Source organism: Arthrobacter sp. P4_H3, from assembly GCF_056400885.1.
In genome coordinates, this window is the sequence record NZ_JBFUKK010000016.1 from 54,617 (window position 1) to 110,732 (window position 56,116).

Annotated in this window: 55 protein-coding genes (2 of these 55 cut by a window edge); 39 read left to right on the forward strand and 16 right to left on the reverse strand. The window is 67.6% G+C overall.

Annotated elements, in window-relative coordinates:
• On the forward strand, window positions 1-215 hold the end of the coding sequence (locus AC1DRE_RS18745) for an aminotransferase class III-fold pyridoxal phosphate-dependent enzyme (RefSeq protein ID WP_476986023.1). 1,159 nt of this gene lie to the left of the window's left edge; the window shows 215 of its 1,374 coding nt (coding positions 1,160-1,374); the start codon falls outside the window, past its left edge; it ends in the stop codon at window positions 213-215.
• 115 nt (window positions 216-330) lie between these two features.
• Here the strand turns inward: AC1DRE_RS18745 and AC1DRE_RS18750 are convergent, their stop codons facing one another.
• Window positions 331-681 carry a hypothetical protein gene (locus AC1DRE_RS18750; protein ID WP_476986024.1) on the reverse strand — a complete coding sequence of 117 codons (351 nt, stop codon included), beginning with the start codon at window positions 679-681 and terminating at the stop codon, window positions 331-333.
• Between the two features lie 225 nt (window positions 682-906).
• Between AC1DRE_RS18750 and AC1DRE_RS18755 the strand changes: the two genes are divergently transcribed.
• From AC1DRE_RS18755 to AC1DRE_RS18785, 7 genes are all read left to right on the forward strand, one after another.
• The gene (locus tag AC1DRE_RS18755; protein ID WP_476986025.1) at window positions 907-1,125 is read left to right on the forward strand and encodes a hypothetical protein; all 219 of its coding nucleotides are present in this window, start codon (window positions 907-909) and stop codon (window positions 1,123-1,125) included.
• Between the two features lie 190 nt (window positions 1,126-1,315).
• Window positions 1,316-1,948, forward strand: coding sequence for a hypothetical protein (locus AC1DRE_RS18760; protein WP_476986026.1), 633 nt, complete (start codon window positions 1,316-1,318; stop codon window positions 1,946-1,948).
• Between the two features lie 135 nt (window positions 1,949-2,083).
• Window positions 2,084-2,893 carry a YcnI family copper-binding membrane protein gene (locus AC1DRE_RS18765; RefSeq protein ID WP_476986027.1) on the forward strand — a complete coding sequence of 270 codons (810 nt, stop codon included), beginning with the start codon at window positions 2,084-2,086 and terminating at the stop codon, window positions 2,891-2,893.
• A 100-nt stretch (window positions 2,894-2,993) separates the two neighbouring features.
• Entirely contained in the window at window positions 2,994-3,626 is a 633-nt protein-coding gene (locus AC1DRE_RS18770; RefSeq protein ID WP_476986028.1) for a DUF4232 domain-containing protein, read from the forward strand.
• A gap of 125 nt (window positions 3,627-3,751) precedes the next feature.
• Complete coding sequence (locus tag AC1DRE_RS18775; protein WP_476986029.1) at window positions 3,752-5,260, forward strand: FAD-dependent oxidoreductase; 1,509 nt, start codon at window positions 3,752-3,754, stop codon at window positions 5,258-5,260.
• 188 nt (window positions 5,261-5,448) lie between these two features.
• Entirely contained in the window at window positions 5,449-10,458 is a 5,010-nt protein-coding gene (locus AC1DRE_RS18780; protein WP_476986030.1) for a DNA glycosylase AlkZ-like family protein, read from the forward strand.
• Window positions 10,451-11,302, forward strand: coding sequence for an Fpg/Nei family DNA glycosylase (locus tag AC1DRE_RS18785; RefSeq protein ID WP_476986031.1), 852 nt, complete (start codon window positions 10,451-10,453; stop codon window positions 11,300-11,302). Before AC1DRE_RS18780 ends, AC1DRE_RS18785 begins: the two co-directional genes overlap by 8 nt.
• A 24-nt stretch (window positions 11,303-11,326) precedes the next feature.
• On the opposite strand, the gene yczE is transcribed toward AC1DRE_RS18785, so the two are convergent.
• Window positions 11,327-12,004 (reverse strand): membrane protein YczE, encoded by a 678-nt coding sequence (gene yczE, locus AC1DRE_RS18790; RefSeq protein WP_476986032.1) that lies wholly within the window; start codon window positions 12,002-12,004, stop codon window positions 11,327-11,329.
• Between the two features lie 61 nt (window positions 12,005-12,065).
• Between yczE and yczR the strand changes: the two genes are divergently transcribed.
• Window positions 12,066-13,559 (forward strand): MocR-like transcription factor YczR, encoded by a 1,494-nt coding sequence (gene yczR, locus AC1DRE_RS18795; RefSeq protein WP_476986033.1) that lies wholly within the window; start codon window positions 12,066-12,068, stop codon window positions 13,557-13,559.
• A gap of 139 nt (window positions 13,560-13,698) precedes the next feature.
• Here the strand turns inward: yczR and AC1DRE_RS18800 are convergent, their stop codons facing one another.
• Together AC1DRE_RS18800 and AC1DRE_RS18805 are read right to left on the reverse strand one after the other, a co-directional pair.
• Complete coding sequence (locus AC1DRE_RS18800; RefSeq protein ID WP_476986034.1) at window positions 13,699-14,391, reverse strand: SRPBCC family protein; 693 nt, start codon at window positions 14,389-14,391, stop codon at window positions 13,699-13,701.
• Window positions 14,384-15,016 carry a helix-turn-helix domain-containing protein gene (locus tag AC1DRE_RS18805; RefSeq protein WP_476986035.1) on the reverse strand — a complete coding sequence of 211 codons (633 nt, stop codon included), beginning with the start codon at window positions 15,014-15,016 and terminating at the stop codon, window positions 14,384-14,386. Before AC1DRE_RS18805 ends, AC1DRE_RS18800 begins: the two co-directional genes overlap by 8 nt.
• 232 nt (window positions 15,017-15,248) lie before the next feature.
• Between AC1DRE_RS18805 and AC1DRE_RS18810 the strand changes: the two genes are divergently transcribed.
• Both AC1DRE_RS18810 and AC1DRE_RS18815 read left to right on the forward strand, forming a co-directional pair.
• The gene (locus tag AC1DRE_RS18810; protein ID WP_476986073.1) at window positions 15,249-16,193 is read left to right on the forward strand and encodes an RluA family pseudouridine synthase; all 945 of its coding nucleotides are present in this window, start codon (window positions 15,249-15,251) and stop codon (window positions 16,191-16,193) included.
• 45 nt (window positions 16,194-16,238) lie between these two features.
• Window positions 16,239-16,877 carry a DedA family protein gene (locus AC1DRE_RS18815; protein WP_476986036.1) on the forward strand — a complete coding sequence of 213 codons (639 nt, stop codon included), beginning with the start codon at window positions 16,239-16,241 and terminating at the stop codon, window positions 16,875-16,877.
• A 15-nt stretch (window positions 16,878-16,892) separates the two neighbouring features.
• On the opposite strand, the gene AC1DRE_RS18820 is transcribed toward AC1DRE_RS18815, so the two are convergent.
• Complete coding sequence (locus AC1DRE_RS18820) at window positions 16,893-17,198, reverse strand: hypothetical protein (RefSeq protein WP_476986037.1); 306 nt, start codon at window positions 17,196-17,198, stop codon at window positions 16,893-16,895.
• A gap of 80 nt (window positions 17,199-17,278) precedes the next feature.
• A complete protein-coding gene (gene nicT, locus AC1DRE_RS18825; RefSeq protein WP_476986038.1) occupies window positions 17,279-18,412 on the reverse strand; it encodes a Nickel transporter NicT in 1,134 nt (377 codons plus the stop codon).
• 137 nt (window positions 18,413-18,549) lie between these two features.
• Here nicT and AC1DRE_RS18830 point away from each other — a divergent pair, with 137 nt between their 5' ends.
• The 12 genes from AC1DRE_RS18830 (at window position 18,550) to AC1DRE_RS18885 (ending at window position 27,803) form a co-directional block, all read left to right on the forward strand.
• On the forward strand, window positions 18,550-18,879 hold the full coding sequence (locus AC1DRE_RS18830; RefSeq protein ID WP_214952223.1) for a hydrogenase maturation nickel metallochaperone HypA/HybF: 330 nt from the start codon (window positions 18,550-18,552) through the stop codon (window positions 18,877-18,879).
• 3 nt (window positions 18,880-18,882) lie between these two features.
• Window positions 18,883-19,791 carry a hydrogenase nickel incorporation protein HypB gene (gene hypB, locus AC1DRE_RS18835; RefSeq protein WP_476986039.1) on the forward strand — a complete coding sequence of 303 codons (909 nt, stop codon included), beginning with the start codon at window positions 18,883-18,885 and terminating at the stop codon, window positions 19,789-19,791.
• 21 nt (window positions 19,792-19,812) lie between these two features.
• Window positions 19,813-20,871, forward strand: coding sequence for an NADH-quinone oxidoreductase subunit B family protein (locus tag AC1DRE_RS18840; protein WP_104174018.1), 1,059 nt, complete (start codon window positions 19,813-19,815; stop codon window positions 20,869-20,871).
• Between the two features lie 27 nt (window positions 20,872-20,898).
• Window positions 20,899-22,692, forward strand: a complete 1,794-nt coding sequence (locus tag AC1DRE_RS18845) for a nickel-dependent hydrogenase large subunit (protein ID WP_476986040.1) — start codon at window positions 20,899-20,901, stop codon at window positions 22,690-22,692.
• Between the two features lie 5 nt (window positions 22,693-22,697).
• A complete protein-coding gene (locus AC1DRE_RS18850; RefSeq protein ID WP_476986041.1) occupies window positions 22,698-23,702 on the forward strand; it encodes a NifU family protein in 1,005 nt (334 codons plus the stop codon).
• A gap of 1 nt (window position 23,703) precedes the next feature.
• Window positions 23,704-24,459, forward strand: a complete 756-nt coding sequence (locus AC1DRE_RS18855; protein ID WP_476986042.1) for a DUF5947 family protein — start codon at window positions 23,704-23,706, stop codon at window positions 24,457-24,459.
• Window positions 24,456-25,112, forward strand: a complete 657-nt coding sequence (locus tag AC1DRE_RS18860; RefSeq protein ID WP_476986043.1) for a DUF6084 family protein — start codon at window positions 24,456-24,458, stop codon at window positions 25,110-25,112. Before AC1DRE_RS18855 ends, AC1DRE_RS18860 begins: the two co-directional genes overlap by 4 nt.
• Entirely contained in the window at window positions 25,109-26,512 is a 1,404-nt protein-coding gene (locus AC1DRE_RS18865; protein ID WP_476986044.1) for a hypothetical protein, read from the forward strand. Before AC1DRE_RS18860 ends, AC1DRE_RS18865 begins: the two co-directional genes overlap by 4 nt.
• Window positions 26,509-26,628, forward strand: coding sequence for a DUF6893 family small protein (locus tag AC1DRE_RS18870; RefSeq protein ID WP_476986045.1), 120 nt, complete (start codon window positions 26,509-26,511; stop codon window positions 26,626-26,628). Before AC1DRE_RS18865 ends, AC1DRE_RS18870 begins: the two co-directional genes overlap by 4 nt.
• Window positions 26,625-27,143, forward strand: coding sequence for a hydrogenase maturation protease (locus AC1DRE_RS18875; protein ID WP_476986046.1), 519 nt, complete (start codon window positions 26,625-26,627; stop codon window positions 27,141-27,143). The genes AC1DRE_RS18870 and AC1DRE_RS18875 overlap by 4 nt, the downstream gene beginning before the upstream one ends.
• Window positions 27,144-27,148: 5 nt before the next feature.
• Window positions 27,149-27,406, forward strand: a complete 258-nt coding sequence (locus tag AC1DRE_RS18880; RefSeq protein ID WP_364126526.1) for a HypC/HybG/HupF family hydrogenase formation chaperone — start codon at window positions 27,149-27,151, stop codon at window positions 27,404-27,406.
• 61 nt (window positions 27,407-27,467) lie between these two features.
• The gene (locus tag AC1DRE_RS18885) at window positions 27,468-27,803 is read left to right on the forward strand and encodes a hypothetical protein (protein WP_476986047.1); all 336 of its coding nucleotides are present in this window, start codon (window positions 27,468-27,470) and stop codon (window positions 27,801-27,803) included.
• Window positions 27,804-27,861: 58 nt separating this feature from the next.
• On the opposite strand, the gene AC1DRE_RS18890 is transcribed toward AC1DRE_RS18885, so the two are convergent.
• On the reverse strand, window positions 27,862-28,644 hold the full coding sequence (locus tag AC1DRE_RS18890; protein WP_476986048.1) for a DUF6390 family protein: 783 nt from the start codon (window positions 28,642-28,644) through the stop codon (window positions 27,862-27,864).
• 138 nt (window positions 28,645-28,782) lie between these two features.
• On the opposite strand from AC1DRE_RS18890, the gene AC1DRE_RS18895 reads away from it, so the two are divergent.
• The 3 genes from AC1DRE_RS18895 to AC1DRE_RS18905 all read left to right on the forward strand — a co-directional run bounded on the left by AC1DRE_RS18895 (window position 28,783) and on the right by AC1DRE_RS18905 (window position 31,832).
• The gene (locus AC1DRE_RS18895) at window positions 28,783-29,946 is read left to right on the forward strand and encodes an ABC transporter substrate-binding protein (protein WP_476986049.1); all 1,164 of its coding nucleotides are present in this window, start codon (window positions 28,783-28,785) and stop codon (window positions 29,944-29,946) included.
• Window positions 29,947-30,076: 130 nt separating this feature from the next.
• Window positions 30,077-31,081 carry a FecCD family ABC transporter permease gene (locus AC1DRE_RS18900; RefSeq protein WP_476986050.1) on the forward strand — a complete coding sequence of 335 codons (1,005 nt, stop codon included), beginning with the start codon at window positions 30,077-30,079 and terminating at the stop codon, window positions 31,079-31,081.
• A complete protein-coding gene (locus tag AC1DRE_RS18905; protein ID WP_476986051.1) occupies window positions 31,074-31,832 on the forward strand; it encodes an ABC transporter ATP-binding protein in 759 nt (252 codons plus the stop codon). Before AC1DRE_RS18900 ends, AC1DRE_RS18905 begins: the two co-directional genes overlap by 8 nt.
• A 196-nt stretch (window positions 31,833-32,028) precedes the next feature.
• Here the strand turns inward: AC1DRE_RS18905 and ppc are convergent, their stop codons facing one another.
• The 3 genes from ppc to AC1DRE_RS18920 form a co-directional block, all read right to left on the reverse strand.
• Window positions 32,029-34,869 (reverse strand): phosphoenolpyruvate carboxylase, encoded by a 2,841-nt coding sequence (gene ppc, locus AC1DRE_RS18910; protein WP_476986052.1) that lies wholly within the window; start codon window positions 34,867-34,869, stop codon window positions 32,029-32,031.
• Window positions 34,870-34,984: 115 nt separating this feature from the next.
• Window positions 34,985-35,353, reverse strand: coding sequence for a hypothetical protein (locus AC1DRE_RS18915; protein WP_476986053.1), 369 nt, complete (start codon window positions 35,351-35,353; stop codon window positions 34,985-34,987).
• 15 nt (window positions 35,354-35,368) lie between these two features.
• Entirely contained in the window at window positions 35,369-36,049 is a 681-nt protein-coding gene (locus tag AC1DRE_RS18920; RefSeq protein ID WP_476986074.1) for an NADPH-dependent F420 reductase, read from the reverse strand.
• 195 nt (window positions 36,050-36,244) lie between these two features.
• Here AC1DRE_RS18920 and AC1DRE_RS18925 point away from each other — a divergent pair, with 195 nt between their 5' ends.
• A complete protein-coding gene (locus tag AC1DRE_RS18925; RefSeq protein WP_476986054.1) occupies window positions 36,245-37,081 on the forward strand; it encodes a DUF1684 domain-containing protein in 837 nt (278 codons plus the stop codon).
• A 163-nt stretch (window positions 37,082-37,244) separates the two neighbouring features.
• On the opposite strand, the gene AC1DRE_RS18930 is transcribed toward AC1DRE_RS18925, so the two are convergent.
• Both AC1DRE_RS18930 and AC1DRE_RS18935 read right to left on the reverse strand, forming a co-directional pair.
• A complete protein-coding gene (locus tag AC1DRE_RS18930; protein ID WP_476986075.1) occupies window positions 37,245-38,471 on the reverse strand; it encodes an acyl-CoA dehydrogenase family protein in 1,227 nt (408 codons plus the stop codon).
• Window positions 38,471-39,280, reverse strand: coding sequence for an SDR family NAD(P)-dependent oxidoreductase (locus tag AC1DRE_RS18935; RefSeq protein WP_476986055.1), 810 nt, complete (start codon window positions 39,278-39,280; stop codon window positions 38,471-38,473). Before AC1DRE_RS18935 ends, AC1DRE_RS18930 begins: the two co-directional genes overlap by 1 nt.
• Window positions 39,281-39,409: 129 nt before the next feature.
• Between AC1DRE_RS18935 and AC1DRE_RS18940 the strand changes: the two genes are divergently transcribed.
• The 4 genes from AC1DRE_RS18940 (at window position 39,410) to AC1DRE_RS18955 (ending at window position 44,641) form a co-directional block, all read left to right on the forward strand.
• On the forward strand, window positions 39,410-40,621 hold the full coding sequence (locus tag AC1DRE_RS18940; RefSeq protein WP_476986056.1) for a glycoside hydrolase family 76 protein: 1,212 nt from the start codon (window positions 39,410-39,412) through the stop codon (window positions 40,619-40,621).
• 162 nt (window positions 40,622-40,783) lie between these two features.
• Entirely contained in the window at window positions 40,784-41,839 is a 1,056-nt protein-coding gene (locus AC1DRE_RS18945) for an iron ABC transporter substrate-binding protein (protein ID WP_476986057.1), read from the forward strand.
• Between the two features lie 22 nt (window positions 41,840-41,861).
• Entirely contained in the window at window positions 41,862-43,454 is a 1,593-nt protein-coding gene (locus tag AC1DRE_RS18950; RefSeq protein WP_476986058.1) for an ABC transporter permease, read from the forward strand.
• 50 nt (window positions 43,455-43,504) lie between these two features.
• Window positions 43,505-44,641: an ABC transporter ATP-binding protein gene (locus tag AC1DRE_RS18955; protein WP_476986076.1), complete on the forward strand. Its 1,137-nt coding sequence runs from the start codon at window positions 43,505-43,507 to the stop codon at window positions 44,639-44,641.
• 75 nt (window positions 44,642-44,716) lie between these two features.
• Here AC1DRE_RS18955 and AC1DRE_RS18960 read toward each other — a convergent pair whose 3' ends face one another.
• A complete protein-coding gene (locus tag AC1DRE_RS18960) occupies window positions 44,717-45,313 on the reverse strand; it encodes a YdeI/OmpD-associated family protein (protein WP_476986059.1) in 597 nt (198 codons plus the stop codon).
• 92 nt (window positions 45,314-45,405) lie between these two features.
• Between AC1DRE_RS18960 and AC1DRE_RS18965 the strand changes: the two genes are divergently transcribed.
• The 6 genes from AC1DRE_RS18965 to AC1DRE_RS18990 all read left to right on the forward strand — a co-directional run bounded on the left by AC1DRE_RS18965 (window position 45,406) and on the right by AC1DRE_RS18990 (window position 51,262).
• Entirely contained in the window at window positions 45,406-46,122 is a 717-nt protein-coding gene (locus tag AC1DRE_RS18965; protein WP_476986060.1) for a VOC family protein, read from the forward strand.
• A gap of 137 nt (window positions 46,123-46,259) precedes the next feature.
• A complete protein-coding gene (locus tag AC1DRE_RS18970; protein WP_028271117.1) occupies window positions 46,260-46,799 on the forward strand; it encodes an NUDIX hydrolase family protein in 540 nt (179 codons plus the stop codon).
• A gap of 157 nt (window positions 46,800-46,956) precedes the next feature.
• Entirely contained in the window at window positions 46,957-48,018 is a 1,062-nt protein-coding gene (locus AC1DRE_RS18975; RefSeq protein ID WP_476986061.1) for a DUF6707 family protein, read from the forward strand.
• 59 nt (window positions 48,019-48,077) lie between these two features.
• The gene (locus AC1DRE_RS18980; RefSeq protein ID WP_476986062.1) at window positions 48,078-48,803 is read left to right on the forward strand and encodes an SRPBCC family protein; all 726 of its coding nucleotides are present in this window, start codon (window positions 48,078-48,080) and stop codon (window positions 48,801-48,803) included.
• A 43-nt stretch (window positions 48,804-48,846) separates the two neighbouring features.
• Complete coding sequence (gene tgt, locus AC1DRE_RS18985) at window positions 48,847-50,151, forward strand: tRNA guanosine(34) transglycosylase Tgt (RefSeq protein ID WP_476986063.1); 1,305 nt, start codon at window positions 48,847-48,849, stop codon at window positions 50,149-50,151.
• A gap of 166 nt (window positions 50,152-50,317) precedes the next feature.
• Complete coding sequence (locus AC1DRE_RS18990) at window positions 50,318-51,262, forward strand: type IV toxin-antitoxin system AbiEi family antitoxin domain-containing protein (protein ID WP_476986064.1); 945 nt, start codon at window positions 50,318-50,320, stop codon at window positions 51,260-51,262.
• 99 nt (window positions 51,263-51,361) lie between these two features.
• Here AC1DRE_RS18990 and AC1DRE_RS18995 read toward each other — a convergent pair whose 3' ends face one another.
• Window positions 51,362-52,057, reverse strand: coding sequence for a queuosine precursor transporter (locus AC1DRE_RS18995; protein WP_476986065.1), 696 nt, complete (start codon window positions 52,055-52,057; stop codon window positions 51,362-51,364).
• 311 nt (window positions 52,058-52,368) lie between these two features.
• On the opposite strand from AC1DRE_RS18995, the gene AC1DRE_RS19000 reads away from it, so the two are divergent.
• On the forward strand, window positions 52,369-53,211 hold the full coding sequence (locus AC1DRE_RS19000; protein WP_476986066.1) for a hydroxymethylpyrimidine/phosphomethylpyrimidine kinase: 843 nt from the start codon (window positions 52,369-52,371) through the stop codon (window positions 53,209-53,211).
• Window positions 53,212-53,323: 112 nt separating this feature from the next.
• Here the strand turns inward: AC1DRE_RS19000 and AC1DRE_RS19005 are convergent, their stop codons facing one another.
• On the reverse strand, window positions 53,324-54,616 hold the full coding sequence (locus tag AC1DRE_RS19005) for a serpin family protein (protein ID WP_476986067.1): 1,293 nt from the start codon (window positions 54,614-54,616) through the stop codon (window positions 53,324-53,326).
• 220 nt (window positions 54,617-54,836) lie between these two features.
• Here AC1DRE_RS19005 and AC1DRE_RS19010 point away from each other — a divergent pair, with 220 nt between their 5' ends.
• Complete coding sequence (locus tag AC1DRE_RS19010) at window positions 54,837-55,193, forward strand: iron chaperone (RefSeq protein WP_476986068.1); 357 nt, start codon at window positions 54,837-54,839, stop codon at window positions 55,191-55,193.
• Window positions 55,194-55,292: 99 nt separating this feature from the next.
• Here AC1DRE_RS19010 and AC1DRE_RS19015 read toward each other — a convergent pair whose 3' ends face one another.
• Window positions 55,293-56,116, reverse strand: the 3' portion of a protein-coding gene (locus AC1DRE_RS19015; protein ID WP_476986069.1) for a pyruvate dehydrogenase. Its footprint extends 925 nt past the window's final position; the window shows 824 of its 1,749 coding nt (coding positions 926-1,749); its start codon lies beyond the right edge, outside the window; the stop codon is at window positions 55,293-55,295.

Here is a 56,116-nt window from a genome sequence, read left to right on the forward strand (position 1 = left end):
ACCGGACGACACGGGAGCCGCTGGCGCCCTATGGCGGCTCCAGCCCGGTGATGAACGAGCTAGTCGCGGCGTGCAAATCCAAGGGCCTGCTGCCGTTCGCCAACTTCAACCGGATCCATGTGGTCCCGCCCTGCAACACCAGCGTGCAGGACACCGAGGCCGGCCTGGCTATCCTCGACGAAGTCCTGGAAATCGCCGATCAGGCCATCGCCTGACCGCTCCCCCCGCAACCGCCGGGCTACGGATACCCTGCACGTGGGGATCCGGTGCCCGGCTGCTGACCTTTGGGCGGCAAACCGCCGGCTACGGAGCGCCGGGTCAAGGTCCGGGCTACGGAGCGTCCGGCCGCTGGTCCGGGCGCTGGTCCGGCCTGTGGCCGCGCAGGTTGTCCTGGACCTTGCCGAACAGATCCTTGATGGTGGATTCCGTGTTGGTAAGCATGTCCGGCTGGACGTAGACATTCTGCGTCGGCGGCAGGCTGTAATGCGACGGCAGCCCTCCGGCGCCGTCAACGCCCTCCAGCGCGACGGTCACGCCGCCTTCCTTGCGTGCAATGGCGCCGATCCGGCCGAACACCAGCGTGAACTCGTCCGGCTGAAAGCTGACGGTTTGCCCGATGTGCGTCCGGTTGAGCTCGCCTGCGGCCACTGCTTTCTCGTTGCCGGTCCCTGAGTAGTCCATGATCTCTCCTAAAGGTGGATGGCAGCTTATGCCAGCAGTCTAGGGCGGGGCACGGATGCCGCATAGACCACGCTGGACGGCTGCACAATACTTTGCGGCACCATCATCACTTCATCCATTGAAAGCCGTCCCGGCCACCCGCTTAGATGAATCATGTCGGCGCTGACACACCAGTTGCCGCAGGGGAATCAAGCAGGCTTCTAGGAACGGGCATCGAGGAACATTGTGACGTCACAAACGAATTGGGTTGGCAGCGGACCGGGCTGGGACGACGTGCAGATTGGGGACAGCGTGCAGCTGAGCCGGAACGGGCGAATCGAATTCACCGGTCAGGTGGATGACCGCACCGCAGCCGGTGACATTGTCTGGATCAAGTCGAGCCTTGGCCGTAGGCGGCTCTTCCACGTCGAAGACGGCTTCCAGCTCGCCGGGAGCAGCATGTGACCGCGGCAGCCGACGACGCACTTTGTGAAGAGGACTGCCACTACTGCTCGGGGCCGGAAACGGACTAGCCGAACGGAACTCATATCCCCGCTAGAATTGCAGGGATCCGCAAGCCTCCTCCCGCACCAATGCCGGTATCCCGGAGCGCGCGGATCGCAGCCGGCAACGAACCAGCCTGAGGGAGGACTCCGTGCGCACTCACCACGCCCGGATTCCTTTCCATTCCCTCCGAGCTGCCATGGTTGCCGCCATGATTGTGACTCTCGGCGCGGCCGCCCACGTGGTTGGCGGCGGCGAACTGCCGGTTCCGGGCATCATGCTGGCCGTCCTGGCGCTCACCGGCATGGTGGCCACCGCGGCCACCCGCCTCAGACTGAATTTTCCCGCGATGGCCGCGCTCCTGGGAGCCGGTCAGCTTGTCCTGCACGAGGCCTTCAGCGCCTTTAGCTCCCCCTCCGGGACCGTGCATGCAAATGTACCGGGGCATCACCCGGCGGCCCCGTCACTGGCCGGATTCCCGCTGGAAACCGCCGGCGCCACCCACGTGCACCAGGCCGATTCCCCTTTGGCCGCCTCCCTGATGCTGGCCGGGCATGCCCTGGCCACCCTCGCCTGCGCGCTGCTGCTCGCCAAGGGCGAGGACGCCCTCTGGTCCCTCGCCGCGTGGCTCCGGCCCCTCGTTCAACTTCCCCAAGCGGCAATGCCCGACGTCGCTGCGGCACCTGAGGCCGGCGGCTGGCCGGCGGATTCCGCGCCGCTACCCTGGCGCAACCTCAGGCCGGACTGCAGGCGGGGCCCGCCTGCCGCCGTCGTACTTTCCTGACACCTTTTCCTGGCTCCGGCCTGCCCGCCGAACCGCCGCTCCCGGCAGTTCCAGCGGCCCCTTGCCGCGGCACCGGACGCCCCTCCACAGTTTTGTGCACCGCCACTGGCCCCGTGCACCTTTGAAAGGCCTCTTTTGAAAAAGTCATCACCCAAGTCCTTCCGCCGTACCCTCTCCGCAACAGCCGTGGCCGGCGGCACCGCGGCACTCATGCTGGCCGGAGTCACGGCTGCATCCGCGCACGTCGGCGTCACCCCGGACAAGACCGACGCCAACTCCTACGCGCTGCTCACCTTCGGCATTCCGCATGGCTGCGACGACTCAGGCACCACCAAGGTGACCATCACGCTCCCCGAGGAACTCAACGACGCCCAGCCCACGGTCAACCCGAACTGGACCGTGGAGAAGGTTGCGGAACAGCTGCCGGAACCGAAGAAGCTCGCGGACGGCGCCACCATCACCAAGCGGACCAGCCAGATCGTGTACACCGCCAAGGCACCGTTGGACCCCGAACTCCGGGACGCGCTGGTGCTCTCCGTCAAGCTGCCCGACGCCGCCGGCAAGACCCTCCATTTCCCCACCCTGCAGAACTGTGAGCAGGGGCAGACGGACTGGTCCGAGATCGCCAAGGACGGCCAGGACCCGCACTCCCTCGAAGCGCCGGCCCCGTCGCTCACCGTCACGGCTGCCGCCGCGGACAGCCATGGGTCGGCGTCAGAAACGCCGGAGGCCGCGGCCCACGCCTCATCCGTATCGGACGCGGGGGCGGACGACGGCTCGCAGGCGCGTAGCTGGGCGGGCCTCGTAGCAGGCCTCGGCGGACTTGCCCTCGGCGGGGTGGCACTGATGCGCAGCAGGAACGGCAAGTCCGCCGCAGCCCCTGTCGCAGCAGCCACTTCCGAACCCGGCGCTTCCGAACCGACTGATTCCAGGTCCGGGAAGTAGTACGCGGGATTGATGCCCGGAAATCACAATCCGGGCATCAATCCGCGGCAGCGGTCGTGGCATCGTTGACTCAGGCAACCGCGGGCATGAAGGTTGAGCCATGAGGTCTCAGCCAATTAAAAACGGTCTTGTCATCACGACGGCGGTCGCGGCCGCCGCCCTCCTGCTCACAGCATGCGGGCCCAGCCAGCCCCAGTCCCAGGGGACTTCGGGGCCGGCATCCACTTCCAGCACTCCGTCCGGCTCCTCCGCGCCGGCCACAAGCCAGGCGCCCAGCAGCATGCCGCCGTCGTCGGCCCCCGCACCCGCTGGGCCCGCGCTGTGCAAGGCCGCGAACCTGACGGTGACGGAGGATTCCACCGGCGGGGGCGCCGCCGGCAGCGTCTACTCCAAGCTCATCCTTACCAACTCCGGCGCAGAACCCTGCCTCCTGAGGGGCTTCCCAGGTGTCTCCCTCACCGCGGACGCCACCGGGGCACCCATCGGGGCACCGGCCCGGCAGGACGGGGCGTCGCCCGTTGCAGACGTGCTACTGGCCCCCGGCCAGGCCGGAGCCGCGGAGATGCGCTACACGCAGGCGGGCAATTACCCGGACTGCACCGCAACGCAGGCTGCGGGCTACCGGATCTATCCGCCTGAGGACACCGCCTCATTGTTCCTGGCCGAGCCCCGGAACGCCTGCGCCAACGACGAGATCGAGCTGCTGACCATCGGAGCGTTCCACGCCATGTAGGAATTCGAGGTAGCCGCCCGGCCCTGTTCCCCGGTCACGCAGCCCATGACATGATAAGTCGACTTACGAACTCTTTCGGAGTCCCGACGGTGATGCCATGGGACTGAGGAAAGGCAGGCCGGCCGATGACCTCGTTGTGGTTGGACCGCACCCGCACGTTCCGCAGCGACCAGTTCCATCCCCGCAGCGCGTTTGACACGGTGGTGGCGGGGGCCGGGCTGACCGGGCTGGTGACGGCCCTGCTCCTCGCCCGGTCAGGCAAGAACGTGCTGGTCCTCGAAGCCAGGAGCCCGGGCGCCGTGACCACCGGCAACACCACGGCAAAGGTCTCCCTGCTGCAGGGCACTGTGCTGTCCGCGCTGAGGAACCAGTATTCGCAGAAGGTGGTGGATGCCTACGTCGAGATGAACCGCGAAGGGCAGGCCTGGCTGCTGCGGTACCTCGAGGACCGGGGAGTGGCGTTCCAGCGCCGGGATGCCTATACGTACGCCACTTCTGAAGACGGCACCGACATCCTCCGTAAGGAAATGGCGGTTGCCCAGGCCGCCGGACTTGCTGTGGAGTATGTCCGGGAACCCGGGCTCCCTTTTCCCGTCAATGGGGCGCTCCGCCTGGGCCGGCAGGCCCAGATCCACCCTATGGAGGTCATCGACGCCCTGGTGGATGACGTCCGCTCGCACGGCGGTCAGATCGTTTCCGGCGTGCGGCTGAACGGATTCCGGGGACTTGGCGCGCTCCGGGGTGCGGAATTGGAGGTCCAAACAGACCACGGACCAGTGCGTGCCCGGGACGTGGTGCTGGCCACGGGGACACCGGTCCTCGACCGGGGGCTCTATTTCGCCAAGCTCAAGCCGCTGCGGTCCTACGCGGCAGCCTTCGAATTGCCCGGGGCAACCGCCGTCCCGGACGGTATGTTCCTGTCCGTCGAGCAGCCGATCCGGTCCCTGCGCGATTATCCCGCCGACGGGCGCCGGCTCCTCCTGGTGGGAGGAAACGGGCATCCGGTGGGCCGTGCCAGGTCAACGCAGACCTACCTCGACACGCTGGTGGACTGGACAACGGCGAAATTCCCTGGCGCCAGCCTCACCCACTCCTGGTCCGCCCAGGACTACCAGGCCACCAACCTGATGCCTTTCTTCGGCAAGCTGCCGCGGGGGCTGGGCCGGGTCTATTTCGCCACGGGGTACAACAAATGGGGCATGGCCAACTCCGTGGCCGCCGCCCTGGACATCACGGCCGACATTCTCGGCACCCGGCTCCCCTGGGCCGGCGTCATCCACCACCGGGTCACGTCCCCGGCCGGAGCCGCCTCGGCAGCAACCCTCAATGCGGCGGTGGCCGCCACGCTGGCCAGGGATTGGGCACAGGTGGGACTCAAGCGCTTGGACGAGTCCCGGGAGCAGCCGCCGGAGGGGGCAGGCCTGGTGTTCCGCCGCGGCCGGAAGCCCGTGGCCGTGTCCACCGTCGACGGCACCCGCTGCCAGCTGTCGGCCGTCTGCACCCATCTGGGCGGGATTGTGCGCTGGAACGACAGCGAAAAATCCTGGGACTGCCCGCTCCACGGTTCCCGCTTCAGCAGCACCGGGACGGTGCTGGAAGGTCCGGCCACCCGCGATCTGCGCCAGATTGACTGACCCCGCGGGGGTCCTCGCCGGAACCCGCCGGGAGCGCCGGCAATAGTGTCAGTGCGGTAGGGCATGATGGAGGAATGCAGGGGAAGGACGCCGCCGGCGGGCCGTCAGGCAAAAATCAATCAGGCGAAAAACAACCAGGCGGCACACCATCGGGTACGCCAGCCGGAGGGACTTCTTCCGGGCGGACCATGGACAGGTTCAGCCAGTCCACCAGGGAGTGGTTCCTCGGTGCGTTTTCCGCACCCACACCCGCACAAAACGGGGCCTGGGACGCTATTTCGTCCGGCTCCCATGCGCTGGTGGTTGCCCCGACGGGCTCCGGCAAAACGCTCGCAGCATTCCTCTGGGCGCTCGATCGCCTCCAGGCGTCCGCTCCCACCGAGCCGGAAGCACTGCCCGGCCTGAACCCGGGTGCCAAAGGCAGGAAACCGAAGGCGCCCAGGCGCAACACCCGCGTCCTGTACATATCGCCGCTTAAGGCGCTCGGCGTCGACGTCGAGCGCAACCTTCGCGCGCCGCTGATCGGCATCACCCAGACAGCCAAACGGCTGGGCCTGCCCGCCCCGCTGATCACCGTGGGGGTCCGTTCGGGGGATACGACGACGGCGGACCGCCGCGCGCTGCTCTCCCACCCGCCGGACATCCTCATCACCACCCCGGAGTCCCTGTTCCTTATGCTCACGTCCCGGGCGCGGGAAACCCTGGCCGAGGTGGACACCATCATCGTGGACGAGGTCCACGCCGTCGCCGGCACCAAGCGCGGCGCGCACCTGGCCGTGTCGCTGGAACGGCTGGATGCGCTGCTGCCCAAACCCGCGCAGCGGATCGGCCTCTCGGCCACTGTGGAGCCCCGCGAACTCGTGGCCCAGTTCCTTGCCGGCTCCGCCCCGGTGGAAATCGTGGCCCCGCCGTCAAAAAAGAACTGGGACCTGACAGTTTCCGTTCCGGTGGAGGACATGTCCGACCTTCAGGGGGCTGCCGGCGCCTTCGACTCCGGGCCTGCCTCAGGGCTGCAGCCGCAGGCCTCCATTTGGCCGCATGTGGAAGAGAAGATCGTCGACCTGGTGATGGCCAACCAGTCCACCATCGTGTTCGCCAACTCGCGCCGTCTCGCAGAACGCCTGACCGCACGCCTCAATGAAATTTATGCCGAACGCCAACTGGTGGCCGCGGGCGGAGGCTGGGGCGAATTCGGCGCCGGGGCGCCGGACTTCGAATTCTCGCCGTCAGCAATACCGTCCCCCATGCCGTCGGCGGGGTCGGCCACGGGCGCCGGCATACCGGCGTCGACGGCGACGCCGGCCCACATGATGGCGCAGGCGGGCAGCACCGCTGGCGCCGATCCCGTGCTGGCGCGGGCCCACCACGGCTCCGTATCGAAGGACCAGCGCGCACTGATTGAGGACGACCTGAAGTCGGGCCGGCTGCGGTGCGTTGTCGCCACCTCCTCCCTGGAGCTCGGAATCGACATGGGCGCTGTGGACCTGGTGGTCCAGGTGGAGTCGCCGCCATCCGTGGCCAGCGGGCTGCAGCGGGTGGGCCGCGCCGGGCACCAGGTGGGAGAAGTCTCCCAGGGTGTCCTGTTCCCCAAACACCGCGCCGACCTCGTGCACACGGCCATCACCGTGGAGCGGATGCTCGGCGGCAAGATCGAGCGGCTCAGCGTTCCCGCCAACCCGCTGGACATCCTGGCGCAGCAGACGGTGGCGGCCACGGCCCTGGGTTCCATCGACGTGGAGGAATGGTTCTCCACGGTCCGCCGGTCCGCGCCGTTCGCGTCCCTCCCCCGGTCCGCGTTCGAGGCCACGCTGGACCTGCTGGCTGGCCGGTATCCGTCCGACGAATTCGCCGAGCTCCGGCCCAGAATCATCTGGGACCGGAACGCCGGCACCATCGAGGGCCGCCCCGGGGCGCAGCGGCTGGCCGTGACGTCCGGCGGCACCATTCCGGACCGCGGGCTCTTTGGCGTCTACATCATCGGCACCGAGGTGGAAGGCTCAGCCTCGCCTTCCAGCGAGGGCAAGGCTGCCAGTCCCGGGGCCTCCGCCGCCAAGGGCGGCCGGCGCGTGGGTGAACTCGACGAGGAGATGGTCTACGAATCCCGGGTGGGCGACATCTTCGCCCTCGGAGCCACCAGCTGGAAGATCGAGGACATCACGCACGACCGCGTCCTGGTGTCCCCGGCCTTCGGCCAACCCGGAAAGCTCCCCTTCTGGAAGGGTGATTCGCTGGGCCGGCCGGTGGACCTGGGCCGCGCCCTGGGCGCCTTCGTGCGTGAACTGTCCGCGTCCGACGTCGGACCGGCCACGGAGCGGTGCAAGGCCAGCGGACTTGACGACTTTGCCGCGAACAACCTGATCCAGTATTTGGCCGAACAGAAGCTGGCCACCGAAGTGGTCCCCAGCGACACCACGCTCGTGGTGGAGCGGTTCCACGACGAACTGGGCGATTGGCGGGTGGTCCTGCACAGCCCCTTCGGCCTGCCCGTGCACGCGCCCTGGGCCCTCGCCGTCGGCCAGCGGCTCCACCAGCGCTACGGGATGGACGGCTCCGCGATGGCCGCGGACGACGGCATCGTGCTGCGGGTGCCCATGATGGAGGACGAACCGCCGGGTGCCGAGCTGTTCCTGTTCGAACCCGAGGAACTGGAGCAGATCGTCACGGCCGAGGTGGGTGGCAGCGCCCTCTTTGCCTCGCGTTTCCGTGAGTGTGCCGCCCGGGCGCTGCTGCTGCCCCGGCAAAACCCGGGAAAGCGGCAACCGTTGTGGCAGCAGCGCCAACGGTCCGCGCAGTTGCTGGACGTGGCGCGGAAGTATCCGGCGTTTCCCATCGTGCTGGAAACCGTGCGTGAATGCCTGCAGGACGTCTACGATCTCCCGGCGCTGAAGGACATTGCAGCATCCATCGAGCGGCGTGAATTGCGGATCCTCCAGACCACCACGCAGCAGCCCTCCCCGTTCGCGAAGTCGCTGCTGTTCGGCTACGTCGCGCAGTTCCTCTATGAAGGCGACTCACCCCTTGCGGAGCGCCGGGCTGCCGCGCTGGCCCTGGATTCAACCCTGCTGAATGAGCTCCTGGGCCGGGTGGAGCTGCGCGAACTGCTCGATGCCAAGGTCATCGAGGCCACCGAACGGGAGCTGCAGCGGCTCGCGCCGGACCGCCGGGTGCGCGGGATGGAGGGCGTCGCGGACCTGCTGCGCATGCTCGGTCCGCTGACCCCAGACGAAGTGGCCGCACGGCTGGAACCCGCCGCCCCGGTGGCCGCGCCCGCCGCGGTGGCTGAGCCGGCGGAACCCTTGGTGGTTGAGCCGGCCCCGGTGGCTGACGCCGTCACGCACCTCACCGCACTGCAGCGGGCCAACCGCGCACTCCGGGTGAACATTGGCGGTGCCGAGCGCTTCGCCGCCGTGGAAGATGCCGCCCGCCTGCGGGATGCGATCGGAGTGCCCCTGCCCATGGGGGTGCCGCTGGCGTTCATCGAACCGGTGGCTGACCCCCTCGGCGACCTCGTCTCCCGCTACGCCCGCACCCACGGACCCTTCACGGCAGCTGAAGCCGCGGCAAGGCTGGGACTCGGCGTCGCCGTCGTCAGCACTGCGCTCAAGAGGCTCGCCGCGGACGGCCGCGTGGTGGAAGGCGAGTTCCGCCCGCATTCCGTGCCGCCCGAACAGGCGGCCGCCTCCGACCACCCGGAAACGGGGGACGCTGTTGCCCAGGCCCCATCCGCATCATCCGTGGTGACACTTGCCGGCACCAGTGAGTGGTGTGACGCCGAGGTGCTGCGAAAACTGCGCCGCCGGTCGCTGGCGGCGCTGCGTGCCGAAGTGGAGCCCGTGGATATGGCGGCGTACGGCCGGTTCCTTCCGGCCTGGCAGAATGTCCGCATCCCGGGACGCGGCCGGGGCCAGTCAGCCCTGCGCGGGCTGGACGGCATCATCACGGCCGTCGATCAGCTCTCCGGCGTGCCGGTTCCGGCTTCGGCATGGGAACCGCTTGTCCTCGCCAGCCGGGTGGCCGACTACCAGCCCGCGATGCTGGATGAGCTGATGGCGGCCGGCGAGGTCCTCTGGTCGGGTGCCGGCGCGCTTCCCGGCAACGACGGCTGGGTGAGCCTGCACCTCGCGGACTCGGCCGAACTCACCCTGAACCCCTCGGCTGACTACGAGCCCGGGGACGCCCAGCAGCGGCTGCTGGACCATCTGCAGAACAATGGCGGCGGCTACTTCTTCCGCCAGCTGACGGACATCGCGGGCGGCATGGACGCCGTGATGAGCGACCAGGATGTTGTGGCCGCGCTCTGGGACCTGGCGTGGGCAGGGCGCATCACCGGCGATACGTTCGCGCCCGTCCGGGCCATGATCGCCGGCGGCCACACAGCCCACCGGCAGGTTGCCCGGGCACCGCGGGCGCGCGCACCCCGGATGAGCCGGCTGGGACGCGCCCACGGCACCGGCCTGCTGGGATCTCCCGGGCTGACCGGAGGGCGCTACGGTTCGGTCACCGGTGCCGCCGCCACGCCGCAGCTGGCGGCCGGCCGATGGTCTGCCCTGCCGTCGCCCGAACTTGACCCGACCATCCACGCCCGCGCCACGGCGGAGCTGCTGCTGGACAGGTACGGCGTCGTCACCCGCGGATCAGTCATGGCGGAGAACATCCTGGGCGGCTTTGGGCTGATGTACAAGGTCCTCGCCAGGCTGGAGGAAGCCGGACGCTGCCGCCGGGGTTATTTCATCGAGCACCTCGGCGCCGCCCAGTTTGCTGTGCCGGCAACGGTGGACCGGCTACGGTCCTACACGGAGGACACCCAGCTGGCGAAGCCGGAGCCTGTTGCCCTGGCCCTTGCCGCAACGGACCCCGCCAATCCCTACGGCGCGGCGCTGGCCTGGCCCGCGCTCAGTGTGGAGGCCGGCAGCGGCCACCGCCCGGGGCGGAAGGCAGGAGCCCTCGTGGTCATGGTCGACGGGTTCCTGGTTCTCTACGTGGAGCGCGGCGGCAAGACACTGCTTGCCTTCGATGAGGATCCGGAAATACTCGCCGCAGCGGCGGCAGCCCTGGTGGGGGTGGTGAAGCGCGGCGCGGTGGACAAGCTGATCATGGAGAAGGTCAACGGCCACGGCATCCTGGACACGCCTGCGGCAGCCGCTTTGACCCACGCCGGCGCCTATTCCACTCCGAAGGGACTGAGAATCCGTGCCTGAAGGCGATTCCGTCTGGCGGGCGGCGGCGCAACTGCACGCCGCTTTGGCCGGACAGCAACTCACGGCCTCCGACTTCCGGGTGCCCAGATTTGCCACGCTCAAGCTGGACGGCTGGACAGTGGACGAGGTGGTTCCCCGCGGCAAGCACCTGCTGATGCGGCTCCGGGGTCCGGCGGAGGAACGGCTGACCATCCACTCCCACCTGAAGATGGAAGGCGCCTGGCAGGTCTACCCGCCCGGCGGCCGCTGGCGGAAACCGGGGTTCACGGCCCGGTGCGTGCTGCGGACCGCCACGGCGGACGCCGTCGGGTTTTCCCTCGGCATCCTGGAAGTGGTCCGCACCGCTGACGAGGACTCCGTCGTCGGCCACCTCGGGCCGGACCTCCTCGGCCCGGACTGGGACATAGCCGAGGCGGAACGGCGGCTGCTCGCTGCGCCCGACGTTCCCATCGGCGTGGCCCTCCTGGACCAGCGCAACCTGGCCGGCATCGGCAATATCTACCGCTGCGAGGCCTGCTTCCTTGCCGGCATCCATCCCGCCGCGCCCGTCTCCGAGGTAACGGACCTGCCCGCACTAATGGCAGATGCCAAGCAATTGCTGGAGGCCAACCTGGGACCGGGGCGGCGCACCACCGTGCTCAACGCCCGCGGAACACCGGTGGGCAGGACGGCCGGAAGGCCGGGATACTGGGTATACGGTCGCGAGCACCAGCCGTGCCTGAAATGCGGGACGCCGATCCGCCGCGGCGTGCTCGCCAGAGACACCCGCAGAGGGACGGGCACCGAAGAGCGGGACATCTACTTCTGCCCGAAATGCCAGCCGACGCCGGGAACAAACGCCTGACGCAGAGCGGAGCCGGCGCCGCACTCAGGCGGCCGTCACGGTAGCCTGGGACTGCTCCCCTGCCCCGGGTCCGCCGGCTTCGTCGGAACCCGCGGCGCCACCCGCGCCGGCACGGGCCTTCCGTGTCTCCGGCACGGTGAACCGTGGCAACAGCAGCTGCACCAGCGGGCCGATGGCCAGGGCGTAAACCACCGTGCCCACCCCCACAGAGCCGCCCAGCAGCCAGCCGGTGCCCAGAACGACGATTTCGATTCCGGTCCGCGAGGTACGGACCGACCAGCCGGTCCGCCGCGCCAGCCCGGTCATGAGTCCGTCGCGGGCGCCGGGGCCGAACCGGGCTCCGATGTAGCAGGCCGACGCGATCCCGTTCAGCAGCACGGCTGCCGCCAGCATGCCGATCTGGCCGCCCAGGTGCGAGAACTCCGGAATCAGCGCCAGCCCCACGTCCGCGAAAACACCCACCAGGACGGCGTTGCACAGGGTGCCGAATCCGGGCCACTGCCGCAACGGAATCCACAGGAGCAGGACGAGGAAGCTGACAATGACAACCACCGCTCCGATGGAAAGTCCGGTCTTCCCCGCCACGCCCTGGTGGAAAACATCCCAGGGGTCAAGGCCAAGTCCGGCACGGATGAACATGGCCAGCGATATGCCGTACATGGCCAGGCCGGTGAACAGTTGAAGGAGTCTGCGGGTCATCATGAGATCCATCCTCGGTCAAAACTGGCCTTGTAATCCATATCCAGTTTGAGATACTGGCTACATGTCCGGCTCCCTGAACCCCACTGCACTGGTACGGCTCCTCGGCGAGTGGAACCGCGGCGCGGCCCCCGCCTACCGCGAGCTGGCCGACGTCGTACGTCTCCTGGTCCTGGACGGCCGCGTCCCGCTGGACATGGCGCTGCCCAGCGAACGGGCACTGGCCGAAACCCTGGGGGTCAGCCGGACCACGGTGACTGCCGCCTACTCGAGCCTGCGTGAACAGGGCTTCCTCAGCAGCCGGCAGGGCAGCCGGGGCCGGACCTGCATTCCCCGGCGGATGCCCGCCGGCACCAACGGCCCCGGCGGTGCCACCGACCTGATCAGCCCAAACGCCCTGGCCGGCGCGCCGGGACTGGCGCCGCCGCCCGGCCTGCTCGACCTTGCCTACGCGTCCCTGCCGGCCAGCGGCGAAGTGGTGCACCGCGCCTTCGCCGCTGCGCTGACGGAGCTCCCGGCACTGCTTCCGGGTTTTGGCTACGACGCCATTGGCATTGCACCGCTCCGTGAGGCGATTGCTGCGCGGTATTCCGACGCCGGGGTTCCCACCACGGCTGACCAGATCCTGGTGACGTCAGGCGCGCAGCATGCGCTGAACATTGTGCTCCGCACTCTTGCCGGCCGGCAGGACAAGGTGCTCGTGGACCATCCCACCTACCCGCACGCGCTGGATGCCATCCGGGCCAGCGGCTGCCGGCCGGTGCCGGTTGCCCTCCCGCACGGGCACGGCTGGGACGTGGACGGCATGGAATCCGCCATGATGCAGCAGCGCCCCAAAATGGCCTACGTGGTACCGGATTTTCACAACCCCACCGGCCGGATGATGTCCGAACCCCAGCGCCGCAGGCTCGTTCAGGCCGCCGCTGCAGCGGGAACGGTGCTGGTGGTGGACGAGACCCTGCGCGAGCTGAATCTCGACGGCGTTTCCACGGCCCCGGTGGCGGCCTTCAGTCCGGCGGTGGTGACCATCGGATCCCTGAGCAAGTCGCATTGGGCCGGGCTGCGCACGGGCTGGATCCGGGCAGGCAGAACCCTGATCCAGCGCTTCGCCGCCGCCCGGACCACCATGGACCTGGGCGGGCCCGTGGTGGAACAGCTGGCAGCCGCGCACCTGGTCCGGTCGCTCGCGGAACCGCTGCCTGCCCGGCTGGAGGCCCTTCGCGGGAACCGGGCCGCGCTGCTGGAGCTGATCGGCGGGATCCTCCCGGACTGGCAGCCGGAACGGCCCGACGGCGGGTTGAGCATTTGGTGCCGGCTGCCGGCGCCGATCAGCACCGCACTGACGGTCATCGGCCCCGACGTTGGGGTCAGACTGGCGGCCGGGCCCAGGTTCGGCGTGGGCGGGGCCTTCGAGCACTACCTGCGCGTCCCTTTCACCCTTCCGCCCGCGCAGTTGGAGACCGCCGTCCTGGCCATACGCTCGGCCCAGGACAGGCTCGACGCCGCACCCCAGCTGCGGCGCAGCCTCCGGCAAACGCCCGCCGTCGCCATCGCCTGAGCGGGCCGCACCCTGGACCAGGGTCCATTTATGACGCGCAAAATGCCTGGCGCTGCCGGTATTCCGGTAGCGCCAGGCACTTTGCGTATCGTCAGGCATTTTGCGTGTCGCTGAACAGGGCGGCCCGGCCCGCGGAATCCTACGCGTAGACCTTCTCGAGGTAGCTACCCCAGGCCTCGGCGGTGGCCTCCGGATCCCCGCTGCCGCTGAAATCGTGGACGGTCATGCCCACCGGGGCACCGAACACGTTGCGGCCAAAGAACCGGTACATGGTGTCCGCGGTCCGCAGGCCCAGGAAGTTCTCGTTGGAGAAGTCCACCTGCCCCCTGAGCCGGCCGACGCCGTCGACCTCCACATCGAACATGTCTCCCTGCGACGCGGCTTCCACGCCGAGGGCCTTCTTCAGCTGCACAAAGCCTTCCGGCGCCTGGGAAGCAGCGGGGCCCTGGATGTCCGTGAACACCACGGGCTGGCCGTCGAAGTACTTCAGGTACTGGCCCAGTGTGTGGAGATAGAACTCCGTGTGTTTGCTCGCGCCGTCGTACTGCTGGTCCCAGTTGTCCGCGAAGATTCCGCTGTGCACGTAATGGAGCCAGGCCCGGCCGCCGTCCAGCGGTTCCAACACATGCTCCAGCTGGTTGAACCAGCCGTCGGGCCCGTCCATGCGGGACACGAGGTGCCGCGGGTACTCCTCGACGGTCTTCACGTCCGGCCACTGGTCAGTCGGGAACATCCAGCCGGGCGTGCCCTTGGTGACGGCTTCCCAGACACGCTCCGGGGTGCCGGGCAGCTCGGTGTCGTACACAATCTCAAATTTACGGTCGTCAGTCATTGTCCTGCTCCTTTTCCGTTTCCCCGGACGGGGTGGTCTTGTTTGGTTGTTTGAGTGCGGGATGAAGCGCGACGACGATCCGGTGCTTCCGCCCGCCCGGCCCGCCGTCGTCGTGGTACTTGTCCACCAGCCGGGTGACTGCAACGCCGAGCTCTTCGGCAAAGGCGGCACGGTCGGCGGCGGTACGGAAGGTGATCTCGCCGTCGATCGCGAACGTTGCGAGTTTCTGCCGCGCGGCGGCCGCCCCGGCGATGAGCTTCCCCACTTCCTGGACCATGCGCCCGGCGAGCGCCAGCAGCCAGAAGGCGGAGAACCGGTCCGCAAACCGGTGCGGATCGGGCGCTACGGAGGCCAGGGCCACGGGCGAAATGAGGTAGGACGCCGCCGTGGCCTGCAGGACGCGCTCCGTGACATTGCCCTTCCGGCGCTCCTCAACAAGCTCCACCAGGCCGTGCCGCTCCAGCGCCTTGAGGTGGTAGTTCACCTTCTGCCGCGGCAGCCCCACCTTCGCGGCAAGCTGGGTCGCCGAGCCGGGTTCCGCAAGCTCCCGGAGGATGCGGGTCCGGATGGGGTCCAGCGAGGCTTCGGCGGCCGCCGGGTCCTCGATCACTTCGATGTCCAACATGGTTTAAGTATCGCCACCGACAATTTTATTTGTCAAGAACTTTTTTACCGTCGGTGATGAGTTCGCCGGAAGAGTTCGAGGGGTGAGTTCGCCGGAATGGTGCGGGATCGCCGGAAGATTCCGGCGAACTGGCACGGTTCCGGCGAACTCGGCGCCGGCTGACGGCGAACTCGGCGCCGGAAGGGGACGCCGAAAGGGGACGCCCGGCATCGCAAAGTAGAATGGACCGGTGATGCAATCCCCCCTCCCCGTACGCGACGGCGTGAACGCGACCCGCCTGCGCCTCCCGGACGAGGGGCCCTGGGACACCGCCATGGACTACATGATGCACCGCTGGGGCCACATCGACCCGCAGGGCATCGAGGACCGTTTCGACGCCGGCGAGATCGTGGGCGAGGGCGGCGTCCCACTGGACCGGCGCACCAGGCTCGAGGACCACACCTTCATCTGGTACTACCGCACCCTGCCGCCGGAGACGCGGCTGCCGGTCGAGCTCAGCATCCTGCACCAGGACGACCACATCCTCGTGGTGGACAAACCCCACTTCCTGCCCACCACCCCGGGCGGCACCTACATCCAGGAGTCGGCCCTGGTACGGCTCCGGAACCAGCTGAACCTCCCCGACCTGATCCCCATGCACCGCCTGGACCGGATGACGGCCGGCATCCTCCTGCTCTCCACCAACCCGGAGACCCGCGGCAACTACCAGGTCCTTTTCGAAAAACGCGAGGTCCAGAAGGAGTACGAGTGCGTGTCCGCCGCGGAACCTGCCGCGGGACATCCCGCCGTCGACTTCCCGGTGGTGGTGCGGAACCGCATGACCAAGTCCCGCAGTTACCTCCTGGCGGAGGTCATCGACGGCGAGCCCAATGCGGAAACCCGCATTGAACTGCTGAAGACGTTCGACGCCGGCACTCACGCAAGCGAACCGACGCGCCGGGGGCTGTACCGGCTTGAGCCGCACTCGGGTAAGACCCACCAGCTCAGGGTCCACATGGCCTCGCTGGGGCTGGGCATCGTGAACGACGCTTTCTACCCCGACCTGCTGGACAAGGCACCGGACGACTACGACAGGCCGCTCCAGCTCCTGGCGCGCGGGATCCGCTTTGTCGACCCCATCACCAGGGAGCCGGTGGAGTACCGCAGCAGGCTTCAGCTCAGCGAAGCCCCAGCCTGAGCCGGCTGTCCCTTGCCGCCGGTGAAAATGAGGTAACTTGTGGCCATGGACCTGGCCAACGCCGACACCTGGGGAGCGGCGATCTATTTCTGGATCATCCCCGTCGTCCTTGGCGATGCCGTCTTCCCGCCCATCCCCTCCGAAATGGTGGTGATCACGGGCGGCGCGCTCTCCGCGGAGGGCCGCGCCAACTTCCTGCTGGTGGGCCTGCTGTCCGCCGTCGCCTCGTGGATCGGCGACGTCGTGGTGTTCCAGTTGTTCAAGCGCCGCCTCAGCCACGTCCTGGACCGGTGGCGGTGGGGCCGTAAATTCCACAGCGGAATCCACTCGGCCATCGCCAAGGCAGGGCGTTCCACCACGTACGGCGCCATCATCGGCGTCCGGTTCATTCCGGGAGGCCGGCTCGCGACGTCAGCCGCGGCGGGCATCGCCGACGTCACCACCCGGGCGTTCAGTTTCTGCGCCGCGGTGGGCGCCGTCCTCTGGGCCACCTACCTTGTGGGGCTCGGCTACTTCACCGGCTCCGCGACCAAACTGCCGTTCTGGGCCAGCTCGCTGATCGGCGTCGCCGTCGGCCTGGTGATCGGCGGGGTGCTGGGCATTATTGTCACCCGCCGGCGCGGCAGCCGGTCGCCCGTGGACGAGCCAACCGATGACATCCGCCCCGATACCTCACCGACCTGACGCGGCACCTTCACGCTAGACGGGAGCCCAGCGGCCACGGCTGCGGCGGAGCACCAAAAGTGCGCCCGTCACCGCAACGCGTTCGACGGCGTCGCGCATCATTGCTGCCGATTCGCGCGCTTGGTTGTTCTCACCGCTGAACTCCGTTGCCTCCACCAGGAAGCGGAGGTTCAGTTCCGGCACTCCGCCCGCGATTTGGAGCTGGTTCGATTCCACGTGGTGCCGCGTTCCAAGGGCCTCGACGGCGGCAGCCATCACTGCCTCGGGAGCGTTTCCAGGCTTCAGCCCGGTGATCTTGAGTCTGGTCTGGAACGAAGGCATAAAACAACCCTAGCGTCAGCGCGAACCGGCAGGTAACACCCGCAAATCAGCGTCCATAGGGCATTAGCTGCCAGTTCGCGCTAGCCGCCGGGGGAAGTGTCCGTGTCGCGGACCGGGGCGGCCCAGCGTTCCTCGATGTGCCCGAACCGCCACACTCCCAGCGCCAGGATCCACGTGCAGACGAAGAGTGCGACGACGGTGTATCCGACCGCGTCCAGGTCGATGCCGCCGATGGCTGCCAGCGGGCCCGAGCTGATCCCGGCGCGTTCCACGAGGAGGGAAATCAGTTCGATGGAACCGATCCCCAGTGCGACGGCGACGGACAGGGCCGTGATGACGATGTTGTAGTAGACGCGGCGGACCGGCCTCGACAGGGCCCACCCATAGGCAAAATTCATGAGGCAGCCATCCAGCGAGTCCAGCAGGCTCATGCCCGCGGCGAACAGGATAGGAAGCGTCAGGATCGCGTACCAGGGCAGCGCCGAAGCGGCCGCACCGCCGGCGAGGATCAGCAGGCTGACCTCCGTGGCGGTGTCGAACCCCAGCCCGAACAGCAACCCCACCCCGTAGACCTGCCACGGACGACTGATCAGCCGGGTGGCCCGCCCGAACACCCGGTACAGCAGCCCCGGTGCCGCCGACTGGGCGGCGAGGGCGGCCGCACCGCCGTCGTCCCTTCGCATCCGCAGCACCGACTTGATGATGCCGCGCAGCACGGCCAGGTTCAGGATGCCGATGCATACAAGGAACAGCCCCGAGACGGCGGTCCCCACAAGCCCCAGGAAGGCGTGAAGGTCAGCCGTCCCGTCCGCAGTCCGGTCAGCGAGGCCCCGGATCCCGGCCGCCAGCAGCGCGCACAGGCCGAACACCACACTTGAGTGGCCCAGCGAAAACCAGAAGCCCACGGACATGCTGCGCCTGCCTTCGGCGCGGAGCTTGCGGGTGATGTTGTCGATCGCGGCAATGTGGTCGGCGTCGAAGGCATGCCGCAGGCCCAGCGTGTAGGCCGCCACACCAAGACCAACGCCAAACGCGCCCGTTGAAGCGGCAGGGAGGTTTCCCGGGGCGACGACGCCCGCCAGCACTCCCCAGCCAAGGACGTGAAGGACGGCAACGAACGCGGCCATGCCGCCGATCGAGGCCCATTCGCCGCCCGACAGGGCACGGGTTGCGCCGCGGATTCGGCCCGGACGCGCAGCCTCCGGTTGCTTCATGGTCCAGCCTCGGGTTCCATCTGCGATTGAACTGCCATGGTGACTTCGCTGCTTTAGCGGAAGTATACGCCGGTGTCAATCGGGGTGGTTGCGTTTTACCCGGGGCGAGCCTATCTTGGCAGGAAGGAGTGCCGATCATGCACGAACTCTCTATCACGCAGAGCCTGATCGACGCCGTTCTCGACCGTACCGGAGAACGGACAGTCACTGCGGTCAACCTCCGGGTAGGGCCGTTGTCCGGTGTCCTGCCGGACGCCATGCGGTTCTGTTTTGACGTTGCGTCCGCTGGCACTCCGCTCGAGGGTGCGAGGCTCATGATCGACGAACCGCAGGGCCTGGCCCGCTGCCGGAGCTGCGACGACGAATTCGAACTGGCCGACCTGATCCTGCTGTGCCACTGCGGAAGCGCGGACGTCGAAGTCCTCCGCGGCCGTGAACTCATGCTGCTGTCGGTGGAGGTGGCTTAGCAAATGTGTACAACGTGCGGATGCGGCGATGAGGCCAACACCAGGGTTTCTGCACTGCAGGAACCGGCGGTGTCTCTCCTTCAGGAACCTGCGACGTCCGTCCATCCGCACGAGCACGCGCACGCGCACGAGCACGAGCACGGCCATGACCACGGGGACGGACACGCACACGAGCACGCGCACGAGCACGAGCACGGCCATGACCACGGGGACCACCATCCCGAAACCATCCCGCTGGAACAGAACCTGCTGGCCAAGAACGACCTGCTGGCGGCACGGAACCGGGGCTGGCTGGAAGGCCGGGGAATCCGGGCATTCAACGTGATGAGTTCACCCGGGGCGGGCAAGACCACCCTGCTGGTGCGCACCCTGACGGACCTCGGGGACCGGCTGCGGGCCGGGGTCATCGAAGGCGACCAGGAGACGTCCCTCGACGCGGACCGCATCCGCGCCGTGGGACGGCCGGTCATCCAGATCAACACCGGGGCCGGCTGCCACCTTGACGCCGACATGCTCCGGCGCGGCCTGGACGCCCTGGATCCGGAGACCGGGTCCACGGTGTTTATCGAAAATGTGGGCAACCTTGTCTGCCCGGCGCTGTTTGACCTTGGTGAAGCAGCCAAAGTAGTGGTCGTTTCCGTAACGGAAGGTGATGACAAACCGCACAAATACCCGCACATGTTCATGGCAGCTGACCTGGTGATCGTCAACAAGGCGGACCTGCTCCCCTATGTTGATTTCGACGTCGACGGTTTCCGGCGCCGCACCCGGCAGATCAACCCGCGTACCGAATTCCTGGTCCTTTCGGCCACCACCGGCGATGGCCTCGCCGGCTGGTATGACTGGCTCGGCGGCACCAGTTCCCGGTCATCCACCTTGACTGAACCCCTGACAGACACACTGAGCCCGTAAGGGCCTTCGAAAGAGGCAACGATGCCTACCGAAACTTCACTCAAGGCCGAAGAAGCCCTTATTCACGTGCTATGGATCAACGCAGGGCTCAGCTGCGACGGCGATTCCGTGGCCCTGACCGCGGCCACCCAGCCCAGCGTCGAGGAGATAGCCCTCGGCGCGTTGCCGGGCCTGCCGCGGATCGCGATGCATTGGCCCCTGATCGACTTCGAGTGCGGTCCGCAGGAAGGGGCCGACGACTTCCTGGAATGGTTCCGCAAGGCGGACCGCGGCGAACTGGAGCCGTTTGTCCTGGTGGTGGAGGGCTCCATCCCCAATGAGAAACTCCACGATCCCGGCGGGTACTGGTGCGGCTTCGGGAACGACCTCGAGACGGGCCAGCCCATCACCACGAGTGAGTGGCTGGACCGTCTGGCGCCCAAGGCCACGGCCATCATCGCGGCCGGTACCTGCGCCACGTACGGCGGTATCCACGCTATGGCGGGTAACCCCACGGGCGCCATGGGAGTGCCGGACTACCTCGGCTACGACTGGAAATCCAAGGCCGGAATCCCCATTGTGTGCGTCCCGGGCTGCCCCATCCAGCCGGACAACCTCTCCGAAACCATGACGTACCTGCTGTACCAGGCCACGGGCCAGGCACCCATGATCCCGCTGGACGACGCACTGCGGCCAACGTGGCTGTTCGGCAAGACCGTCCATGAGGGCTGTGACCGGGCCGGCTACTACGAACAGGGCGACTTTGCCACGGAATACGGCTCCCCCAAGTGCATCGTCAAGCTGGGCTGCTGGGGCCCCGTCGTCAAGTGCAACGTGCCCAAGCGCGGCTGGATGAACGGTATCGGCGGCTGCCCGAACGTGGGCGGCATCTGCATCGGCTGCACCATGCCGGGCTTCCCGGACAAGTTCATGCCCTTCATGGATGAGCCGCCCGGCGGGAAGCTCTCAACGAGCGCCATCCGCCCCTACGGCTCGGCCATCAGGGCTTTGCGCGGAATCACCACGCACACGCTGGACCAGGAACCCAAGTGGCGCCGGCCCGGACCCGAGCTCCTTACCGGTGCCAAGCGCACCTGGTAGCCACCCCCTTCCAGACAGGTGAAGAACATGACCTCAACGATTCCTATGCCTTCCGGAAGCGGAACGGGCAACAACAATCTGGTGGAGATGGCGTGGGACCCCATCACGAGGATCGTCGGCAGCCTCGGCATCTATACCAAGATCGATTTCGCGAACAACCAGGTGGTGGAATGCAAGAGCACCTCCTCGATATTCCGCGGCTACTCCATCTTCATGAAGGGCAAGGATCCGCGGGACGCGCACTTCATCACCAGCCGCATCTGCGGTATCTGCGGTGACAACCATGCGACATGCTCCTGCTATGCGCAGAACATGGCCTATGGTGTGAAACCGCCGAACCTGGGCGAGTGGATCGTCAACCTGGGCGAGGCCGCCGAGTACATGTTCGACCACAACATCTTCCAGGAAAACCTCGTCGGCGTGGACTATTGCGAAAAAATGGTGTCCGAAACCAACCCCGGCGTCCTTGCCAAGGCCGAAAACACCCGGGCCCCGCACGAAGGCGAGCACGGCTACCGCACCATCGCGGACATCATGCGCTCGCTGAACCCCTTCACCGGGGAGTTCTACCGGGAGGCACTGCAGGTCAGCCGCGCCACCCGCGAGATGTTCTGCCTCATGGAGGGCCGCCACGTGCACCCCTCCACGCTCTACCCGGGCGGTGTGGGGACTGTGGCCACGATCCAGCTGATGACGGACTACATCACCCGGCTCATGCGGTACGTGGAATTCATGAAGAAGGTCGTACCCATGCATGACGACCTCTTCGACTTCTTCTACGAGGCCCTGCCCGGCTACGAACAGGTGGGGCTGCGCCGCACGCTGCTGGGCTGCTGGGGCTCCCTGCAGGACCCCGACTACTGCAACTTCGAGTACAAGGACATGACCGAGTGGGGCCGGAAGATGTTCGTGACCCCCGGTGTGGTGGTGGACGGGAAACTCGTCACGACGGACCTGGTGCGGATCAACCTTGGCATCCGGATCATGCTCGGGTCCTCCTACTACGAGGACTGGGAAAACCAGGAGATGTTCGTGACCCATGATCCGCTGGGCAACCCGGTGGACCGGCGCCATCCCTGGAACCAGCACACCAATCCGCGGCCGCAGAAGCGGGACCTCTCGGAGAAGTACAGCTGGGTCATGTCCCCGCGGTGGTTCGACGGCGAGAACAACCTGGCGCTGGACACCGGCGGCGGCCCGCTGGCCCGTTTGTGGTCAACTGCCCTGGCCGGGCTCGTGGACATCGGCTACATCAAGGCCACCGGCAGGAGCGTCCAGATCAACCTCCCCAAGACCGCGCTGAAGGGCCCCGCGTCCTTCGAGTGGAACATCCCGCAGTGGAGCAACACCCTCGAACGCAACCGGGCCCGCACCTACTTCCAGGCCTACGCCGCGGCCGCTGCGCTGCACTTCGCCGAAAAGGCCCTGGAGGAGATCCGCGCCGGGCGCACCAAGACCTGGGAGACCTTCACGGTTCCCGATGAGGCCATCAGCTGCGGCTTCACGGAGGCCGTACGCGGCGTCCTGTCCCACCACATGGTGATCCGGGACGGGAAGATCGCCAACTACCATCCCTACCCGCCCACCCCTTGGAACGCGAGCCCCACAGATTCGTCCGGAACCGCCGGACCCTATGAGGACGCCGTGCAGGGGCAGCCGATCTTCGAGGAGAACGACCGGGAGCATTTCAAGGGCATCGACATCATGCGGACCGTCCGCAGCTTCGACCCGTGCCTGCCCTGTGGTGTCCACATGTACCTGGGCAACGGCCAGACCCTCGAGAAGCTGCACTCCCCCACCCAGACCCTGACCGGCGAGTGAGAGCCATGCCTGGCGACGACCGGCCGCGGCAGGCCGGCGACAGGATCGAAAGCCTCCTCGACGCCCTCGGAGCCGGCGGGGCGGTGGCCCGCGGCCGGGCGGAGGAGCTGGTGCGCCAGGTGACTGATCTGTATGGCTCCGGATTGGCCCGGATCCTGGAAATCCTGGACGACCGCGGCCGGCTGGACGATGCAACACTGGAGGCACTGACCGCGGACCAGCTGGTATCCAGCCTGCTGGTCATCCACGGGCTGCACCCCCAGGACCTGGAAACACGGGTGACCGCTGCACTGGACAGCGTCAGGCCCTATCTGGGATCGCACGGCGGCAACGTGGAGCTTCTGGACGTCAGCCCGGAAGGTGTGGTGCGGCTGCGGCTGCTCGGCACCTGCCAGGGCTGCCCGTCGTCGTCGGTCACGCTTAAGTTCGCCGTCGAGGAGGCCATCCAGTCGGCGGCACCGGAGGTGACCGACATCCGGGTGGTGGAGCAGGAAGCCCGCTCGGCCACTCCCGCCGTGATCCCGGTGGACGCGCTGCTGGTCCGGTTGAACCACCCGGACGACGGCGGCACGGCGGGCGGCGCTGGCGGCGCATCGGGCACGGCCGGCGGCGCGCCCGCCCCGGGCGCTCCGGGCCACTGGCAGGAACACACCCCGGGATCCTGGGAAGCCGTGCCCGAGATCGCCGCCCTGGAACAGGGCGAAGTTGCCGGCTTTATGGTGGGGGGCTACCCGGTGCTTGCGTGCCGGACCGGGCAGGACCTCTACGCCTACCGCGACTATTGTCCCCGCTGCACCGGGTCCATGGCGGGGGCCTCGCTGCAGCGCGCCCTGGCCGGCGCGGTGGGCGGCGGCCTGCTGCGCTGCCCCGCCTGCCGTGCGCATTTCGACGTCAGGCAGGCCGGCTCGTGCCTTGAGGACAGGGCCCTGCACCTGGATCCGCTGCCGCTCCTGGTGCGGGCAGGCGTGATGTCCGTGGCCGTGCCGCTCGTCTCCAGCCAGGACGCCTGAAATGACGGCCCCTGGACTGCCCCCGGGACAGGCCGGTGGAGCCGGCCGGACAAGCGGAGCCGGAAGCCAACCAGGAACCGGCCGGACACCGGGCGGCGGACTGCCGGTCGCCCTGCTCCGACGGATCGCTGCGCAGCCTCCTGCTGCTCCGGCCGGCGAGCGCTGCGAAATGTGCGGCGAGCCCATCGCGGAGGCCCACCAGCACGTGGTGGACGTCGAAAGCCACGCCATGATGTGCACGTGCCGGCCGTGCTACCTGCTTTTCACCGACAGCACAGCCCATCTCCGCTACCGTTCGGTGCCGGACCGGTACTTCTCGTTTCCGGACTTCGAGCTGGGCCCGGGCCAGTGGGACGAACTGGAAATACCCGTGGGCCTGGCCTTCTTCTTCCGCAGCTCCAAACTCGACCGGACGGTCGCGTTCTACCCGGGCCCGGCCGGCGCCACCGAGTCCGAGCTCCCGCTCGACGCCTGGGACGCCGTGCTCGCCCGCAACCCTGCCGTGGCCCTCGCCGCCCCCGACACCGAGGCGCTCCTGATCCGCGGCCCCGGACCGGACCGGCGGCAGGCAGACTGCCACCTCGTCCCGGTCGATGCCTGCTACGAACTGGTGGGCCAGCTCCGCCGCCGCTGGCGGGGGTTCGACGGCGGGCAGGAGGCCCGCGACCAGCTCACCGCCTTCTTCGAAAATGTCAGCCGGCGCAGCAAACCGGTGCATGAGGACTCCCGCGAGTCCGTCCCGGGGGGCCCGCAATGACCGGGCTGGCGTTCACCGTCGTCGACATCCAGCCGGAACCGTATGCCGCGGCTCCGCAGCTGACCGCCCGGCTCAGGCTGACTGAAGCCACCGGCACCGCCGTCCACGCCATTGCCCTGCGCTGCCAGGTGCGGATCCTGCCGCAGCGCCGCGGCTACGCGGAGGAGGAGGAGGCGGGGCTGCTGGATCTCTTCGGCGACCGCGGCCGCTGGCCCAATACCCTCAAGTCCTTCCTCTGGATGCAGTGCAGCACCATGGTGCAGGGCTTCGCCGGCAGCGCCGAGGTGGACCTGCCGCTGCCCTGCACGTTTGATTTCGATGTTGCCGCCGCCAAGTACCTCAATGCCCTGCGGGACGGCGAGATCCCGCTGGAGTTCCTGTTCTCCGGCACGGTCTTCACCAAGGGCCAGACCGGGTTCGGCGTGGAGCAGGTTCCCTGGGATCTCGAGGCGTCCTACCGGCTCCCCGTGTCCGCCTGGCAACGGCTGATGGACGTGTACTTCCCCAACGCAGGGTGGATCCGGCTGGACCGCGGCGTCCTGGCGGCCCTGTCACAGTACAAGTCCGCGCGCGGCCTGACGTCCTGGGAGGCCGCCGTCGAATCGCTGCTGGCAACCGCGGCATCCGGCGTGGGCGGAGAGCGGCGGCCATGAACATGAGCCTGAGCCTCGCCCGTGCAGTGGCCGATGCGGTCCTCTACGAGGGCTACCTCCTTTACCCGTACCGTGCGTCCTCGCAGAAGAACCAGTCCCGCTGGCAGTTCGGCATCCTGGGCCCGCCCGGCGCCGCTGAGGCCGGTTCCGGGGAAGAGCCCGAAATGTTTGCCGACTGCCTGCTGAGTCCGGGGCCGGATGCGGAGCTGGAGCTCCACCTCCGTTTCCTGCAGCTTCAGGCGCGCACCGCGGAAACAGCCGACGACGGCGGCAGCTTCCGTCCGGTGGAGGAGCTCGCCGTCGGCGGCTCCCGCTGGCTGAGCTGGGACGAGGCAGTCGAGCAGGAAATCACCCTTGGGCCGTTCGCCGTGGCCCGGCTGCGCGACGGCGATGCGCCGCTTGTGCTGCCCGTGGACATCCCCGCAGGTGAGGACGTGGAGGAACTCAGTGACGACGACGGACTGCCCGCCGGACGGCTGGTGCGCCGCCGCCGGGCACTGCACGGCGAAGTGACGCTCAGCGCCACCGGCACCACTTCAGCCGCCGCCGACGGCGGGCTGGTGCGGCTGCGTGTCTCGGTGGCGAACACGGCCAGGCCGGGAGCGGAACCTCCGAACCGGCAGGAGGCGATCGCCACATCGTTCATCGGCGCGCACGTGCTCCTGAGCCTGCGCGGCGCGGACTTCCTGTCGCTGCTGGACCCGCCGGACCGGGCAAAGGACGCCGCCGCTGCATGCACCCAGCACCGCTGCTGGCCCGTCCTGGCAGGACCCGAGGGGCAGACGGACGTGCTGCTGGTGTCGCCGATCATTCTGTACGATCACCCGGCTGTGGCACCGGAGAGCTCGGTTGCCCTGTTCGACTCGACGGAAATTGACGAGATCCTCACCCTGCGCGTGCTGACACTGACGGACGAGGAAAAGGCCGAGGCCCGGGCAACGGATCCGCGCGCCGCGGCGATCATCGACCAGTGTGAAGCCATGTCGGCGGAGGAACTCCAGCAGCTGCACGGGATCCTGCGCAACCCGCACGCTGCGGACTTCCCGGACACCTTCACCAACACCGGCGGCGAGCCGGATCCGCCCGCCTGGTGGACCCCGGAAGCGGAGGCCCTGGTCCAGCCGCACATGGATGCGGTCCTGATCCATGGCGTGCCGGTTGCCCGCGGGAGCCGGGTCAGGGTCAACCCGAGCCGCCGGGCCGACGCCCAGGATCTCTTCTTCGCCGGGCAGACCGGGCGGGTCACCAGCGTCCATTTCGACGTCGACGGCAGCACGCATGTTGGCCTGGTGCTCGAACAGGACCCGGCGGCGGACCTCCATGAAGGCTACGGACGGTCCTTCTACTACGCGCCCGAGGAACTTGAACCTCTCGAGGATGGAAAGGGAAACCCGCTATGAGGACTGTAGGAATAGCCACGGTGGGCCTGCTGGTGGCTCTGGCGCTCGGCGCCGTTTACGTCGGGATCCGTTCGGTCCCTGACATCCGGCGTTACCTGAAAGCGCGGCGGATGTGACCGTCCTCGTGGCAGGCGTGGGCAACATTTTCCTGCACGACGACGGCTTCGGCCCGGAAGTGGCCCGCCGGCTGGCCGCTGACGCCGACCGGACGGTTCCGGGCGTGCTGGCCGTGGACTACGGGATCCGCGGCATGCACCTCGCCTACGACCTGCTGGCCGGTGTGGACGTCCTGGTGCTGGTGGACACGGTCCCTCCGGCCAGCCCGGAGGCCACGGCGCCGGGCAGCATCAGGGTGCTGCGGGTGGGCCGGGAGGACCTGGACGGTACCGCAGCCCTCGATCCGCACGGCATGGACCCGGTGGCAGTGCTGGGGCGCCTTCGCTCGCTCGGCGGCGAATTGCCCGCCACCTTTGTGGTGGGCTGCGTGCCCGCCGACGTCTCCGAGGGGATCGGCCTGAGCGCCGCCGTGGCGGGGGCCGTACCGGAGGCGATTGACGCCGTCGTCGACCTCATTTCGGAACACAACCTTGTTTCCGAACGCAATCGTGTTTCGGACCGCAACCGGGAGTGAGCAGCATGTGCCTAGGAATACCCGGTCAGGTCATCGAGCTGCTGGAGGGCTACGGGAACCAGCTCGCCCTGGTGGACGTGGCCGGTGTGCAGCGGAAAATCAACATCGGCCTGCTGGACGAGGGGCCGCTGGAGCCGGGCACCTGGGTCCTGATCCATATGGGGTTCGCCCTGGAGCGGGTCGATTCCGCGGGCGCGGACCGCGCCATGGACGGCCTGGAGCTGATGGGCCGGCCCAGGGACTTTGACGGCGACGCCGGCTGACGCCGATCGCAGCCGGCGCCGGCAGGCGGCGAACCACCACAACCAGAACAAGGAGGACACGATGTCACCGACGAATCCGTCCAACGACAGTGATGCGGCAGGTACCGCCCCGGGAACGGCCCGCGCCTTCGGGAGCGAGTCGCCGCTGAAGGAACCCGCGCAGCCCGGATCCGACGAAACCCCCGAAGACGCGGCGATGGCGCCCGACGGCGTAGGAGAGAGCACAACGCGCCGGGGCGAGGACGTGGTCAAGGAGGAAGGGAAGGAACCCGGCCGGGAAGAGACCGGAACGGACGCCACCCCTGCCGGACGTCCCGCCGGCGAATCCTCTCCGCGGGACTCCACCGGAGTCAAAACCCCGGAGGACCCGGACACGGCCGCGCCGCAATCGCCGTAGCCTGCAGCCGCCGAAGCCTGCGGTCAGCGGGGTTGCGGCCTGTCCTTAGCGCCGGGCGTCAGCCGTGGCGCTCAAGGGCGATCGCTGCTCCGCGGTGTTCGACGCCGTTGTTGGCGATCCGGAGATGGCGCGCCGTGAAGTGCTGCAGCCGCTGCAGCTGGCGCGGGGAGAGCCGGTCGCACACCCAGTCCCAGTGCAGCGACACCACATCACCTGCTGCGAGTCCGTCCACGAATCCGGTCCCGTTCACGGCGTGCTTGGCCGTCTCCACCACGGGCTCGCCCACCGCCAGCGCGGCACCGTCCCACACCAGCGGCCGGGACCGCACCACGGCGTCGTCGCCCGCGACCGCCAGCACCTCGCCCCACCGGATCCGGCACCGGTCCAGCACGTTCAGGGCCGTGGCGTGACGGCGGTCGTCGTGGAGCAGCCCCAGCCACGGGTAGATCTCAAAGACATGGAAGCTGTGGTGCGGAACCCCGCCGGCCAGGACGCCCTCGGCCAGGTGCGGGAACTGGCGTCCCGTGCGGGCCCGGAACCGGTCCTCCATGGAGTTGCCGATGTTGGTGATGCCCACCGAGTCCAGGAGGCTGTTTCCCACCCAGTACGCCTCCACCACGCGGGGGTCGAGGGGGTCGGTTATGCCGTTGGTGCCGGCAATTAGCTCCAGGTAGGGCCACGCGCCGGCGAAGCCCTTGGCCAGCTCGCGGAGTCCCTGGTCCGTCACACCGGACTGGCCGTAGTGCAGCAGCGCGTCACTGTCCGGGGGTCCGCAGCTGCCCCGGGAATTGGGCGGGTAGGCGTACCGGACAAACAACAGGGCACCGTCGAGAACCATCATCTGGCCACCTTCTGCAAAAGGTTCTTTGAACGTAGCACCGGCCCCCTGCGCCGACAAGGGGGCCGGAACTCCGCTGCCGTTGACAGCCTCGGCCGTCGGGCGGATCCTGTGAAGAACCTACGCACAGGGGGTCAATCCATGCGAGTCGACGATCTAAACCGCCGCACCGTGCTCCAGGTTCTTGTGGCGGGCGGCTCCGCAGCCCTTCTCGCCGGATGCGGGGCCGCCGGCGCCCCGCCGGCTGCGTCCCCCGTTGCCTCCGGGAGCGGATCCCCGGGCTCCGCCAGTGCAGGTCCCATCAGCATTACAGACCAGCGCGGCAAGACCCTCACGTTCGCCAGGCCGGTGACGAGGGCGGTGACCATCCCGATGCCGGCGGCATCGCTGCTGGTGGCCGTGGACCGCAGCGCCGAGCACCTGAGCGCCATGCACAACGCCTCATGGGTGGCGATGCGTGACGGCATCCTGGGAACCGTGTTCCCGCAGGCGCTGGAGCTGCCGCACGAAATCGCGACCCAGGACTTCAACCCCAATGTGGAGAGCGTGCGGGCCCTGGACCCCGACGTCGTGGTGCAGTGGTCCGACTCCCAGCTGGTCGAGCCCCTGGAGAATGCCGGCCTGACCGTGCTCGGACTCAAGAACACAGGCAAGCAGGAGGACGTGGACGCCTGGATTGCGATGTTCGCCGCGATGCTGGGCAAACCGGAACGGGCCACCGAAATCAAGGAACGCAGCGACAAGGAGCTCGCCGGGATCAAGGAGGCCGCGGCCGGGCGTGGATCCGCGGGACCCGGCATTCTCTACTTCAACCGGTTTACCGGCGGGCTGAAAGCCGCCGCCGCGAACACCTACAACGACTTCTACATCAAGCTGGTGGGCGGAACCAACCCTGCCACCGGCCCGGACCCGCTGCCCGGCACCGGAATGGTGGGCCTGGACGTGGAACAGGTCCTCAGCTGGGATCCGGAAGTCATCCTGCTGGGCAACTTCGACCAGGCAATGCCGCAGGACATCTACTCAGACCCGGTGTGGCAGAACATCTCGGCTGTCCGTTCACGGCGCGTCTACAAGGTGCCCCTCGGAGGGTACCGCTGGGATCCGCCGGGCCAGGAATCGCCGCTCATGTGGAACTGGCTGACCGATATCGCCTTCCCGCAGGAGCACTCCGGGCTGCGCGGCAAAACCAGCGAATACTTCCAGTTCCTCTACAACCACGAGCCCACCGACAAGGAGCTGGACAGGATTCTCTGGACCGCTGAGAACAGCGACTCCGCCAACTACCACCAATTCAATGCTGGATGAAACCAGCTCAGTGCGACTGACCCGCCGTGGCCCGCCTGCCGGCCGGGCCGCACGGCGGTCGGGCCGCGGTGAACGGCGCAGCCCCCGTGTGGGTCGCGGAAACGGTGTGGGCCGCGGAAAAACAGCAGTCGTGGGGCCGATCGCCGTCGCCGCCGTGCTGCTGACCGCCGTCGGGCTCATGGCGCTGGCCGTGGGCCGCTTCAATGTTCCGCTCTGGCACGTGGTCCAGATCCTTGCCGCGCAACTGGTGCCCGTCCCGCTTGAGGCGAGCCAGACGGAGCAGAACGTGGTCCTGCTGGTCCGGTTGCCGCGGATCCTGCTCGCCCTGCTGGTAGGCGGCGGGCTGGCAATCGGCGGCGCCGCCCTGCAGGCCATTTTCCGCAACCCGCTGGTCAGCCCGGAGATCATCGGAGTCTCCGCGGGGGCGTCCTTCGGCGGCGCCCTGGCCCTGCTGCTCGGGCTGGGATCCTTCCTGCTGGTCACGGGTTCGTTTCTCTTCGGCCTCGTGGCGCTCGGACTGCTGTTCCTGATCACCTCGGGCCGCGGCGGCACACCCATGCTGATGATCGTGCTCGGCGGCGTGGTCACAGGCTCGTTCTTCTCGGCCCTGGTGGCGCTGGTGAGCTATAGCGCGGACCCCAACACCACCCTTCCGGCAATCGTCTTCTGGCTCCTCGGCAGCGTAGCCACGGCGACCTTCGCGAAGGTCGCGGTGGCGCTGATACCGGTGGTGGGCGGCGCCGTCGTGCTTCTGCTGCTGCGCTGGCGGATCAACGTGCTGTCCCTCGGCGACGAGGATGCGGCGGCGCTGGGCGTCAAACCCCGTCCGCTGCGCTGGGTGGTGCTGGTGGCGGTGGCACTCATTGTGGCCGGGGCGGTCGCAGTCAGCGGCGCGGTCAGTTGGGTTGGCCTGGTGGTACCGCATCTGGCGCGGATGTGGGTGGGCCCGGACCACCGAGTGCTGCTGCCGGTGTCCTTCCTCCTGGGCGGCGCCTACATTGTCCTGGTGGACACTGTGGCCCGCACCGCGACCGCCGGCGAGATCCCGCTCGGTGTCCTCACCGCCCTGATCGGCGCCCCCGTGTTCTTCCTGCTGCTGCGCCGGAACCGGGAGAGGATCTGGGAAAGTGCTTGAGCTCGACGGCGTGGGATTCGGCTACGCCCGGCGGGACTGGGTTTTCCGGGACGTCAGCTTCAGTGTCCTGCCAGGCAGCGCCACCGCGGTGCTCGGGCCCAACGGAAGCGGCAAGACCACGCTGGTCCGCTGCGCGGCCGGGCTGCTGGAGCCCGCGGAAGGAACGGTCCGCCGGGCCGACGGCGCGGGGTACGTTCCGCAGGCCCACGGCAGCGCGTTCGGCTACAGCGCCCTGGACATGGTCCTGATGGGCCGGGCCCGGCAGGTCGGACTCTTCCGGACGCCGGGAACCTCGGACCGGGCCGCTGCTTCGGAGGCGATGGAACGGGTGGGCGTGGCCGGGCTCAGGGACCGCCGCTTCCCCACCCTGAGCGGCGGCGAGCAGCAACTGGTCCTGATAGCCCGGGCCATTGCCGCCGGCTGTCCCGTGCTGGTGCTGGACGAGCCCGCCACCGGCCTCGACCTCAAGAACCAGGTGCGCGTCCTGTCCCTGCTGCGCGAGCTGATGTCCGGCGGCATGGCCCTGCTGCTCAGCACCCACCATCCCGACCACGCCCTGTACCTGGCGGACAGGGCAGTCCTCCTGGGCCGCAGCGGGGCACGGACCGGCCGGGCCGCGGACCTGCTCACCGACCGCGCGCTTTCAGCGCTCTACGGGGTTCCGGTCCGGACGCTCCCCTATTCCGACGGCGGCACTCCCCGCCGCGCCATCGTGGTGCCTTACGGAAACGGCGGGGAAGAAAAAACCTGACCGCCGCCCGGACGCTCTCTCACTTTTCGCGCCCAAACCTCAGACGCTCTCTCACTTTTCGTGGCCAAACCTCAGACGCTCTCTCACTTTTCGTGGCCAAACCTCAGACGCTCTCTCACTTTCCCCAAGAAAGTGAGAGAGTGTCTCGGGAAACACCGCAGAAAGTGAGAGAGCGTCGGTGGTTGGACGCTGGAGGCTATCCCGTGTTGCGGAGGCCGGCGGCTACGCCGTTGACGGTGATGAGCATGGCCCGCTGGAGGCGCTCACTGATCTCCGAGTTGGTGACGCCCTCACCCTCGGCGCGGATGCGCCGCATGAGTTCCACCTGCAGGTAGCTGATGGGGTCCAGGTACTGATCGCGGATCTCCAGGGACCGCTTCAGGGTGGGCTGTGCATCGAGGAGCACGTGCTCGCCGGTGAGGTTCTGGATCTCTGCGACGGTGAGGTCGTATTCGTCCCGGATGGCCCGGAACAGGTGGTGCAGCTCTTCGGGAACCAGAGTGGAGACGTAATAGCCGGCAATGTCCATGTCCGTCTTGGCCAGCGTCATTTCGACGTTTGACACCACCGAGCGGAAGAAGTGCCAGCGGTCCATCATCTCCACGAGCTGTGCCGTGTTGCCGGCTTCCCGCGCGGCCTTCAGGCCGGAGCCGACGCCGAACCAGCCCGGCACGATCTGCCGCGACTGGGTCCAGCCGAAGACCCACGGAATGGCGCGCAGGCCGCCCAGCCCTGCACCGGAGTCCGGGCGCTTGGACGGACGCGAGCCGATGTTGAGGGATCCGAGCTGTTCCACCGGAGTGGACGCCAGAAAGTAGGCCGGCAGGTCCGGGTCGTCGATCAGCGAGCGGTAGCGGGCAAAGGCGGCGTCGGAGATGGTCTCCATGACGTGGCCGTAGCGCTCGCGTTCATCCTCGGACGTCCGCGGGGTGCGGTGCAGGGCGGAACCCTGCATCACGGCCGCGAGCGAAAGTTCGAGGTTTTCGCGTGCCAGCTCCGGCAGTGAGTACTTGTCCGAAATGACTTCGCCCTGCTCGGTGAACTTGATTTCACCTTCGAGGACGCCGTTGGGCTGGGCCATGATCGCATCGTAGGTGGGCCCGCCGCCGCGGCCAACGGAACCGCCGCGGCCGTGGAAGAGCCGCACCCGGACGCCGTGCTTGGCCGCGATGTCCCGCAGCTTCCGCTGGGTCTTGTGGATTTCCCACTGGCTGGTCATCACGCCGGATTCCTTGTTGGAGTCCGAGTAACCGAGCATGATTTCCTGCACGTCGCCGCGGAGCCGGACCAGTTCCCGGTAGGACGGATCAGACAGCAGCTGGTCGACGATCTCGGCGGATCCCCGTAGTTCCTCGACGGTTTCCAGCAGCGGGGCAAAGCCGATCTTGGCATACGGCGCTTCGCCGAAGAGGCTGATGAGGCCCGCCTCGCGGGCCAGCACCGCGGCGGCCAGGACGTCATCGGCACCGCGGGTCATCGAAATGATGTAGGTCTCGATGACGTCCGGGCCGTATGTCTTCAGGGCGCGGCGGATCTCACGGAAGACGTCGTACGTGCCGTCAGCGACGCCGTCGAGCTTGATCGGGTGGCCGGACAGCGGACGGCGGGAACCCAGCTCCGCGCCCAGCACCTCGAGGCGCTCGGGGCGACTGAGTTCGGAATACTGCACGCCGGGGCCACCGAGGCGGTCCATGAGCTGCCCGACGGCGTCATGGTGGTGGTCGGCGTGTTCGCGGATGTCCAGGGTGGCAAGATGCAGGCCAAAGGAGGCGATGGCTCGGCGCACGCGGGCAAGGGCGCCGTCGGCTGCCAGCCCGGCGTGGTGGTTGCGCAGGGACGTCTCCAGCAGGCCAAGCTCGGAGAGGAGCCCTGCAGTGGACGTGTAGTCGCGGCCCGGCTGGTGGGACGAGCCCGCTGCCACCCGCTTGGCCGTGTTGAGGAGCTTGGCCTTGATGCAGGTGAGCTTGAGCCGGTAGGGCTCCTGGGCGTTGAGCTCCAGCACCCGGCGGTCCAGGCCCGGAAGGTTCTTGAGGTCCGCGTCGATCGAGTCCAGCAGTTCCTGGTCCGCCCCGGCCAGCGCCGTGGAGTTGGAGAGGATGGAGATGAGCTCGTCGATCATCGCGATGCTGATGCGGACGGCGTGCTGGTTTTGGATCTGGAGGATCTCGCGGGTGACGGCTGCCGTGACGTTGGGGTTGCCGTCACGGTCGCCGCCGATCCAGGAACCGAAGCGGATGGGGGCCTTCTGCGACGGCAGGGTGACGCCGTGTTCGCCCAGCAGTTCGGACAGGTCCGACAGCATTTCGGGCATGGCATCGGTGAGGATGCTGTTGAGGTAATAGATGGCGTTGCGGGCCTCATCCACCGGAGTGGGCCGGACCTGGCGGAGTTCGTCGGTCTGCCACATCTGGTCGATGACTTCGGCGAGCTGGCGGTCCTGGCGGCGGCGGGCCGAGGTGCCCTCCTCGGTGGAGACGGCCAGCACATCGGAAAGCCGGCGGATCTTGTCCAGAACCGAGCGGCGCGAGGCCTCCGTGGGGTGGGCCGTAAAAATGGGGCGGACGTCGAGTTCGTTGACCACCTGCTGAAGCACGGCCGGGCCGGCTTGGCCGGAGATCTCCTCCACGGCCTTCGCCAGCCAGCCATCCTTTTCCTGGCGGGTCCGCAGCCCGCGGACCCGGTGGACCTGCTCAGCGGCGTTGGCCAGGTGGAAGTAGAACGCAAAGGCACGGACCAAGTCGGTGGCCTGGTCAATGGGCAGGGAGCCGAGCAGCTCACGGACCTGGGCAACGACGTCGTGCGAGCTCCAAGGGCCGGTGGCATCCGCGCCGCCGCGGGCAGCTTCCTTGGATTCCTTGGTCAGCAGCCGGACCTGCTCCACGAGGTCAAGGAGCTCGGGGCCGTGCTGGCGGACCAGCGATTCGCCCAGCAGCGTGGAGACGCGCCGGACATCCGCCCGGAGTTCGGACGCAAGATCGGTGCTGGCGAGGTCTGCGCCTGCGAGATGGGTGCCTGGATTTACTGCAGTGTCAGCCATGGAAACTATCTTTCGAGGGTTCGGACTTGGCTCGTACACTGCGCTGGATACTGTGAGCCGGGTTACTTGTTCCTATGGGATATTACCCGGCCCCGTTGCGGCGTGGGAATCTGTCTCAGATAGTGTCCGTGCCCTTGACGTCCGCTGCCGCCCCTGTTTCAGTGGGCGCCGCAGCCGGCTCTCCGGACTCCGCAGCCGGTCGGCCGGCTGCCCGGATGGTGATCTTTCCTGTGTAGGCCTCGTTGTGGGCGGGGCCCTTCCCGGACTGGGTGGATTCGTGCCGCCGCTGCTTCAGCTCTTCGCGGGCGGCGGCCGCCTCCTCACGGGTGGGGGCGCCGGTGGCGGGGTCGATCATGCCCAGCGCACTCCCCAGCGTTCCCGTGGCCCCCTTGGGGTTCCCGCCGCGCTTCAGGACGGACATCCCGGCCAGGGTGAACCCGGCAATGAGCGCCAGACAAGCCAGGACGGTGAGGACTGCGTCCATGCCCCGGCCGCCGTTTCAGCGGACGATCTTGAAATTGAAGTCGGGCGTGCCCAGGACGCCCCATAGCCGGATCCAGACCGGCAGCATCATTTCAGGGCCCCGGGCAGTGGTGATATCGCCGAGGTCGATGATGTCCTGATGACCGAGGCTCTGCAGCAGGGACGTCACGGCTTTTTTCGCGTCGGCGTCGTTGCCCGAGACGAACACTGAGTGGTCTCCCCCGCCCACGCGGCCGGGATTGACCATCAGTCCTGCAGTCATGGTGTTGAGCGTCTTCACCACCTTGGCCTCCGGGAAAGCCTGCTGGATCTGCTCGCCAAGGCTGTCCGTATTGACGGGGTTCAGCGACGGCGGGAAGCCCTGCGACGGATCGAGCGGATTGGCGACGTCGATCAGGATCTTGCCTGACAGGTTTCGCGTGCCCGCCGCCGCCAGGGCGTCGAGGGAGCCGAGACCGTTGGTCAGATTGACCACCAGCTCGGCTGCCTCGGCGGCGTCGGCGTAGGCGGCGAGCGCCACGTCGACGTGCTGGGCACGCCACTGGGCAAACGGCGGGGTCCCCATGCCGTCAGGGTCCTGCCGGGCCAGCGTGGCCTCGGGGTCGCGGGTCCCGATTACCACTTCGTGCCCCAGTTTCGCCAGGGCCGCCGCAACCGTTCGCCCGGCAAAGCCGGTGCCGAAGACAGCTATTTTCATGGCAGTCACTTCCGTAATCCATTGGGTAGACAACTCTGTCTCATGCGTTCGCCTGGAACGTGTTTTGACGCTACCAGCTGGGCTGACGGGCGGCAATGGACCCGGAGCACGGTGGCGCGCGTCGGAACTGGCCGGAATGTTGCGGGATCTCATGCGGTTGTACCGTGGGCCGTACGCCATCGCCTTGGAGGACCCATGAACACCACCCCTGATGCCCAGCTGGACCGCTGGAACCGCTTCCGCGCCAACCGCAACAAGGCGCTGGCCGGCGAGTACGGCTGGTTGACGCTCACGTCGTTCCAGTGGCTCGAAAGCCAGCCCGCCGCCGTCGACCTCGTCCCCGGGCTCTGGTCAACGGACGGCACGACGGCGTTCCTCACCGCCGGGGCGGCGGACGGGCTGACGCTGGTGGACACCGGCGAAGCCGTGGACGGCACCATTTCGGCCGCGCTGGCAGACGAGGAGTCGCTCATGTGGGTCCAGTTCGGCGGCGGCGACGGGAAGCAGGTGGTGGTGGAACTGGCCATGCGGGCGGACAAGTACGCCATCCGCACCCGGGATTCGCAGTCACCGGTGTTTACGGAGTTCGACGGCGTGCCCACCTTCGAATACCGGCCTGACCTGGTGGTTGAGGCCAGCTTCCATCCCTACCCCGAGCCGGTGGACGTTCCCATCGGCACCGCAAACCCGCTGGTGGACGGCGTGCACCGGTCCGTCGGCGACCTGGTGTTCCGCCTGCCCGGCAAGGACCACGAGTTCCACTTGCAGGCGGAGGAGGAGAAGCTCGGCGCCCTCACGGTCACGTTCCACGACGAAACCAACGGAGATTCAACGGACGAGTGGCGGAAGGTGTCCACGGCCCGGCCCCGGCTTGATCCATCCGGAAACGCATCGGTGATCCTGGACTTCAACCGCGCCATCAATTACCCGAGCGCCTTCACGCCGTACGGGACCTGCCCCATGCCCGTGAAGAACAACTGCCTGGACTACCGCATCGAGGCCGGCGAGAAGGACCCGATGATCGCCGACTGAGCGCGAACGGACAGATAAGCCCCGCCGACTGAGCGCGAACGGACAGATAAGCCCGGCCGACTGAGCGCGAACGGACAGATAAGCCCGGCCGACTGAGCGCGAACGGACACTTGAGGCCCACCCTCCGCGAGGGGCCTCAAGTGTCCGTTCGCGCCTATCCCGGCTAGACGATCGCGGAGACCCCGGTGACGGCACGGCCGACGATCAGGGTGTTGATCTCGAACGAGCCTTCATAGGTGTAGATGGCCTCGGCGTCAGCGAAGATCTTCGCCATCCGGTAGTCCGTGACGATCCCGTTCCCGCCCAGCATGGACCGCCCCATGGCCACCGTTTCGCGCATCCGGGCGCTCGTGTACGACTTCGCCAGCGCCACCTGCGCCATGTCCGCCGTACCGTCCTGCTGCAGCTGGGCGATCCGGACCATCATGCCCATGCTCGCCACGGCATTGCCGAGCATGGTGACCAGCTGCTGCTGGATGAGCTGGAATTTGGCCAGCGGACGCCCGAACTGCTGACGTTCGACGGCGTGCTGCCGGGCGACGTCGAACGCCGCCAGCTGCTGACCCACCGCCTGCCAGGCCACCATGATCCGGGACCCGCGCAGCAGTTCGTTGGTGTCCTCGAAGCTCCCGATGCCGGCGAAACGGTCAGCCTCCGCCACCCGCACATCCCGGAAGACAATGTCCGCGTTCTGCACCGTGCGCAGGGCAATCTTGTGTTCGATCCTGCTCCGGCTGACGCCGGGGAGGGCCGCGTCCACGATGAAACCCCGGATGGCGCCGTCGGCCTCGTCCCGCGCCCACACGAGCATGTAGTCGCAGAACGTCCCGTTGCCGATCCAGCGCTTGGCGCCGTTGAGGATCCAGTAATCGTCGGCTTCCCCGGCCAAGCCGGAAACCCGGCGCGCCCGCGTTTCCATCCCGCCGGCCACATCGGAGCCGTGTTCCGGCTCGGTGAGGGCGAAGGCGCCGGTGGTGCGGAGGTTGGCGGCGTCGTCGAGCAGCCGGGCCTTCTGCTCCTCGGACCCGAACCCGTAGAGGGACTCCACAAAGAGGTCGTGGTGCACCAGGAAAAAGGTGGCGATGGACGTGTCCACCCGCGTCATCTCGGCAATCACCAGGCCCGCGAACAGGTGGCTGTAACCGCGCTGGGCGGGAGCGCTGAGTTCGAGAGCTGCCAGTTTGGGCAGGATGTGGGCGGGAAACTCGGCGTTGTTCCACCACTCGGTGGCGAACGGTGCGATTTCGGCAGCCAGGAATTCCCTCAGCTCCGCCAGCTTCCGCTGTTCCTGTTCGCTGAGCAGCGATTCGAACCCGAAGAAATCGGCCGTGGGCAGTGAATCCACAGAGGTCGCAGCCGCGTCCCGCTGCCCAGGGGCCGCCGCCGGCATCACTTCGGCCCCATCCGGATGGCACCGTCGAGGCGGATGGTCTCGCCGTTGAGCATGGCGTTGTCCACGATGTGCGCGGCCAGGCTGGCGTATTCAGCCGGGCGGCCCAGCCGGGAGGGATGCGGCACCTGCCCGCCCAGCGAATCCTGGGCCTCCTGGGGCAGTCCTGCCATCATGGGCGTTTCGAAGATGCCCGGCGCGATGGTGACCACGCGGATCAGGGAACGGGCCAGCTCGCGGGCGATCGGCAGGGTCATGGCCGCCACGGCACCCTTGGACGCGGCGTAGGCGGGCTGGCCGATCTGGCCGTCGAACGCGGCGACGGAGGCGGTGTTGATGATGACGCCGCGCTCCGGTCCCCCGAGTTCGGTCACGGCGGGCTCGGTGGCGGCCATGGCGGCTGCGGCGAGCCGGATCACGTTGAAGGTGCCCACGAGGTTGATCTGGATGACACGGTTGAAGGTGTCCAGCGGGAGCACGCCGTCGCGACCCAGCACCTTCCCCGGGGTGGCGATGCCGGCGCAGTTCACCACGATGCGCAGCGGTCCAAGGGCAACCGCGGCGTCGACGGCGGCCTGCACCTGGTCCTCGCTGGTCACGTCCGCCGGGACGAAGACTGCGGAGGGGGCCGACGGCACGTTCAGCTCGGCGGCCCGGGCGTTCAGCTCGGCGGCAGCTGCCTCGCCCCGGGACGACGGCAGGTCCACCAGCACCACCGAAGCCCCGGCGTCGAACAGGCGCCCTGCTGTTGCGGCGCCCAGCCCGGAGGCCCCGCCCGTAATCAACGCGACAGTACCTTTGATGTCCATCCATCCTCCTTGATGTGGAACCCAACCCCGGCGTAACGCTAGTTAATGAATGTTAACTGGAATGGGGCCAAACCGCACGTTCGGACGGCAGCTGGCTCTCCCGACAGGGCACCCGGCTAGGCTGGCACCATGACCTCCCCAGACGTCGCCGCACCCGCCGGCTGGTCCGCCCGTGCCGACGAGGCCGCCCGGTCCGTGACCAGGATGTTCGGGCAGCGGCTGTTCTTCCTCCCGGGTACGCATATCGCGGCGATCGAACGGCCGTCCGGCCGGCTGAGGAACCTGGTCCGCCCCTGGCACTACTGGTGGCAGGCCCACTACGTGGACTGCCTGGTGGACGCCGGACGCCGGGAACTCGCCCGCGGAGCCAGGTTCGACGGCGGGAACCGCCCCAGCGCCGGGCAGCTGGCCTCGCGGCTGGTCACCGGCATCCGGCTGCGCAATTTCCTGACCGTCGTCAACAACTACTACGACGACATGGCCTGGCTTGCACTGTCCACGCTCCGCCTGGAGAAACTCGCCGAGGCGACGCACAGGCCGGGCAGCCGCCGGCACGCAAGGATCCGGAAGAGCCTGACGCTGCAGTTCGATTCAGCCTCCACGGATGACCTGGGCGGCGGCACGTTCTGGAGCACGAAACGGGACTTCAAGAACACGCCGGCCACGGCACCGGTGGCGCTCTACTACGCCCGGACCGGGAACACGGCCAAAGCCCAGGCCCTGGTGGACTGGCTCCACGCCAAGCTGTTCGACCCTGCGCACGGCATGTACCAGGACGGGCTGCGGATCGGGAGCAACGGCGAAGTGGTGCTGGAAGCCGCCATCTACACCTACAACCAGGGACCGGTCCTGGGCGCGCTGCTGGAACTCGGCGGCCGGCCGAACCTCGACCGGGCAGCCGGACTCGTGGACGCCGTGGCCCGCCACCTGACGCGCCCCGCCACCCTTGCGTCCGGCCGGACTGCGGCAGTGCTCCGCTGCGACGGAACGGGCGACGGCGGCCTGTTCACCGGGATACTGGCCCGGTACCTTGCGCTGGCCGCAGCGGACGGACGGCTTCCCGGCCGGACGCGGGCCATAGCGGCCGCCCTGGTCATCGAAACGGCACAGGCGCTCTGGGAGGGCCGCCGCGCCGTGGACCCGGCGGAGCCGCTGGCTCGCCAAGGGGCGCAGCTGGTGTTTTCGGTGTTCCCCGAGACGCCGGCGAGCCGGGCATATCCGGCGGGTGCCGCCGTCGAACTTTCCACCCAGCTGCAGGCGTGGATGGTGCTGGAGGCCGCCGCAACCGTTGGGGATGCACCCCAGGATCCGGTGCCCGGCACGAATGGCCGCGCGAATTAAGTCACGTAAAAGTTCCGTAATTGATGTGATCCTGCTCACTTAAGCCTGCCCGGGCTTGGTTCCTTAGGTTTGGCTAACCTACAGTTTTGGCAGTGAGCATGCCCTAACTTCCCCCTCACACGGACTCCGGTCCACCAGACTTTTTTCCAGAAAGAAGCCCCCATGAAGATCCGCACCAACGCGCTGGCGGGAATCGCACTCGCCGCCACTGCCGCCCTCGGCCTGGCCGCCTGCGGCTCCGGAAGCTCCACCCCCGCAGCGAGCACCGCTGCGGCCGACGGCAAGGCTTCCGGCGAGATCACGGTCTACAACGCCCAGCACGAAAGCCTGACCAAGGAATGGGTGGACGCGTTCACCGCGGAGACCGGCGTCAAGGTAACCCTGCGCCAGGGCTCGGACACCGAAATGTCCAACCAGATCATCCAGGAAGGCGCGGCCTCCCCGGCCGACGTGTTCCTGACGGAAAACTCACCCGCAATGGCGCAGGTTGAGAATGCCGGACTGTTCGCGGACGTGGACAAGGCCACTATTGACCAGGTGCCCGCCGACTTCCGCCCCTCCACCGGCAAATGGACCGGCATTGCCGCCCGCTCCACCGTCCTGGTGTATGACAAGGCCAAGCTGAGCGAAGACCAGCTGCCCAAGTCCATGCTGGACCTGGCCAAGCCGGAGTGGAAGGGCAAATGGGCCGCCTCACCGTCCGGTGCAGACTTCCAGGCCATCGTTTCCGCGCTGCTTGAGCTCAAGGGCGAAGCCGCCACCGACGAATGGCTCAAGGGCATGAAGGAGAACTTCAAGGCCTACAAGGGCAACAGCACGGCCATGAAGGCCGTCAACGCCGGCGAAGTGGACGCCGCCCTGATCTACCACTACTACTACTACGGCGACCAGGCCAAGACCGGCGAAAACTCCAAGAACGTCACGCCGTACTTCTTCAAGAACCAGGATCCGGGCGCGTTCGTGTCCGTCTCCGGCGGCGGCGTGCTGAAGTCCTCCAAGAACGCTGCGGCTGCCCAGGCGTTCCTGAAGTTCATCACCGGCAAGAAGGGCCAGGAAGTCCTCCAGAAGGGCACCTCCTTTGAATACGCCGTTGCCTCCGAGGTCCCGGCCAACGACAAACTGGTTCCGATCAAGGAACTGCAGGCGCCGACGGTTGACCCCGCCAAGCTCAACTCCGAGAAGGTCACCGAACTGATGACCAAGGCAGGACTCCTGTAACTCGGTGCCAAATGGAAAAACTGTGCCAATTGACCTAGCGGCGCCGGAAACTTCCGGAAGCACGACGACGGCGGGTAGGGGCAAGCGCCCCCGCCCGCCTTTCGGCGTTTCCGCGGTAGCCATCATTGCCGTCCTCATCGCGCTGTTTTCCCTGATTCCGCTGGGGTATGTCATTGTGATGACGGCCGCCACGGGGTGGGAAACCGCCGTCGGGCTGATCTTCCGCGAGCGGGTGGGCGAGCTCCTCCTCAACACGCTGCTGCTGATGGCGATCACCGTGCCGCTGTGTGTGGCGCTGGGTGTGGGGGGCGCCTGGCTGGTGGAGCGGACCGGGCTGCGCGGACACAAGTGGTGGGCTGTGCTGCTGGCCGCCCCACTGGCCATCCCCGCCTTCGTGAACAGCTACGCCTGGGTTTCCGCCATACCTTCGCTGGGCGGCCTGTGGTCCGGCGTCCTGATCGCCACGCTGTCCTACTTTCCGCTGGTGTACATCCCGGCGGCCGCCACCCTCGGCAGGCTTGACCCCGCCATCGAGCAGTCCGCGGCGTCGCTGGGCCTGGGCGCCTGGCGCACCTTCTTCCGTGTGGTCCTCCCCCAGCTCCGCATCGCCATGACCGGCGGCGCCCTGCTGGTGGCGCTGCACCTGCTGGCCGAATACGGCGCGTTTGCGATGATCCGTTTCGACACCTTCACCACCGCGATCATGGTGCAGTACCAGTCCACGTTCAACGGCACCGCCGGGAACATGCTGGCCAGCGTGCTGGTGTTCTTCTGCCTGATCCTGCTGGTGGTGGAGGTGCGCGGCAGGGGCACCGCCCGCTACGCACGGGTGGGATCCGGAGCACAGGCCAGGGCGCTCCGGCTGCCCCTGCATGCCTACCAGGCCCCGGCGCAACTCTTCCTGGCCGGTCTCACCGCCCTCGCGTTCGGACTTCCGCTGACGTTCGTGCTCCGCTGGATCTTCGCGGGCGGAGCGGACATCTGGGCAACGGACGAGTTCCTCCCCGCACTGCTGCAGACCCTGGGCTACGGGCTGACCGGGGCCCTGGCTACCACCGTGGTGGCTTTCCCCATGGCGTACCTTGCCGTGCGGCACCCGAGCTGGTTCAGCAAGGCACTGGAACTGTCCAACTACGTCACCAGCTCCATGCCGGGCATCGTGGTGGGCCTGGCCTTCGTCACTGTAAGTATCCGGGTGGCCCCTGAGTTCTACCAGACAACCGTGCTGCTCATCGCGGCCTACGTGCTGCTGTTCCTGCCCCGGGCGCTGGTGAATATCCGCGCCGGGCTGGCGCAGGCCCCCAAGGAACTCGACGAGGCCGCTCAGGCGCTGGGGAAGCCGCCGCTGCTGGCCTTCATCCGGGTGACGCTGCGCCTCACGGCCCCGGCCGCCGCCGGCGGGGCAGCACTGGTGTTCCTGGCCATCGTCAACGAACTCACGGCAACGCTGCTGCTCTCCCCGAACGGCACGCGCACCCTCGCCACCGAATTCTGGAGCAAAAGCAGCGAGATCGACTACGCCGGCGCCGCGCCGTATGCGCTGCTGATGATCCTGATCTCCGCCCCCATGACCTACCTTCTCTTCCAGCAGTCCAAGAAAGTGGCCGGACAGTGACCGATTCCTACACTTCCCGTGATGCCCCCTCCAGGTTTCCGGAACCACGGATAGCTCCGTCCGTGGCACCCAGCACCAACAGCCACCTCGGGATCGAGGCCGTCACCAAGAACTTCGGTTCGCAGGCGGTCCTCAAAGGCGTGAACCTGTCCGTGGCCAAGGGCGGAACTACCGCGATCGTGGGCCCGTCAGGCTCGGGCAAGACCACGCTGCTGCGCCTGATCGCCGGCTTCGAACATCCCGACACCGGCAGCATCTCGCTCAACGGCACCACCGTGGCAGGCGGCGGTTCCTGGGTACCGGCGCACAAACGCCACGTAGGCTACGTTGCGCAGGACGGCGCCCTCTTCCCCCACCTGACCGTGGGCCAGAACATCTCCTTCGGCCTTAATGCCGGCAAGTTGCCCGGCGGACGGCAGGAGGTTGCCGCCCGGGTCAGCGAACTCCTGGAAATGGTGTCGCTGGATCCGTCCATGGCCAAGCGCCGGCCGCACCAGCTCTCCGGCGGGCAGCAGCAGCGCGTGGCCCTGGCCCGCGCCCTGGCCCGCGAACCGGAGCTCATGCTGTTGGACGAGCCGTTCTCCGCCCTCGACGCCGGCCTCCGCGTAGCCACCCGCCGCGCAGTGGCCAAGGTCCTCAACGAAGCCGGCGTGACCACCATCCTGGTCACGCACGACCAGGCCGAGGCTCTCTCCTTCGCCGACCAGGTGGCCGTGATGCGCGGCGGCAGGCTGGCCCAGATCGGCAACCCCTTTGTGGTCTACACCCGCCCGGCGGACCGTGCCACCGCGGAGTTCCTGGGCGACGCCGTCATCCTGGACGCCTGGATGGAAGGCTCGCTGGCAACGTGTTCGCTGGGCGGCATTCCGGTGCGCCGGCCACCGGCCCAGGGCCGCGTGCAGCTCATGCTGCGTCCCGAGCAGATCCGCATCGCCGAGGACGGCCCCATCCGCGGCGTGGTGGTGGATACGGACTACTTCGGCCCGGAAACCACCGTGCGCCTCAAGCTGGCCGTGCCGCCTGAACTGGCAGCGGGCGCCATCCCGGACCACCGTTTTCCCGGCGGCGGCGAAGTGATCACCATCCGGCACTGGAACGCCTCCATCGCACGGCCGGGCATGGAACTCTGCCTGCGTGTGGTGGGCGAGGCCGTGGCCTTCCCGGTGGACGCGAACGGGCAGGACTGACGCACGGGTGCCGGGCACCTCAGTGCCCGGCACCAGGCGCCGCAGTGCCCGGCACCAGGCGCCCGCGCGACGTGGCTAGTCCGCGGGGCGCTTCTTCTGCGGGTATGGGGTTTCGCCGCGTGCCAGCATCTCCACAAACCCCTTGATCTTGCGCTCCCGCGTGGCTGCCTGCTTGACCGAATTCGTCCGGTAAATCAGGGCGTAGCGGTTCACCGACGTCAGCACGTCGAACATGGCCTGCGCCCGAGGTTCGGCCGCTATGGCGGCCGCCAGGTCCTCCGGCAGTTCCGCGGATGCCTGTCCGGAGTACGCAGCCTCCCAGCGGCCGTCCCCCTTGGCGGCGTCGACGGCGGCGCGGCCCGCCGCTGTCATCCTGCCGGCGGCCTCAAGCTTTTCGATGCGGTCCACGTTCCGTGCCGACCAGACACTCTTGGGCCCACGCCGGGTCATCCGCTGGAAGGAGGTTTCGTCGTCGCGCCGTTTGCCCTGCCCGTCGATCCAGCCGAAGCACAGCGCCTCCTGCAACGCGGCTTCGTAGTCCAGTTCGGTGGTGTTGCCGCCCTTCTTGTGCAGCACCAGCCACACGCCCGGGCTGGTGGCATGGTGCTGTTCCAGCCAGTCGCGCCATTCGGCGGCATCCTTCACCAGAAGTTCCTCGAGTTCAATGGCCATGGCACCATTCTGCTCCACGGGACTCCTCATTCACGGCGTGGCATCATGGCCATGTCACCAACAATTCTTCAGCCTTCACCCCGGGAGATCCAATGCTGCGTGTCCGCCCCATCCATTTCACCTCGCGCCTGGACCAGTGGGAGCGGCTGCTCACCGACCTGGGAATGATCCGGACCGTCGATGACGGTTCCTGGAAGGAGTACGACGCCGGATCCGGCCGGCTGGCGCTGCACGCCACCGAGGCCGGCTCCGCAGGGGACGGGACGACGGCGTTCGGCGTCGAAGTGGGCGACCTCGCCGAGTTCGCCCGGCGCACCAACGAAGCCGGAGTGGAAGACGGGACGTCGCCGGCCGAGCTGACCACGGCGGACCACGGCGACACCTGCCGGATCACGGGCGGGGACGGTTTCAGTTTCTTCGCGGACAAAGCCGCCCAGAGCAGCCCGAGCGCGGACGCCGATCCGGCGCTCGCCGTCGTCGAAGTCTGGTTCACTCCGGACGCCGCGGCCGCCGCACGGACCCTGCGCTATATGGGCGCCCGGCTCCGGCCGGTCCCGGATGACGACGAAACCGCGGACTTCACCGCAAAGAACGGCGGCGTGCTGATGGTGCGCCCCGGAAACGGCAACGCCCGGTCCGGCCTGGGCTTTGAGTACACCGGCGACCTGTCCGCCCTGCGGGACCGGCTGGCTGCTGCGGGCCACCAAGTCACGATGACGGAGGAGGCCTTCGGACGGACCCTGCACGTGGCCAACCCCGACGAGGTGGGCGCCGATGCCCCCGCGCTCTGGGTGTCAGCCCGGCACTGAGTGGGCCTGTTGTCGGCGCCGAAGCCGCCGAACCGGCCCTCCTTGGTCAGGATCGAGGCAGGGCCACCAACCGAATCCGTCCCCGCCGTGTGAAGTTGCGGCGCGGGGTTCGGGCAGGGATGGGGTAGAACTTAAGCATGAACGTGCGCACTCCTGACCCGAATCCCGGCTGGCTGTCCGATGAGGACCTCTTCGAAGCCCGGGGCCGGCTTCCCATGGTTTATGTGGAAGCCGTACCCGTCCGCCTTGATCCCTTGGGGTTCGTGAACGAAGTGGGTACCCTGCTGCAGGCCGACGAGGACGGCACCATGGTCCGTTCCCTCGTGTCCGGCCGCGTCCTCTATCGCGAGACCATCCGCGCGGCCCTGCTCCGCCACATGGAAAAGGACCTCGGCCCGCTGGCGTTCCCGCAGCTGCCCATCAGCCCGGTGCCGTTCACCGTGGCTGAGTACTTCCCGGCGCCGTCCCACACGGGGTTCACCGACGACCGCCAGCATGCTGTTTCCCTGGCGTACATCATCCCGGTCACAGGCGAATGCGAGCCCCGCCAGGATGCGCTCGAGCTCACCTGGATGACTCCCGAGGAGGTCCTGAGCCCGGACGTGCAGCTGGAATTCAGCGGCGGCCGCGGCGCTCTGGTCCGGCAGGCGCTCGCGTTCGCCGGAGTGGGCAGCTAAGCACGCCGCATCGCCGTTCACTGGCGGCGGACCTGGGGGCCGCCTAACAGTGCTGCGGCTTCTGCGGGGACGCTCGAAGGAACCCGGGCGTCCCCGACTTCGCGCAGGCCCCTTAGTAGACTGTAGGGCGGACCGCAAGAGAACTTAAGGACTCCCGATGACCCACCCCCCAGCCGCCCAGCACTACAGTGAGCTCCAGGCTGGCTCTCTGCAGACCGGCCACCTCCTGCTTCTCCCCGACGGCGAACGGTCCGCCGAAATCCAGAGCGTCCTCGTGGAGGACGACGATTTCGGCACACCGGCCGTGGTCCTCGCGACCCTCACCGGCGGCGGGATCCTGCGCATCGCGGCCGGGTCAACGGTCCTGGCGGCAGGGCCAGGCTCCGCCCCTACCGGCTCCGCCACCGGTGACGAGTCCCGTTCCGGTGCGGACACGGTGTCCGAAGAGTCCGACGCCGCCACATCGCTTCAGGTCGTTGAGCCCCCCGCTGCCCGGGCAGACTCCGCCGGGGAAAGCGGCGCCCCGGCGGCTCCCGCCGTCGTCGTGCCTCCCCGTCCGGCCACAACGCCGGCAACGGCCGCCGCCGCCGGTCCGAGCGAGGAGGAACTGGCGCTGATCCCGGAGCCCTCGGGAACAGCGGAGTCCGTGGTCGGGGCCGCCGCGGCAGCGCACCCCGACGCGATGGGCGTGATGCTGCTGAGCGACCGCCTGGCCAAGGGCATCAACACCAAGTCCGGAAGCTGCCTCAAGGACCTCAGCGACCTGGCTCACGAACTGTTTGTCACCCTCAAGGACGCCGAGGGCGCCCTGGCCGTCGCGGACCTGCTCAACGTGCTGCCGTTCGACGGCAACCCGGGCCGGTGGACGTCCGTCGAGGCAGCACTGTCCCTGTCCAGCTACATCTGCCGCCAGACCGGGAAAGAGGACCGTGCCGATGTGTACGAAAAGCTCCTCCGCGCCCCCGATGCGATGGAAACGGACCCGTTCAAGTCCCGCATCAACGCCAAGATCCGGCAGCGCTCCCTGAACGAACCCAACCTGTACGACAAGGAAATCTTCCGGGCCATCGACAACTCGAACCCGGATGCCGAACGCGAATGGCGGCTGCTGCGGCTTGAGGCCCTGATGTTCCTGCGGGCGCACGGCGGCTCGGAAACCATTGGGTTGAAGGAGCTGGAGCGCCGGATCGCCAACGAACTCGAGTCTGTCCGGGCCTGAGGCGAGGCACCACCCGTTTGGCCCTACCCCGGGGGCGCCGGGCGTTGTAGATTCACCCCATGACGAACAAACTGAGCGTTGTGATTAATTCCGATGCGCAGCAGGTTTGGACAATGCTGCGTGAACCGGCCAAGGTTGCCCAGTGGCACGGCTGGGAGGCCGACGACCTGGCCGCCGAAATCAACGAAATCTATTTCAAGGACACCGTGGTTGAAGGCCCCGACCACACCAGCCTCACCGTGGACGGCGGGGATGAGTTCGCCCTGAAGCCCGTTTCCGCCGGCACCCAGGTCAGTGTGACCCGGGCAGCCCTGGACCACAATTCCGAGTGGGCCGCCTGGGACGAGGACATCACCCAAAGCTGGCTGACGTTCCTCCAGCAGCTCCGCTTCGCCCTGGAACACCACCCGCACGGCAAGCGCCGCACGGCCTTCTTTTCGGTTCCTGGCGGGGACGGCTCCGCGATCGACAAGGTGGGCCTCCGGGACGTCCCCGCGCCCGGCGAACCATACTCGCTGACCCTCGCCACCGGCGAGAAGATCTCGGGAAAGGTCTGGTACCGCACCAACCACCAGGTGGGGCTCACCGTGCACAGCTACGCCGAACACGGCGACGGCCTGCTGATCGTCGCCGACCAGCCGCCCATCGCCGAGGTCAGGCCCGACGGCGGGTCGATGGTGATCGTCTCCACCTACGATCTGGGGGCACACCGGCTGGAGGAAATCCGCAGCGGCTGGGACAGCTGGCGGGCTGAGAACTACCCCACATCGGACCCCGTGCACTAACAGCCGGCTAAGTTTCGCCACCGGAAGCTGGCACACTTGAACCGTGCCAGCCAATACTGAACCTTCGCTCACGTTCGAGCCGGGGGCCGCAGCCCTGCAGTCCGAGTTTTCCTTCGCCGTGGGCAAGCGCCTGAGTGAGGCGTGCTCGCCCACGCCGGAGCTGGTGGCCGCCAACGGCGGGGAATTCCTGGGCCGGACCGGCACCATCAGCACCCCGCACGGCGAGATCCGGACGCCGGCGTTCATCGCCGTCGGTACCAAGGCCACGGTGAAGTCCGTGCTGCCCGAATCCATCGCCGAGCTGGGCGCGCAGGCGGTCCTGGCCAACGCCTACCACCTGTACCTCCAACCGGGGGCGGACATCCTGGACGAGGCCGGCGGGCTGGGCGCCTTCATGAACTGGTCCGGGCCCACCTTCACGGACTCCGGCGGCTTCCAGGTAATGAGCCTGGGCTCCGGGTTCAAGAAGGTCATCGACATGAAGTCGGTTGATACCTCCGGCCCGGATGACGCCGTGGCGCCGGGCAAGGAGCGGCTGGCCCACGTGGACGAGGAAGGCGTGTGGTTCAAGAGCCACCTCAACGGCGACCGGCACCGGTTCAGCCCCGAGATCTCCATGAACGTCCAGCACCAGATCGGCGCGGACATCATGTTTGCCTTCGATGAGCTGACCACGCTGCAGAACTCCCGCGGCTACCAGGAGGAGTCGTTGGAACGCACCCGCCGCTGGGCCGAGCGCTGCATCGCCGAGCACTTCAGGCTTACCGCCGAGCGGACGGGCAAGCCGTACCAGGCGCTGTTCGGCGTGATCCAGGGTGCGCAGTACGAGGACCTGCGCCGCAAGGCCTGCCGGGACCTGGGCGCCATGAACTTCGACGGCTTCGGCATCGGCGGCGCGCTCGAAAAGGAGAACCTGGGCACCATCGTGCGCTGGTGCAACGAAGAGCTGCCGGAGAACAAGCCGCGGCACCTGCTGGGCATCTCCGAACCGGACGACATCTTCACCGCGATCGAAAACGGCGCGGACACCTTCGACTGCGTCTCCCCCACCCGGGTGGCCCGCAACTCGGCGTTCTACACCCCCGACGGACGGTTCAACCTGTCCGGCGCCAAGTACAAGCGCGACTTCGGCCCGCTGCAGGAAGGCTGCGACTGCTACGCCTGCCTGAACTACTCCCGGGCCTACATCCACCACCTGTTCAAGGCCAAGGAGATGGTCTCGGCCACGCTGATCTCCATCCACAACGAGCGCTTCGTGGTGAAACTGGTGGACGACGCCCGGCTGGCCATCGAAGCCGGCAACTTCTTCGATTTCAAGGCCGAGACCCTGGGTCGCTACTACTCCTAGGGCCGGTCCACGCCGTCGCGCCTGCCTGCCTGTCGCCGAGTTCGCCGGAAACGTGCGAGTTCGCCGGACGGCTACGGCGTTCTCGCACGTTTCCGGCGACGTCGCGTTTTCCACATAGCGACGGCGGGGTCTACCGGGAGCTTTGGCGGCACCGGACGCTTGTCCCATGCCACAGAACAACTCCCCAACACTCCCGGCAACGGGCAACCTCTGGCGGACGGACCAGCTCTTGGACCTCGGATTCGGCTCGCGGTCCATCAAGGCCTTGCTGGATTCAGGTTCCCTTGTCCGGCTGCGCTACGGCTGCTATCTCCGCGCCAGCATTTGGAACGCACAGTCTGCCCGCGTCCGGAGCCGGCAACTGATCTACGCGCATGCGCATGGAACACGCACGACGTCGACCGGCGCCTTCGCATACAGCCACACGTCCGCTGCACGCCTTCACCGCCTGTATCTCTGGAACGTGGATGACATAGTCCATATTCTGCAGCGGGCGCGACCGTCGAATGAGCGCCACGGCAAGGACGTGCAGTGCCACACGCGTGCTTTCTCCGACAACGACGTAACTGTGCTCGGCGGCCTGCGCACCACCTCGCTGGAGAGGACGGCCGTGGATTGCGCCATGATGCTGAACTACCGGCAATCGCTCATCGTGATGGACCATGCGCTGCGCCTCGGTGCGGACCGATCATACCTGCAGATGATGGCAGATTCCTTGGACGGGCGGCGGGGTATCAGGACCTTCCGTCGGGTGCTGGCGACAGCCGACAGCCGTTCGGAATCCCCAGGCGAAACGCTTACACGGGAGCTGATCCTCCGGCTGAAGATCAGGCCTCCCGAGCCGCAGGTTGAGGTGGCGAGCCGAGTCGGGAGGCATCGCCTGGACTTCGCGTGGAAGGAAGAGAAGGTCGCGCTCGAGTTTGATGGCAAGGCTAAATACTTCGATTTCCAACCCACCGACGAGGTGCTCTTCCGGGAACGTCTCCGCGAAAAAGCCCTGACGGAGGAAGGATGGCTCTTCGTGCGGATCGAGTGGAAGGATCTGTTCCGGGAACAGGAATTCAAGAACCGTGTGCTCCAGGCCCTGGCTGGCCGGCCCCGCAATCTCTGAGGCGGGGGGCGCTGGCCTCGGGTTCGCCGGAAGCCCGCGAGTTCGCCGGACCCTTCCGGCGAACTCGCACGTTTCCGGCGAACTCGCCGGGAGGAGCTCTTACGCCCCGTAGCTCGGTTCTCGCTTCTTGACCCAGCCGATCGCGAGCGTGGTCAGCGGCACGAAGGCGAACTCCACGAGTGTCTTGTAGAGGAAGCCCACCAGAACGTAGTTCACGAACATCGCGACATCGGTAATGCCGATCACCGACGCGGCGATGCTGCAGAAGATCAGTGTGTCCACGAATTCGCCGGCCACCGAGGAGCTCATGATCCGCGCCCACAGCGACTTTTCGCCTGTGCGCGCCTTCATCTTCACCAGGATCCAGGAATTGATGGTCTGCCCGGCCAGGAACGCCAGCAGCGAGGCCAGCACAATCTGCGGGACCGGGCCCAGCGCGCCCTCCAGCGCGGCCTGTTTGGAGGCACCGAACTCGTCGTCGAAGCCGGGCAGGGCAATGATCACCCAGTAGCAGATGGAGGCGAACACGGACAGGGCAAACGTGGTGATGATGGCCTTGCGCGCCACCTTGAACCCGTAGACCTCGCTGATGACGTCGCCCAGGATGTAGGCCAGCGGGAAGAGGAAGAAGCCGCCGTCCGTGATGATCGGACCGATCGCCACGCCTTTGGACGCCCCGATGTTGGACAGGATCAGCACCACGGCCATGAGGGCCAGCATGATGCCGAAGTAGGGGGAACCGATCGAGGCGAATTTCGGCGCCGCAGGGGCGGGGAAAGTCTTGGCGGTAGTCATGGGTGATCCATTCGGAGTGGTTCGCTCGGCTGCCCGGAAAGCGAGGAGATCGCTGCAGCAGCCGGCTGTATTAGCACTGGGAGAGGTTCCCGCGAACTGCTTCCGCCGGAACCGTTTTCCATTCTCGCACCACCGGGCGCGGTGCGGGCACCGGCCGCGGAATCAACCAGACATTTGAACACGTTCAGTCTTTGTGCGCGAGTCCATGTTGAGGATCTGTACCGCGGCGTGCTGTGCGCGGACCGCGCGGTTTGTTCAAATTGGGCAGACGCACAATGCGGCCGGTTTGGGCCCGGTGGCAGGATGGGTGGATGACTTCTGCCGCTGTAGAGACGTACCCTTCTGTTGCCCTCACCATTGCCGGGTCCGAAGCGACCGGCGGTGCTGGAGCGCAGGCCGACCTGAAGACCTTCCAGGAACTGGGCGTCTTCGGCATCGCCAACCTGACCTGCATCGTGTCCTTCAACCCGAACGACAACTGGAACCATCGTTTTGTCCCCGTGGACCAGCAGGTCATCGCGGATCAGTTGGAGGCGACGACGGCGGCATACGGTGCCGCTTCGGGCGCACCGTCCGTATTGGACACCGTGAAGATCGGCATGCTGGGCAGCCCGGCCACCATTTCGACCGTTTCCTCCGCGCTGGCCTCCGGCGGGTTCACCAACGTGGTGCTGGACCCGGTGCTCATCTGCAAGGGCCAGGAACCGGGCCACGCGCTGGATACGGACCAGGCACTCAAGGCGCAGATCCTGCCGCTGGCCACGTTTGTCACGCCCAACCACTTCGAGGCGGAGTCGCTGTCCGGCCTGGAGATCACCGACGTCGAGTCCCTCAAGGCCGCGGCCATCCGCATCCATGAGCTGAGCGGCGCCGCGGTGCTCGCCAAGGGCGGCGTGCGCCTCGCCGGACCCGACGCCGTCGACGTCTATTACGACGGCGACACCCTGGAAGTCCTGTCCGCCCCCAAAGTGGGCGAAGTGGCGGTCTCCGGCGCCGGCTGTTCCCTGGCTGCCGCGGTGACGGCCGAGCTGGCCAAGGGTGCAACCCCGCTCGAGGCCGCCCGCACGGCGAAGGTGTTTGTGACCGCCGGCATCCGCAACCGTATGGTCTCCGGCGCCCCGTTCGACGCCCTGTGGCAGGGCGGCCCGCGCTAACCTGCCCGCCCACCCGGACGCTCTCTCACTTTTCGCACGGAAAACCGGGACGCTCTCTCACCGACTGATTGAGCGTCCCGGTTTTCGTTGCAGGATCTGAGAGAGCGTCCGGTCAGGAGCGGGGGTCGGCCACCGTTCCCATGAACAGCGGCAGGCCGGTTTCCACGTGCACGATCTGATAGTGGAACGGCCGGTCGAAGGTGATGGTCCGCTCGGGCTGCGCCGGAGCGCTGGTGGCCATTCCGTTGATCTGGGTGACAGCCGCGGCGATGGTCCCCTTTTCAGCGACAGTGATGTTGGCAGCCTGCGCCGCCTGGGTGATCATCATCTCGGGCTGGATGTTGTTGAAGTCCTCGGCGGTGTTGAGGGTCTTCTGCAGGCCGAGCGACTCAAACACCTTCCGCAGGTCGAAGCTGCATTTGTGGTCCCAGCGGGGCAACTGGATCTGCACCGTCTCAAGCGCTGCCGTGTCGAAGGTGTCCGCGATTTCCGTAAGCCTGGCTGCGTCGAAGGCCGCTGGGGCGGGGCGGGATCCGGAAACTGCTCCCGCCCCCGGGAGGACCAGCCGCATGACGAATCCGTCGGAATAGGGAAGGTCCACGCCCTGCCAGCCGGCCCCTTCCGCGTATTTCATCTCCAGCTCGTTATGCATTGCCGGCGCCTCGATTTCCTCGCCGGCGGCTGTTGTGAAGGGAAGGTCCGAGGTGTCATTCGGGTCAAACGGCGCCCTCCAGGCGGACGCGAAGTACAGGGAATTGAGCAGGCTGAACGTGTTGTCTGGATCGTACTCCGCGGGGGCTTCCTTGATCCGGCCGCCCGTGTTCCTGTTCACCCAGGCATCGATGGCGGGCTTCGTTGCACCCTCATCGCTGAAGTCCACGGGATACACGCCGGTTCCGTAGTGCCGGGCGAGAGTGTCCAGGAAGGACTCACCGGTGGGCACGCCCTTATCCACGAACAGCCCGTTGGCGGCGTGCATGACAGGTTTCCGCGGCGGGTTGTCCTCATCCACTCCGCCGGGGTCGCCGTCGAACTTCTCGAGGGAGCTGAGAACAGCGTTCATGGCCTCATCGCGGTTCTCCAGGGGAAGTTGCAGGACGCTGTCCATCTCCGCCGCAGTCTCGCCCGACGCCCCGGAGCGAAGCATCGCAAGCGCAATCAGCAGGCTCCCGGGAGAGGACACCACGTTCCCGTTGGAGCCGTCGCCGCCGTCGGCCAGCAGGGCCTCGCCGAGGCCAAGGGCTGAAGCCCGGAAGGAGCGCAGTTCGGCGGCATAAGCCGCCCGGTCCACCGAAACCCGCTCCACGCCGTCGGCCTTCAGCAGTTCCGGCGCCGACGCCGAACAGGCGGTGAGGGCCACCAGGGCACCGGCCGTCGCGATCCTGGCCACACGGAATGTCTTCATTTACTCCCCCTTGGACCTGCCTTGCCGGCATTTGGCGGGAATCCGCCCGTCTCCCTTCAGTCAACCAGCCTGCCCGCGGCAGGACGATGCCCGTAGGGTCACGGTTTGCCGTCGTTTCGGTCTCACCCTCCGACGCTCTCTCACCATTCGCAACGTTTCCGCCAACGCTCCTGCACTTCCGTCACGGGCGTATCCTCGTGACATGTCGGAGGAGCATTAAATGGCCCAGCATTTCAACAGCGTTGACGAGTACATCTCGTCCTTCCCTGCCGAAGTGCAGGGCATCCTCCAGGAAATCCGCCGCAGGTGCCACGCCGCGGTGCCGCAGTCCGGCGAGATGATCAGCTACGGCATCCCCACCGTCACCCTGGACGGCAAGTACGTGGTGTATTTCGCGGGGTGGGCACACCATATTTCCGTGTACCCCGTGCCCGCGGGGGACGCGGACTTCCAGGCCGAGATCGCCCCGTACCGGTCAGCCAAGGGAACGCTGAAATTCCCCCTGGGCAAGCCGGTCCCGTACGGGCTCGTCGAAAAAGCGGCGGCCCTGCTTGCCGCCGGGCGGCGCGGGCAGTAGCGGCCGGCTGTCGCCGCCGTCGGAACTCTAAGACGGGCGGGCGTACGACGGCGGGCGGTAGCGCCGTCGTCGTCCCTGGGCACCTGCCGCGTTGGCCCCCTAACGCCGCGGGATGTTCCGCAGGTTGCTGCGGGCCATGCTCACGGCTTCGCCGGCGCCGCGGTTCAGGACCACTTTGGACATGGCGGTCGCGAAGCCAAGGACCTGCGACCCGGTGATCTTCGGGGGGATGGACAGCGCCTTGGGATCCGTGATGAGTTCCACCAGCGACGGTCCGGGATGCGCGAAGGCGTCCCGGTAGGCCTCCTCAATCCCGGCCGGATCGGTGACGCGTACGGCGTGGAAGCCGAGGGCACGGGCGACGGCGGAGTAGTCGGCATCGGGCACGTCCACGCCGAAATCGGGCAGCCCGTCCACGAGCATCTCGAGTTTGACCATACCCAGGGTGGAGTTGTTGAAGACCACCACGTTCACGGGTAGCCGGTGGGCAGCAACAGTGACGAGCTCGCCGAGCAGCATGGACAGCCCGCCGTCGCCCGAGACCGAAATGACCTGCCGTCCGGGGTAGGCCAGCTGCGCGCCGATCGCGTGCGGCAGGGCGTTGGCCATGGACCCGTGCAGGTACGAGCCGATCAGCCGGCGCGTGCCAAGAGGGTTGATGTAGCGCGCGGTCCAGACGTTGCACATGCCCGTGTCAGCGGTGAAGATGGCGTCCTCCGCGGCCACCTGGTCCAGGATCGAGGCCGCGTACTCCGGGTGGATCGGCTGCTTCTTCTCCACCTTGCGCGTGTAGGCGCCCACGGCCTTGTTCATGAGCCGGTCGTGCTTCTTGAGCATCTGGTTGAGGAAGCGGCGGCTCTTCTTTGGAGCCAGCAGGGGCTTCAGCGCGGTGAGCGTTGGCAGCACGTCGCCATGGACGGCGA

Coding starts and splice junctions, on each gene's coding strand:
- AC1DRE_RS18980 (WP_476986062.1), top strand. CDS start 48,078: ATGACGAACAAACTGAGCGTTGTGATTAATTCCGATGCGCAGCAGGTT.
- AC1DRE_RS18855 (WP_476986042.1), top strand. CDS start 23,704: ATGACGGCCCCTGGACTGCCCCCGGGACAGGCCGGTGGAGCCGGCCGG.
- AC1DRE_RS18945 (WP_476986057.1), top strand. CDS start 40,784: ATGAAGATCCGCACCAACGCGCTGGCGGGAATCGCACTCGCCGCCACT.
- AC1DRE_RS18895 (WP_476986049.1), top strand. CDS start 28,783: ATGCGAGTCGACGATCTAAACCGCCGCACCGTGCTCCAGGTTCTTGTG.
- AC1DRE_RS18920 (WP_476986074.1), bottom strand. CDS start 36,049: ATGAAAATAGCTGTCTTCGGCACCGGCTTTGCCGGGCGAACGGTTGCG.
- AC1DRE_RS18770 (WP_476986028.1), top strand. CDS start 2,994: ATGAGGTCTCAGCCAATTAAAAACGGTCTTGTCATCACGACGGCGGTC.
- AC1DRE_RS18865 (WP_476986044.1), top strand. CDS start 25,109: ATGAACATGAGCCTGAGCCTCGCCCGTGCAGTGGCCGATGCGGTCCTC.
- AC1DRE_RS19000 (WP_476986066.1), top strand. CDS start 52,369: ATGACTTCTGCCGCTGTAGAGACGTACCCTTCTGTTGCCCTCACCATT.
- nicT (WP_476986038.1), bottom strand. CDS start 18,412: ATGAAGCAACCGGAGGCTGCGCGTCCGGGCCGAATCCGCGGCGCAACC.
- AC1DRE_RS18815 (WP_476986036.1), top strand. CDS start 16,239: ATGGACCTGGCCAACGCCGACACCTGGGGAGCGGCGATCTATTTCTGG.
- AC1DRE_RS18935 (WP_476986055.1), bottom strand. CDS start 39,280: ATGGACATCAAAGGTACTGTCGCGTTGATTACGGGCGGGGCCTCCGGG.
- AC1DRE_RS18995 (WP_476986065.1), bottom strand. CDS start 52,057: ATGACTACCGCCAAGACTTTCCCCGCCCCTGCGGCGCCGAAATTCGCC.
- AC1DRE_RS18960 (WP_476986059.1), bottom strand. CDS start 45,313: ATGGCCATTGAACTCGAGGAACTTCTGGTGAAGGATGCCGCCGAATGG.
- AC1DRE_RS18975 (WP_476986061.1), top strand. CDS start 46,957: ATGACCCACCCCCCAGCCGCCCAGCACTACAGTGAGCTCCAGGCTGGC.
- AC1DRE_RS18840 (WP_104174018.1), top strand. CDS start 19,813: ATGCCTACCGAAACTTCACTCAAGGCCGAAGAAGCCCTTATTCACGTG.
- AC1DRE_RS18940 (WP_476986056.1), top strand. CDS start 39,410: ATGACCTCCCCAGACGTCGCCGCACCCGCCGGCTGGTCCGCCCGTGCC.
- AC1DRE_RS18930 (WP_476986075.1), bottom strand. CDS start 38,471: ATGCCGGCGGCGGCCCCTGGGCAGCGGGACGCGGCTGCGACCTCTGTG.
- AC1DRE_RS18965 (WP_476986060.1), top strand. CDS start 45,406: ATGCTGCGTGTCCGCCCCATCCATTTCACCTCGCGCCTGGACCAGTGG.
- yczR (WP_476986033.1), top strand. CDS start 12,066: ATGTCCGGCTCCCTGAACCCCACTGCACTGGTACGGCTCCTCGGCGAG.
- AC1DRE_RS18990 (WP_476986064.1), top strand. CDS start 50,318: ATGCCACAGAACAACTCCCCAACACTCCCGGCAACGGGCAACCTCTGG.
- AC1DRE_RS18750 (WP_476986024.1), bottom strand. CDS start 681: ATGGACTACTCAGGGACCGGCAACGAGAAAGCAGTGGCCGCAGGCGAG.
- AC1DRE_RS18780 (WP_476986030.1), top strand. CDS start 5,449: ATGGACAGGTTCAGCCAGTCCACCAGGGAGTGGTTCCTCGGTGCGTTT.
- AC1DRE_RS18820 (WP_476986037.1), bottom strand. CDS start 17,198: ATGCCTTCGTTCCAGACCAGACTCAAGATCACCGGGCTGAAGCCTGGA.
- AC1DRE_RS19005 (WP_476986067.1), bottom strand. CDS start 54,616: ATGAAGACATTCCGTGTGGCCAGGATCGCGACGGCCGGTGCCCTGGTG.
- AC1DRE_RS18860 (WP_476986043.1), top strand. CDS start 24,456: ATGACCGGGCTGGCGTTCACCGTCGTCGACATCCAGCCGGAACCGTAT.
- AC1DRE_RS18880 (WP_364126526.1), top strand. CDS start 27,149: ATGTGCCTAGGAATACCCGGTCAGGTCATCGAGCTGCTGGAGGGCTAC.
- ppc (WP_476986052.1), bottom strand. CDS start 34,869: ATGGCTGACACTGCAGTAAATCCAGGCACCCATCTCGCAGGCGCAGAC.
- yczE (WP_476986032.1), bottom strand. CDS start 12,004: ATGATGACCCGCAGACTCCTTCAACTGTTCACCGGCCTGGCCATGTAC.
- AC1DRE_RS18845 (WP_476986040.1), top strand. CDS start 20,899: ATGACCTCAACGATTCCTATGCCTTCCGGAAGCGGAACGGGCAACAAC.
- AC1DRE_RS18925 (WP_476986054.1), top strand. CDS start 36,245: ATGAACACCACCCCTGATGCCCAGCTGGACCGCTGGAACCGCTTCCGC.
- AC1DRE_RS18830 (WP_214952223.1), top strand. CDS start 18,550: ATGCACGAACTCTCTATCACGCAGAGCCTGATCGACGCCGTTCTCGAC.
- AC1DRE_RS18870 (WP_476986045.1), top strand. CDS start 26,509: ATGAGGACTGTAGGAATAGCCACGGTGGGCCTGCTGGTGGCTCTGGCG.
- AC1DRE_RS18775 (WP_476986029.1), top strand. CDS start 3,752: ATGACCTCGTTGTGGTTGGACCGCACCCGCACGTTCCGCAGCGACCAG.
- hypB (WP_476986039.1), top strand. CDS start 18,883: ATGTGTACAACGTGCGGATGCGGCGATGAGGCCAACACCAGGGTTTCT.
- AC1DRE_RS18885 (WP_476986047.1), top strand. CDS start 27,468: ATGTCACCGACGAATCCGTCCAACGACAGTGATGCGGCAGGTACCGCC.
- AC1DRE_RS18805 (WP_476986035.1), bottom strand. CDS start 15,016: ATGTTGGACATCGAAGTGATCGAGGACCCGGCGGCCGCCGAAGCCTCG.
- AC1DRE_RS18915 (WP_476986053.1), bottom strand. CDS start 35,353: ATGGACGCAGTCCTCACCGTCCTGGCTTGTCTGGCGCTCATTGCCGGG.
- AC1DRE_RS18810 (WP_476986073.1), top strand. CDS start 15,249: ATGCAATCCCCCCTCCCCGTACGCGACGGCGTGAACGCGACCCGCCTG.
- AC1DRE_RS18800 (WP_476986034.1), bottom strand. CDS start 14,391: ATGACTGACGACCGTAAATTTGAGATTGTGTACGACACCGAGCTGCCC.
- AC1DRE_RS19010 (WP_476986068.1), top strand. CDS start 54,837: ATGGCCCAGCATTTCAACAGCGTTGACGAGTACATCTCGTCCTTCCCT.
- AC1DRE_RS18890 (WP_476986048.1), bottom strand. CDS start 28,644: ATGATGGTTCTCGACGGTGCCCTGTTGTTTGTCCGGTACGCCTACCCG.
- AC1DRE_RS18850 (WP_476986041.1), top strand. CDS start 22,698: ATGCCTGGCGACGACCGGCCGCGGCAGGCCGGCGACAGGATCGAAAGC.
- AC1DRE_RS18970 (WP_028271117.1), top strand. CDS start 46,260: ATGAACGTGCGCACTCCTGACCCGAATCCCGGCTGGCTGTCCGATGAG.